General features: G+C 65.1%; 55 protein-coding genes and 2 riboswitches (1 of these 57 running past the window's edge). Of the genes, 34 read left to right on the top strand and 21 right to left on the bottom strand.

Features of this window, described 5'->3' with window-relative positions; translation table 11 throughout:
• The first annotated feature begins 43 nt into the window (after positions 1-43).
• The 7 genes from RFN30_RS09735 to RFN30_RS09765 all read left to right on the top strand — a co-directional run bounded on the left by RFN30_RS09735 (position 44) and on the right by RFN30_RS09765 (position 5,655).
• Positions 44-910, top strand: coding sequence for an SDR family oxidoreductase (locus RFN30_RS09735; RefSeq protein WP_320261863.1), 867 nt, complete (start codon positions 44-46; stop codon positions 908-910).
• 24 nt (positions 911-934) lie between these two features.
• Positions 935-1,126, top strand: a complete 192-nt coding sequence (locus tag RFN30_RS09740; RefSeq protein WP_126087439.1) for a twin transmembrane helix small protein — start codon at positions 935-937, stop codon at positions 1,124-1,126.
• A 17-nt stretch (positions 1,127-1,143) separates the two neighbouring features.
• On the top strand, positions 1,144-1,725 hold the full coding sequence (locus RFN30_RS09745; protein WP_320261864.1) for a cob(I)yrinic acid a,c-diamide adenosyltransferase: 582 nt from the start codon (positions 1,144-1,146) through the stop codon (positions 1,723-1,725).
• A 22-nt stretch (positions 1,726-1,747) separates the two neighbouring features.
• Positions 1,748-2,557, top strand: coding sequence for a rhomboid family intramembrane serine protease (locus RFN30_RS09750; RefSeq protein ID WP_320261865.1), 810 nt, complete (start codon positions 1,748-1,750; stop codon positions 2,555-2,557).
• Positions 2,558-2,806: 249 nt separating this feature from the next.
• Complete coding sequence (locus RFN30_RS09755) at positions 2,807-3,556, top strand: electron transfer flavoprotein subunit beta/FixA family protein (RefSeq protein WP_320261866.1); 750 nt, start codon at positions 2,807-2,809, stop codon at positions 3,554-3,556.
• Between the two features lie 23 nt (positions 3,557-3,579).
• Positions 3,580-4,509 carry an electron transfer flavoprotein subunit alpha/FixB family protein gene (locus RFN30_RS09760; RefSeq protein WP_320261867.1) on the top strand — a complete coding sequence of 310 codons (930 nt, stop codon included), beginning with the start codon at positions 3,580-3,582 and terminating at the stop codon, positions 4,507-4,509.
• Positions 4,510-4,776: 267 nt separating this feature from the next.
• On the top strand, positions 4,777-5,655 hold the full coding sequence (locus tag RFN30_RS09765; RefSeq protein WP_320261868.1) for a 3-hydroxybutyryl-CoA dehydrogenase: 879 nt from the start codon (positions 4,777-4,779) through the stop codon (positions 5,653-5,655).
• A 72-nt stretch (positions 5,656-5,727) separates the two neighbouring features.
• Here the strand turns inward: RFN30_RS09765 and RFN30_RS09770 are convergent, their stop codons facing one another.
• From RFN30_RS09770 to RFN30_RS09780, 3 genes are all read right to left on the bottom strand, one after another.
• Positions 5,728-7,686 (bottom strand): PAS domain S-box protein, encoded by a 1,959-nt coding sequence (locus RFN30_RS09770; protein ID WP_320261869.1) that lies wholly within the window; start codon positions 7,684-7,686, stop codon positions 5,728-5,730.
• Between the two features lie 130 nt (positions 7,687-7,816).
• The gene (locus RFN30_RS09775; protein ID WP_320261870.1) at positions 7,817-8,455 is read right to left on the bottom strand and encodes an NrsF family protein; all 639 of its coding nucleotides are present in this window, start codon (positions 8,453-8,455) and stop codon (positions 7,817-7,819) included.
• A gap of 1 nt (position 8,456) precedes the next feature.
• Positions 8,457-8,993 (bottom strand): sigma-70 family RNA polymerase sigma factor, encoded by a 537-nt coding sequence (locus tag RFN30_RS09780; protein WP_320261871.1) that lies wholly within the window; start codon positions 8,991-8,993, stop codon positions 8,457-8,459.
• A 268-nt stretch (positions 8,994-9,261) separates the two neighbouring features.
• Positions 9,262-9,377: riboswitch (guanidine-I (ykkC/yxkD leader) on the top strand.
• A 100-nt stretch (positions 9,378-9,477) separates the two neighbouring features.
• Here RFN30_RS09780 and RFN30_RS09785 point away from each other — a divergent pair.
• The 9 genes from RFN30_RS09785 (at position 9,478) to RFN30_RS09825 (ending at position 18,880) form a co-directional block, all read left to right on the top strand.
• On the top strand, positions 9,478-10,542 hold the full coding sequence (locus RFN30_RS09785; RefSeq protein WP_320261872.1) for a putative urea ABC transporter substrate-binding protein: 1,065 nt from the start codon (positions 9,478-9,480) through the stop codon (positions 10,540-10,542).
• Between the two features lie 11 nt (positions 10,543-10,553).
• Positions 10,554-11,456, top strand: coding sequence for an ABC transporter permease (locus RFN30_RS09790; RefSeq protein ID WP_320261873.1), 903 nt, complete (start codon positions 10,554-10,556; stop codon positions 11,454-11,456).
• Positions 11,453-12,262 carry an ATP-binding cassette domain-containing protein gene (locus tag RFN30_RS09795; protein WP_278206465.1) on the top strand — a complete coding sequence of 270 codons (810 nt, stop codon included), beginning with the start codon at positions 11,453-11,455 and terminating at the stop codon, positions 12,260-12,262. Before RFN30_RS09790 ends, RFN30_RS09795 begins: the two co-directional genes overlap by 4 nt.
• A 12-nt stretch (positions 12,263-12,274) precedes the next feature.
• Positions 12,275-13,483, top strand: coding sequence for an agmatinase family protein (locus RFN30_RS09800; RefSeq protein ID WP_292122487.1), 1,209 nt, complete (start codon positions 12,275-12,277; stop codon positions 13,481-13,483).
• 2 nt (positions 13,484-13,485) lie between these two features.
• Entirely contained in the window at positions 13,486-14,022 is a 537-nt protein-coding gene (locus tag RFN30_RS09805) for a hypothetical protein (protein WP_320261874.1), read from the top strand.
• Positions 14,023-14,069: 47 nt separating this feature from the next.
• On the top strand, positions 14,070-14,663 hold the full coding sequence (locus RFN30_RS09810; protein WP_320261875.1) for a HupE/UreJ family protein: 594 nt from the start codon (positions 14,070-14,072) through the stop codon (positions 14,661-14,663).
• Between the two features lie 384 nt (positions 14,664-15,047).
• On the top strand, positions 15,048-16,055 hold the full coding sequence (locus RFN30_RS09815; protein WP_320261876.1) for an iron ABC transporter substrate-binding protein: 1,008 nt from the start codon (positions 15,048-15,050) through the stop codon (positions 16,053-16,055).
• A gap of 171 nt (positions 16,056-16,226) precedes the next feature.
• The gene (locus RFN30_RS09820; RefSeq protein WP_320261877.1) at positions 16,227-17,801 is read left to right on the top strand and encodes an ABC transporter permease; all 1,575 of its coding nucleotides are present in this window, start codon (positions 16,227-16,229) and stop codon (positions 17,799-17,801) included.
• Positions 17,798-18,880, top strand: a complete 1,083-nt coding sequence (locus tag RFN30_RS09825; RefSeq protein ID WP_320261878.1) for an ABC transporter ATP-binding protein — start codon at positions 17,798-17,800, stop codon at positions 18,878-18,880. The genes RFN30_RS09820 and RFN30_RS09825 overlap by 4 nt, the downstream gene beginning before the upstream one ends.
• Positions 18,881-19,100: 220 nt before the next feature.
• Here the strand turns inward: RFN30_RS09825 and RFN30_RS09830 are convergent, their stop codons facing one another.
• The 5 genes from RFN30_RS09830 to RFN30_RS09850 form a co-directional block, all read right to left on the bottom strand.
• Entirely contained in the window at positions 19,101-19,898 is a 798-nt protein-coding gene (locus tag RFN30_RS09830) for a phosphodiesterase (RefSeq protein ID WP_320261879.1), read from the bottom strand.
• Between the two features lie 46 nt (positions 19,899-19,944).
• Positions 19,945-21,045, bottom strand: a complete 1,101-nt coding sequence (gene ugpC / locus RFN30_RS09835) for a sn-glycerol-3-phosphate ABC transporter ATP-binding protein UgpC (RefSeq protein WP_320261880.1) — start codon at positions 21,043-21,045, stop codon at positions 19,945-19,947.
• 12 nt (positions 21,046-21,057) lie between these two features.
• Positions 21,058-21,972: an ABC transporter permease subunit gene (locus tag RFN30_RS09840; protein WP_320261881.1), complete on the bottom strand. Its 915-nt coding sequence runs from the start codon at positions 21,970-21,972 to the stop codon at positions 21,058-21,060.
• A gap of 7 nt (positions 21,973-21,979) precedes the next feature.
• The gene (locus tag RFN30_RS09845) at positions 21,980-22,864 is read right to left on the bottom strand and encodes an ABC transporter permease subunit (RefSeq protein ID WP_320261882.1); all 885 of its coding nucleotides are present in this window, start codon (positions 22,862-22,864) and stop codon (positions 21,980-21,982) included.
• Positions 22,865-22,944: 80 nt separating this feature from the next.
• Positions 22,945-24,297, bottom strand: coding sequence for an extracellular solute-binding protein (locus RFN30_RS09850; protein WP_320261883.1), 1,353 nt, complete (start codon positions 24,295-24,297; stop codon positions 22,945-22,947).
• Positions 24,298-24,549: 252 nt separating this feature from the next.
• On the opposite strand from RFN30_RS09850, the gene RFN30_RS09855 reads away from it, so the two are divergent.
• The gene (locus RFN30_RS09855) at positions 24,550-25,590 is read left to right on the top strand and encodes an endonuclease/exonuclease/phosphatase family protein (protein WP_320261884.1); all 1,041 of its coding nucleotides are present in this window, start codon (positions 24,550-24,552) and stop codon (positions 25,588-25,590) included.
• Positions 25,591-25,720: 130 nt separating this feature from the next.
• Positions 25,721-28,159, top strand: a complete 2,439-nt coding sequence (locus RFN30_RS09860; protein ID WP_320261885.1) for a bifunctional diguanylate cyclase/phosphodiesterase — start codon at positions 25,721-25,723, stop codon at positions 28,157-28,159.
• Between the two features lie 53 nt (positions 28,160-28,212).
• On the opposite strand, the gene tlpA is transcribed toward RFN30_RS09860, so the two are convergent.
• Complete coding sequence (tlpA, locus tag RFN30_RS09865) at positions 28,213-28,896, bottom strand: thiol:disulfide interchange protein TlpA (protein ID WP_320261886.1); 684 nt, start codon at positions 28,894-28,896, stop codon at positions 28,213-28,215.
• A 36-nt stretch (positions 28,897-28,932) separates the two neighbouring features.
• Between tlpA and argH the strand changes: the two genes are divergently transcribed.
• The 3 genes from argH (at position 28,933) to lysA (ending at position 31,931) form a co-directional block, all read left to right on the top strand.
• Positions 28,933-30,333, top strand: coding sequence for an argininosuccinate lyase (gene argH, locus RFN30_RS09870; RefSeq protein ID WP_320261887.1), 1,401 nt, complete (start codon positions 28,933-28,935; stop codon positions 30,331-30,333).
• 70 nt (positions 30,334-30,403) lie between these two features.
• On the top strand, positions 30,404-30,610 hold the full coding sequence (gene lptM / locus RFN30_RS09875; protein ID WP_192251436.1) for an LPS translocon maturation chaperone LptM: 207 nt from the start codon (positions 30,404-30,406) through the stop codon (positions 30,608-30,610).
• A 52-nt stretch (positions 30,611-30,662) separates the two neighbouring features.
• Positions 30,663-31,931 carry a diaminopimelate decarboxylase gene (gene lysA, locus RFN30_RS09880; protein ID WP_320261888.1) on the top strand — a complete coding sequence of 423 codons (1,269 nt, stop codon included), beginning with the start codon at positions 30,663-30,665 and terminating at the stop codon, positions 31,929-31,931.
• A gap of 9 nt (positions 31,932-31,940) precedes the next feature.
• Here lysA and RFN30_RS09885 read toward each other — a convergent pair whose 3' ends face one another.
• A complete protein-coding gene (locus RFN30_RS09885) occupies positions 31,941-32,243 on the bottom strand; it encodes an ArsR/SmtB family transcription factor (RefSeq protein WP_320261889.1) in 303 nt (100 codons plus the stop codon).
• Positions 32,244-32,293: 50 nt separating this feature from the next.
• Between RFN30_RS09885 and RFN30_RS09890 the strand changes: the two genes are divergently transcribed.
• Both RFN30_RS09890 and RFN30_RS09895 read left to right on the top strand, forming a co-directional pair.
• Positions 32,294-33,250 carry a threonine/serine dehydratase gene (locus RFN30_RS09890; protein ID WP_320261890.1) on the top strand — a complete coding sequence of 319 codons (957 nt, stop codon included), beginning with the start codon at positions 32,294-32,296 and terminating at the stop codon, positions 33,248-33,250.
• A gap of 113 nt (positions 33,251-33,363) precedes the next feature.
• A complete protein-coding gene (locus tag RFN30_RS09895; protein WP_320261891.1) occupies positions 33,364-35,976 on the top strand; it encodes a TIGR02302 family protein in 2,613 nt (870 codons plus the stop codon).
• 146 nt (positions 35,977-36,122) lie between these two features.
• Here the strand turns inward: RFN30_RS09895 and RFN30_RS09900 are convergent, their stop codons facing one another.
• Entirely contained in the window at positions 36,123-37,007 is an 885-nt protein-coding gene (locus RFN30_RS09900) for a LysR family transcriptional regulator (RefSeq protein WP_320261892.1), read from the bottom strand.
• Positions 37,008-37,195: 188 nt separating this feature from the next.
• On the opposite strand from RFN30_RS09900, the gene RFN30_RS09905 reads away from it, so the two are divergent.
• Positions 37,196-38,146 (top strand): DMT family transporter, encoded by a 951-nt coding sequence (locus RFN30_RS09905; protein ID WP_320261893.1) that lies wholly within the window; start codon positions 37,196-37,198, stop codon positions 38,144-38,146.
• Positions 38,147-38,150: 4 nt separating this feature from the next.
• Here RFN30_RS09905 and RFN30_RS09910 read toward each other — a convergent pair whose 3' ends face one another.
• From RFN30_RS09910 to RFN30_RS09920, 3 genes are all read right to left on the bottom strand, one after another.
• Entirely contained in the window at positions 38,151-38,522 is a 372-nt protein-coding gene (locus RFN30_RS09910; protein WP_320261894.1) for a response regulator, read from the bottom strand.
• Between the two features lie 76 nt (positions 38,523-38,598).
• Complete coding sequence (gene hpt / locus RFN30_RS09915) at positions 38,599-39,141, bottom strand: hypoxanthine phosphoribosyltransferase (protein WP_320261895.1); 543 nt, start codon at positions 39,139-39,141, stop codon at positions 38,599-38,601.
• Positions 39,142-39,234: 93 nt separating this feature from the next.
• Positions 39,235-39,882 carry a hypothetical protein gene (locus tag RFN30_RS09920; RefSeq protein ID WP_320261896.1) on the bottom strand — a complete coding sequence of 216 codons (648 nt, stop codon included), beginning with the start codon at positions 39,880-39,882 and terminating at the stop codon, positions 39,235-39,237.
• A gap of 181 nt (positions 39,883-40,063) precedes the next feature.
• Here RFN30_RS09920 and ftsE point away from each other — a divergent pair, with 181 nt between their 5' ends.
• From ftsE to RFN30_RS09935, 3 genes are all read left to right on the top strand, one after another.
• Positions 40,064-40,723, top strand: coding sequence for a cell division ATP-binding protein FtsE (gene ftsE, locus RFN30_RS09925; RefSeq protein WP_040998894.1), 660 nt, complete (start codon positions 40,064-40,066; stop codon positions 40,721-40,723).
• Entirely contained in the window at positions 40,716-41,705 is a 990-nt protein-coding gene (locus tag RFN30_RS09930) for a cell division protein FtsX (RefSeq protein WP_320261897.1), read from the top strand. Before ftsE ends, RFN30_RS09930 begins: the two co-directional genes overlap by 8 nt.
• Positions 41,706-41,913: 208 nt before the next feature.
• Positions 41,914-42,600: a YdcF family protein gene (locus tag RFN30_RS09935; RefSeq protein ID WP_320261898.1), complete on the top strand. Its 687-nt coding sequence runs from the start codon at positions 41,914-41,916 to the stop codon at positions 42,598-42,600.
• On the opposite strand, the gene RFN30_RS09940 is transcribed toward RFN30_RS09935, so the two are convergent.
• Complete coding sequence (locus RFN30_RS09940; protein ID WP_320261899.1) at positions 42,597-43,232, bottom strand: pyridoxamine 5'-phosphate oxidase family protein; 636 nt, start codon at positions 43,230-43,232, stop codon at positions 42,597-42,599. The two genes, RFN30_RS09935 and RFN30_RS09940, sit on opposite strands and share 4 nt — an antisense overlap.
• A gap of 102 nt (positions 43,233-43,334) precedes the next feature.
• Here RFN30_RS09940 and RFN30_RS09945 point away from each other — a divergent pair, with 102 nt between their 5' ends.
• A complete protein-coding gene (locus RFN30_RS09945; protein ID WP_320261900.1) occupies positions 43,335-44,237 on the top strand; it encodes a LysR family transcriptional regulator in 903 nt (300 codons plus the stop codon).
• A gap of 82 nt (positions 44,238-44,319) precedes the next feature.
• On the top strand, positions 44,320-45,120 hold the full coding sequence (locus RFN30_RS09950) for a lysophospholipid acyltransferase family protein (protein WP_320261901.1): 801 nt from the start codon (positions 44,320-44,322) through the stop codon (positions 45,118-45,120).
• Between the two features lie 6 nt (positions 45,121-45,126).
• On the opposite strand, the gene RFN30_RS09955 is transcribed toward RFN30_RS09950, so the two are convergent.
• The 3 genes from RFN30_RS09955 to RFN30_RS09965 form a co-directional block, all read right to left on the bottom strand.
• Entirely contained in the window at positions 45,127-45,747 is a 621-nt protein-coding gene (locus RFN30_RS09955) for a LysE family translocator (RefSeq protein WP_320261902.1), read from the bottom strand.
• 98 nt (positions 45,748-45,845) lie between these two features.
• Entirely contained in the window at positions 45,846-46,793 is a 948-nt protein-coding gene (locus tag RFN30_RS09960; RefSeq protein ID WP_320261903.1) for an aldo/keto reductase, read from the bottom strand.
• Positions 46,794-46,925: 132 nt separating this feature from the next.
• Positions 46,926-47,456 (bottom strand): gamma-glutamylcyclotransferase, encoded by a 531-nt coding sequence (locus RFN30_RS09965; protein ID WP_320261904.1) that lies wholly within the window; start codon positions 47,454-47,456, stop codon positions 46,926-46,928.
• A gap of 124 nt (positions 47,457-47,580) precedes the next feature.
• Between RFN30_RS09965 and RFN30_RS09970 the strand changes: the two genes are divergently transcribed.
• Positions 47,581-48,579 (top strand): DUF2125 domain-containing protein, encoded by a 999-nt coding sequence (locus RFN30_RS09970; RefSeq protein ID WP_320261905.1) that lies wholly within the window; start codon positions 47,581-47,583, stop codon positions 48,577-48,579.
• 8 nt (positions 48,580-48,587) lie between these two features.
• On the top strand, positions 48,588-49,514 hold the full coding sequence (locus RFN30_RS09975; RefSeq protein ID WP_320261906.1) for a sugar kinase: 927 nt from the start codon (positions 48,588-48,590) through the stop codon (positions 49,512-49,514).
• A 16-nt stretch (positions 49,515-49,530) separates the two neighbouring features.
• Here RFN30_RS09975 and RFN30_RS09980 read toward each other — a convergent pair whose 3' ends face one another.
• Both RFN30_RS09980 and hisC read right to left on the bottom strand, forming a co-directional pair.
• Complete coding sequence (locus RFN30_RS09980; protein WP_320261907.1) at positions 49,531-50,469, bottom strand: prephenate/arogenate dehydrogenase family protein; 939 nt, start codon at positions 50,467-50,469, stop codon at positions 49,531-49,533.
• 6 nt (positions 50,470-50,475) lie between these two features.
• Complete coding sequence (hisC, locus tag RFN30_RS09985; protein ID WP_320261908.1) at positions 50,476-51,579, bottom strand: histidinol-phosphate transaminase; 1,104 nt, start codon at positions 51,577-51,579, stop codon at positions 50,476-50,478.
• A gap of 136 nt (positions 51,580-51,715) precedes the next feature.
• Positions 51,716-51,793, top strand: a riboswitch (SAM riboswitch).
• A 92-nt stretch (positions 51,794-51,885) separates the two neighbouring features.
• Between hisC and metX the strand changes: the two genes are divergently transcribed.
• The 3 genes from metX (at position 51,886) to RFN30_RS10000 (ending at position 54,972) form a co-directional block, all read left to right on the top strand.
• On the top strand, positions 51,886-53,055 hold the full coding sequence (metX, locus tag RFN30_RS09990; RefSeq protein WP_320261909.1) for a homoserine O-acetyltransferase MetX: 1,170 nt from the start codon (positions 51,886-51,888) through the stop codon (positions 53,053-53,055).
• A 79-nt stretch (positions 53,056-53,134) separates the two neighbouring features.
• Positions 53,135-53,749, top strand: a complete 615-nt coding sequence (metW, locus tag RFN30_RS09995; RefSeq protein WP_320261910.1) for a methionine biosynthesis protein MetW — start codon at positions 53,135-53,137, stop codon at positions 53,747-53,749.
• A gap of 287 nt (positions 53,750-54,036) precedes the next feature.
• A complete protein-coding gene (locus tag RFN30_RS10000; RefSeq protein WP_320261911.1) occupies positions 54,037-54,972 on the top strand; it encodes a glycosyltransferase family 2 protein in 936 nt (311 codons plus the stop codon).
• Positions 54,973-55,005: 33 nt separating this feature from the next.
• On the opposite strand, the gene RFN30_RS10005 is transcribed toward RFN30_RS10000, so the two are convergent.
• A protein-coding gene (locus RFN30_RS10005) for a DUF1194 domain-containing protein (protein WP_320261912.1) crosses the window boundary here: on the bottom strand, positions 55,006-55,734 show its 3' portion. Its footprint extends 69 nt past the window's final position; 729 of the gene's 798 nt are visible here — the last part of the coding sequence; its start codon lies beyond the right edge, outside the window; its stop codon occupies positions 55,006-55,008.

Here is a 55,734-nt window from a genome sequence, read left to right on the forward strand (position 1 = left end):
TCGATTGTGTCGACGCCGCGAATATGGGAAGTGATTGCGGCAAATGGCAACCCCAGGTCAGACAACGTTGCCCACCGCTGAACAGTTGCGCAGCATCATCGTCACCGGCGCCTCCTCCGGCATAGGCGCGTATTGCGCGCGGGCCTTGAAGGCGGAAGGCTGGCGCGTGTTCGCCACGGCGCGCAAGCCGACCGATATCGCCGCGCTCGAGGCGGACGGCATCGAGGCCTTCTATCTCGACTATCGTGAAGCCGACTCCATCGCCGCCCTGGTCGATGCCGTGCTGGAGCGCACGGGCGGCACGCTGGCGGCGCTGTTCAACAATGGCGCCTACGCGCAGCCCGGCGCCGTCGAGGACCTGCCCGTCGAGGCGCTGCGCGAGCAGTTCGAGGCGAACTTCTTCGGCTGGCACGACCTGACGCGCCACGTCGTGCCGGTCATGCGCCGCCAGGGCCACGGCCGCCTCGTCCATTGCTCCTCGATTCTGGGGCTCGCCCCGGTCCGCTTTCGCGGCGCCTATTCGGCCTCGAAACATGCCGTCGAAGGCTTGATGCTGTGCATGCGCCAGGAGCTTGACGGCAGCGGTGTCCACCTCTCGCTGATCGAGCCGGGGCCGGTGACCTCGAAGATCGCCAGCAACGGCCTGGCCTGGTTCCTGAAAAATATCGACGTCGAGAACTCCGTCCACCGCGCCGACTACCAGGCGCAGCTTGCGCGGCTGCGGGCCGGCGGCAGCGTGTCGCGGCTGAAGCCCGGACCGGATGTGGTCCATGCCGCCTTGCGCCACGCGCTTCTGTCACAGCGCCCGCGCCCGCACTATGTGGTAACGGTGCCGGCCAAGATCGGCGTGGTGCTCAAGCGCATCCTGCCGGCATCAGCGCTCTACCGCGTGCTCGCCAGGCGCGCCTGACCGAAACCGAACTGGAGCCCGCCCATGGCAACCGTCTTCAACATCCTCGCCATCCTCGTCATGGCCGCCGTCGTGGTCGTGCTGATCCGCGGCCTCATCAACATGATGCGCGGCGGCTCCGGCTTCACCTCGAACAAGCTGATGCAGGCCCGCGTCCTGCTGCAGTTCATAGCTTTGGTGCTGATCATGCTGACCGTCTACTTCACCCGCAAGTAGCCGGCCGGGAGGGCGACGTGGTCAAGCTCAACAAGATCTACACCCGCACCGGCGACGACGGCACCACCGGTCTCGGCAGCGGCGAGCGGCGGCTGAAATCCGATCTGCGCGTCGAAGCCTATGGCACGGTGGACGAGGCCAATGCCTGCATCGGCATGGCTCGTCTCCACACCGCCAAGGATCATCCGGCGATCGACGCCATGCTTTCCCGCATCCAGAACGACCTTTTCGACCTCGGCGCCGATCTGGCGGTGCCCGACGAGGGCAAGCCGCTCGACTACGAGCCGCTGCGCATCGTCGCCGCGCAAACCGGGCGCGTCGAAAAGGACATCGACCTGCTCAACAAGGACCTGCAGCCGCTGAAGTCCTTCGTGCTGAACGGCGGCACGCCGGCCGCGGCCACCCTGCATCTGGCGCGCACGGTGGCGCGGCGCGCCGAGCGCGTCATGGTGGCGCTGGCGCAGCACCCGGCCGAGCATGTCAACCGCGAGGCGCTGAAATACATCAACCGCGTCTCGGATTTCCTGTTCGTCGCCGCGCGGGCGGTCAATGACAACGGAAATGCCGACGTGCTATGGGTTCCCGGCAAGAACCGCTGAACAATCAAGGCGGGAGGGTCCGATGTTCATCCCGCTTTATGACACCAACAGGCTGCGCCACATCCGCCTGCAATATGTGACGATCGGCCTGATCGTGGCGAATGTGCTGGTCTATCTCGCGACCACGATTGGCGGCGAGAACTTCACCAACGCCGCCGTGCTCGGCCTCGGCTTCATCCCTTCGGTGGTCCACGACAAGGTCGAGCTGTCGCCCGAATTCGTCGTCATCCCCGAGAGCCTCAGCTATGTCACCTATTCCTTCCTGCATGCCGACATCTTCCATCTTGGCGGCAACATGCTGTTCCTCTGGGTGTTCGGCGACAATGTCGAGGACGCGCTCGGCCATATCCGCTACCTGATCTTCTACCTTGCCTGCGCGGCGGCGGGCGCTTTCGTTCAAGGGTTGGTCGGCTGGGATTCGCAGGTGCCGCTGATCGGCGCCTCCGGCGCCATTGCCGGCGTGGTTGCCGCCTATCTGATCCTCTATCCGCGGGTTAAGGTGTGGGTACTCGCCTTTGCGCGCATTCCCCTGCGCATCCCCGCCTTCATCCCGCTCATCCTCTGGATCTTGTTCCAGATCGTGATGTTTGCCGCCGGCGGCGAGGACCAGATTTCCTGGGCCTGCCATATCGGCGGCATCATCGCCGGCGCCGTTCTGGTTCTGGTGCTGCGCAGCCGCGGTGTGCCGCTGCTTGCCGGCGCCGACGGCGAGCCGGACCCGACGCCGAATATCCAGCAGGTGCCCGTTCCGACGGAGTCCGGGACAACACCCGAAACCCCGGCGCAGTCGGCGCCGCAATGGGGCCGCGGCGCTGCGTCGCCTCGGGACTGAACCGATTTGAGTGCGTCGTGCATATTGACGCGCCGGATTGCCGCCACTACGGAAACGCCACCCCGGGCATGATCCCGAAAAGTGGGAACCGGTTTTCGGAAAAGATCATGCACAAACGAAAGGTCGGGGTGGAACAGGTTCTTGGCGGTCGAAGACCAGAATTTCGCCCGGAATGTCGGCTTTCGACAACTCTGACAAGGCGCGCACTGCTATAGCGCGCCCGACTATCTCAGGAGAGGTGACAGGAAAATGAAGATCCTTGTGCCCGTGAAGCGGGTTGTGGATGCGAACGTCAAGGTCCGGGTCAAGGCCGACGGGCTGGGCGTGGAGCTTGCCAACGTCAAGATGGCGATGAACCCGTTCGACGAGATCGCGGTCGAGGAAGCGATCCGCATCAAGGAAGCCGGCAAGGCCGAGGAGATCATCGTGGTGTCGATCGGCCCGCAGCAGGCGCAGGAGACGCTTCGCACCGCGCTCGCCATGGGTGCCGACCGTGCCATCCTGGTCAAGACCGAAGAGCAGACCGAGCCGCTCGGCGTCGCCAAGGTGCTGAAGGGCGTGGTCGAGGCCGAGAAGCCCGGCCTCGTCATCCTCGGCAAGCAGGCGATCGACGACGACAGCAACCAGACCGGCCAGATGCTGGCGGCGCTGCTTGGCTGGGCGCAAGGCACCTTCGCCTCCAAGATCGAGCTCGGCGGCGACAAGGCCAAGGTGACGCGCGAGGTCGACGGCGGCCTGCAGACGGTGGAACTGAAGATGCCGGCAATCGTCACCGCCGACCTTCGCCTCAACCAGCCGCGCTACGCCTCGCTGCCCAACATCATGAAGGCCAAGAAGAAGCCGCTCGACGAAAAGAGCCCGGCCGACTACGGCGCCGACGTCAAGCCGCGCCTCAAGGTCATCAAGACCGAGGAGCCCGGCGGCCGCAAGGCGGGCGTCAAGGTCAAGAGCGTTGCCGAGCTGGTCGAGAAGCTGAAGAACGAAGCCGGCGTTCTGTAAGGCATCGGGAAAGGACAAGAAAAATGGCAATTCTCCTCATCGCCGAACACGACAACGCAACCCTTTCCGACCAGACCGCCAAGGCGCTGGCCGCGGCCCTGCAGATCGGCTCCGACGTCGACGTGCTGGTCGCCGGTAAGGGCGCCAAGGCCGCTGCCGACGCCGCCGCCAAGCTGAAAGGCGTTCGTAAAGTGCTGCTCGCCGAGGCCGACGAGCTCGCCGAGCGTCTCGCCGAGCCGACCGCGGCTCTCGTGGTGTCGCTTGCGGGCGGCTACGACACGATCATCGCGCCGGCCACCTCCGCCGGCAAGAACATCGCGCCGCGCGTCGCGGCCCTGCTCGACGTCGCGCAGGTATCCGAGATCATCGAGGTGATCTCGCCCGACACCTTCAAGCGGCCGATCTATGCAGGCAATGCGATCCAGACCGTGCAGTCGACCGACGCCAAGAAGGTGATCACGGTCCGTACCGCCTCCTTCTCGGCCGCGCCCGAAGGCGGCTCGGCTTCTGTCGAGACGGTGAACGCCGCCGCCAACCCCGGCCTCTCCTCCTTCGTCGAGAACAAGCTCTCCGAGAACGACCGGCCGGAGCTGACCTCGGCCAAGATCATCATCTCGGGCGGCCGCGCGCTGGGCTCCTCGGAAAAGTTCCAGGAAGTCATCCTGCCCGTCGCCGACAAGCTCGGCGCCGCCGTCGGCGCGTCCCGCGCGGCGGTCGACGCCGGCTACGCCCCGAACGACTGGCAGGTCGGCCAGACCGGCAAGGTGGTCGCCCCCGATCTCTACATTGCCGTCGGCATCTCCGGCGCCATCCAGCACCTCGCCGGCATGAAGGATTCGAAGGTCATCGTCGCCATCAACAAGGACGAGGAGGCGCCGATCTTCCAGGTTGCCGACTACGGCCTCGTCGGCGATCTCTTCGTCATCCTGCCGGAACTGCAAAAGGCGCTTTGACGCCTTCTGCTCTGGCATATTAAAATCCGAAGGGTGGGGTAGACGAAGTCGCCCCGCCCTTTTAGTTTGCGCTGCACAAAAAGCAGGCCGGGAAAGGCCTGAGCAATTCCAGGAAAAGTGCGTAGCGGTTTTCCGGCTGGAATTGCGGCAAACAAAAAGGCAATTCGAGCGCGCAGCGGCTTTGCGTCCGGAATTGCGCGAAGCAAAAGAGAAGGGAGCGCTTCCGTACCTCACAGAGGCGGGAATGCTCCAGACGGGATCGGGGTAATGAGCAAGATCGAGACGATCGGCATTGTCGGCGCGGGTCAAATGGGTGGCGGTATCGCCCACGTCTCGGCGCTGGCCGGCTACAAGGTCCTGATCCACGACATCTCCTCCGACCGGATCGAGAAGGGCATCGCCACCGTCAGCGGCAACATGGCCCGCCAGGTCGGTTCGGGGAAGCTCGAGGAAAAGGCGCGCAACGAGGCGATGGCGCGCATCTCGTCGGCCACTGCGATGGCCGATCTTGCCGCTGCCGACCTCGTCATCGAGGCGGCGACCGAGGACGAGACGGTCAAGCGCAAGATCTACGCCCAGCTCTGCCCGCAGCTCAATCCGGAAGCGATTCTCGCAACCAACACCTCCTCGATTTCGATCACCCGGCTCGCCGCGCAGACCGACCGGCCGGAGCGCTTCATCGGCATACATTTCATGAACCCGGTTCCGGTGATGAAGCTGGTCGAGCTGGTGCGCGGCATCGCCACCGAGGACCAGACCTTCGAGGCCGCCAAGACGTTCGTGAACCGGCTCGACAAGACGATTACCGTTTCGGAGGATTTCCCGGCCTTCATCGTTAACCGCATCCTGCTGCCGATGATCAACGAGGCGATCTACACGCTCTATGAGGGCGTCGGCACGGTCGACGCCATCGACACCGCGATGCGGCTCGGCGCCAACCATCCGATGGGGCCGCTGCAGCTTGCCGACTTCATCGGTCTCGACACCTGCCTGTCGATCATGCAGGTGCTGCATGAAGGCCTGTCGGACTCGAAGTATCGCCCTTGCCCGCTGCTGGTGAAATATGTCGAGGCCGGCTGGCTTGGCCGCAAGACCGGGCGCGGCTTCTATGACTATCGCGGCGACCATCCGGTGCCGACGCGCTAGAAGCAATTCCAGGAAAAGTGCGTAGCGGTTTTCCGTCCAGAATTGCGTCTGAACGGCCTTCTCAACTGACGCTCAGGACGCCGCGGCAAGCAGCGTCACGGTCTTGTCCCTAATGTCTTCGTCCGGAGCCGCCGAAACGCAGCCGCGTCCGGCCGCCTTGGCGGCGTAACAGGCGGCGTCAGCGCGGGCGATGATCTCGTCCGCCTCGCCGCAGTCGGCGCGGATCGGCGCGAGCCCTATGCTGGCGCCGATCGAATGCGAGCGGCCATCCCAGCTGAAGCTCAGGTTACGGATGGCATCGATGATAGAGCGCGCCGTGATCGCCGCTCGCGCCGGCGCGCTCGATTGCAGGATGACGGCAAACTCATCGCCGCCGAGGCGGGCGACGATGTCTTCCGGCCCAAGCACGTTGCGGACCGCGTCGGCGACGCGCTTCAGCAATGCATCGCCGGCGGCATGGCCGCCGGTGTCGTTAACCGCCTTGAAGTGATCGAGGTCGACGAACATGAACTGATGCTCGCCGCCGTCGAGACGGCACTGATCGACCAGTTCCTCCATCGTGCGGATGAAGCTCGAGCGATTGGCGAGCCCCGTCAGCGCGTCATGGGCGGCCGCGTAAGCCAGCTGGCGCTGCAGGGCGCGCGCGTCGGTGAAGTCCTGGAAGACGATGACCAGCCCGCAGAACTCGTTGCGGTCGTTCATGATCGGCGACGCCATTTGGCGGATGCTGCAGCGCGTGTCGTCGCGCCGGATGAGAACGGCGCGGGCGTTCTGGTCGCAATGGTGGCGGTCGCCCGCCGAAGGTCGCGTCAGGCCGATCCTTTGCCCGGTTTCCTCGTCGACCGGCCAATAGACATGACCAAGCACCTTGCCCAACGCCTCGCCGGCGGCAACGCCGGTCAGCTTTTCGGCGACCGGATTCATGAAGGTGATGCGGTTGGCGGCGTCGGTGCAGATGACCGCATCGCCGATCGACTGCAGCGTCACCCTGAGCCGCTCCTTCTCGTCGGCCAGCATGGCCGCTGAAACCTTGAGCCGTTCTTCGGCTTGCTTGCGCTGGGTGATATCGGTCAGGCTGCCGATGGCCCGGACAAGCCGGCCTTCGCCGTCTCGTTCGATCGCCTTGCCGCGGTCGAGGATCCAGATCCAATGGCCCGCCTTGTGGCGCATCCGGAACTCGGCCTCGAAGAAAGGCGTCTCGCCGGCGAGATGCGCCCGCTCCGCCTCGGTGACGCGCTCGCGGTCGTCTGGGTGGATCATCGTCAGCCAGCGGTCGGGATCGCCGTCCAGCTCGCCATCGTCATAGCCCAGCATCCTGACCCAGGTCTCGGAGTAGGTCGTGCCGCCCTTGCGCATGTCGAGGTTCCAGACACCTTGTCCGGCGCTGGTCAGCGCGAAGTTCCAGCGCGTTTCGGCTTCGGCGATGCGCGCTTCGGCCTGTTTGCGCGCATCGATGTCCTCGATCTGCGACACGAGATAGAGCGGGCGGCCTGTCTCCTCTTCGCGAATGACCGAGCCGGCGAGCTGCGCCCAGACCGGGGTGCCGTCCTTGCGCAGGTACCGCTTCTCGAAATGGAAGGAATGGATCTTGCCTTCCTTCAGGCGCATCATCGTCTCGCGGCCGATCTGCAGGTCGTCGGGATGCGTGATCTGGAAGAAAGTCAGCGCCTCGATTTCCGAGCGGGTGTAGCCGAGCATGTCGGCGAAGGCGGGATTGGCCTGAACGATGCGCCCGTCGAGGCCGACAATGGCGACGCCGATCGCCGAATCTTCCATGGCCCGGCGGAAGCGCTGCTCGCTCTCGGCGATCTGCCGGCGGTCATCGATGATCCTGCGGATGAACAGTGCCGAGAAAAACAGCGTCACGGCCGTCGTGGCGACGGATACCTGCAGGCAGAGCTTCAGCGCCTCCGAGCCGAGCTCCAGCGCCGGCAACAGGACCGATGCAGTCAGGGTAAGGAGCCCTGCTGCCATCAAGGCGAGAACGGCGCGCTTGCCGGCCCGCGGACCTTTCCAACTCAACCACGCCACAATGCGATCCCACCCAATACGTCGCCACAACCCTGGTGGACCGATTTTAAGGAATGGTTGCATGGGCGGCAGCGCCCGTGCCGCTAACCGGCAAACAATTGCCGGCATGATTAAGGATTGGTGTGCAATCCTACCAGCGGACGAAAAACCGGCCGCCAAGCGCGCCGAGCGCGGTGAGGAAGGCGATCGCGATCGTGTACCAGGTGGCGACGAACAGCGGCGAATCGTCGAAGCAATGCGCGGCATAGAAGGTCGCCGCCAAGCCGCCCGCCAGCAGGCCCGCGACCGCGCCGGCCTGCACCGGCCGCGTCGGCGCGCCATAGCGCAGCATGCCGAGGAAGATCGCCAGCGGGCCGATGCCGATCAGCGGGATGAAGGTCATGCAGATCATCATGTTGGAACCAACCAGCCGCTTGCCCCACTCCGCCTCCGGCACGACGAAAAGCTCCAGGATCACGGCGATCACGACGAGCGCGGGCGCGGCGAACATCCATAGTTTGGCGCGCCTGCTCGCCGCACCGGGCGTCGACAGCACCCGGATCAGTGCGAAGGCGCTGGTGGTGAGCGCCAGGGTAAAGACGAACTTCGATAGGAAGCGCACCGTGTGCATGGCCGGCATGATGTCGGGGCGCGGACCGATGGTCATGAAAAAGGCCATCGCCGCGACCACCACCGCCACGCCGACGGCCAGCCACCAGGCCGGGCCAAGCGGCATTGCCTTGTTGCGGGAATCGGCGTCGAGCGCCTTGATGAGGTCCTCGGTTCTCATGTCATTGTCGTCCGAACCTTTTGGCGATCGCGGCAAGGCCGCGATGCAGCGACACGCGCACTGCAGTCTCGCTGATGCCGAGCTTGGCCGCCGTCTCGCCGATCGAATGGCCGTCGACCGAGATCGAGGAAACCACGGAGCGCTGCGACGGCGGCAGGCCGTCGAGCGCCCGATTGATGTCGCGCTCGCTGACCGTGTCGGCTTCCGGCTCGGCGAAGGTCTCTGCGATCTCGTCGATCTCGACCTCGATGCGCCGGCCCCGCCGGCGGAAAGCATCGATCAGCTTGAAGCGGGCGATCGCATAAACCCACGGCAGGACCGGCGCGTCCTCGCGCCAGGTATGCCGCTTCACGTGAATGGCCAGCAAGGTTTCCTGCACGACATCCTCGGGGTCGACCCCGCCCTGAACGATCTTGCGCCGGACGAAGCCGCGGACGAGGGCGGCTATCCGGTGAAGAAAGTCGGCATAAGCCCTTTCGTCTCCCGCGATCGCGGCCCTGAGCAGCCGGGAGAGCTCGGCTTCGTCCTTGCCGGTCACAAGAGTGTACCCCCGATGTTCGCGTCTCGGCCCAGGTTTGTTACGTGGGCGGCGAAATAATGTCCAAGCCAAAGTGCCGGAAAATCACGAAAGTTTGCGGCGCGACCCATGCAACATCCGAGACGGTCGCACGACACGATACTGCTTATTTCGGCGGCGCTGCGATGATTTTTGCGCCATAGGCATGCCGCGGTCGCCTTCAGAACCCGGGAAAACAGCCCCAGGCCGGCGCTTTTCAGATTGGCATGGCCCTTGCTTCGTAACCAGCGTGCAGAGCGTCTAGGGTTCCGGCCGTGTCGATCACGGTGCTGGTCCGAGAGACGCAACCGCCAGGGATGCATTGAGGCATCCGGCGGAACACGGCGGGCCAAAATCCCGGGAGAACCCTGCACGGGTTTGCTGGCGCGAACCTCTCCCGGATGCGCGCTCCGTGAACCCCCAACAAAAGTCCGGACGCAATCCGGACCTCAAAAAGGGGTACGCAATGCTTCGCAAGCTGGCTGCAATCATCCTGGCCGCGTCACTCAGCCTTCCCTTGATCCCCGCCGCGCAAGCGGCACCCAAGAAAGACTTCAAGATCTGCTGGTCGATCTATGTCGGCTGGATGCCATGGGGCTATCTCGCCGACAGCGGCATCATGAAGAAATGGGCCGACAAATACGGCATCAACGTCGAGATCACCCGCATCAACGACTACGTCGAGAGCATCAACCAGTACACTGCCGGCGGCTTCGACGGTTGCTCGATGACCAATATGGACGCGCTGTCGATCCCCGCCGGAGGCGGCGTCGACACCACCGCGCTGATCGTTGGCGACTTCTCCAACGGCAACGATGCCGTCATCCTCAAGGACAAGACCGCGCTCAAGGACATTGCCGGCCAGAAGGTCAACCTCGTCGAGCTCTCGGTCTCGCACTACTTGTTGGCGCGCGCGTTGGATACGGTCGGGCTCGCCGAGAAGGACATCACCGTCGTCAACACCTCCGATGCCGACATGGTCGCCGCCTATGGCACCGGCGACGTCACCTCGGTCGTCACCTGGAATCCGCTGGTCTCGGAAATCGTTGCCATGCCGGGCGCCCACAAGGTGTTCGATTCGACGCAGATCCCCGGCGAGATCATCGACCTGATGGTCGTCAACACCGCGACGCTGAAGGACAATCCGGCGCTCGGCAAGGCGCTCGTCGGCGCATGGTACGAAGCGATGGCCCTGATGACCTCCGGCACGCCCGAAGGCAAAGCGGCCAAGGAAGAGATGGCCAAGGCGTCCGGCACCGATCTTGCCGGCTTCGATGCCCAGCTCGCATCGACGGCGATGTTCTTCGAGCCGGCCAAGGCGGTCGAGTTCACCAAGGGCGCCGAACTGCCCAAGACGATGGATCTCGTCCGCAACTTCCTGTTCAGCCACGGCATTCTGGGCACCAATGCGCCCACTGTCGACGTGATCGGCATGAGCTTCCCCGACGGCTCGACGCTGGGCGATGCCGGCAACGTCAAGCTGCGGTTCGACCCGGCCTTCATGGCGGAGGCGACGGCCGGAACGCTCTAGGACCGATCGTCATGCTGGCCAGAGGAACCGGTGCCGTGCAAGCCGGGGCGGGCGCGAACACAGCCAGCCCGCCCCCGAGCGTGCCGAAGACACGGCTTCGCCTGATCAACGCCACGGTCTCGCGTGGCGGAGCGGTGTTGCTTGGCACGCTGCCCTTCGCGGCCGTTGCCGTGGCCTATCTGTCCGCTTCGGCGCAACGGCTGGCTGTCAACGCCAATGACAAGCTGCTGCCCTCCCCGGCCCAGATGTGGTCGGCGTTCTTCGATTTGGCGACCGTGCCGGACAAGCGCTCCGGCGACCTGATCCTGTGGGCCGACACTTATGCCAGCCTGATCAGGCTGTTCGCGGGCGTCGGCTTGGCGACGCTGGCGGCGCTCTTGCTTGGCATCGCCATCGGCTTCATCCCGCGCGTCAGGGCGTTTCTCCTGCCCTTCGTCACCGTTGTCTGCGTCATCCCGCCCTTGGCGCTGTTGCCGATCCTGTTCATCGCGCTCGGCCTCGGCGAAACGGCCAAGATCACCTTGATCGCCATTGGTGTGGCGCCGGTCATGGTGCGCGACATCGCCAACCGGGTCATGGAACTGCCACCCGAGCTCATCGCCAAGGCGCAGACGCTCGGCGGCAATAGCTGGACCATGGTTCTGAGGCTGGTGCTGCCGCAAACCATGCCGCGCCTCATCACCTGCGTGCGGCTGGCGCTCGGACCGGCCTGGCTGTTTCTGATCGCGGCGGAGGCCATCGCCTCGACCGAGGGGCTGGGCTACCGCATCTTCCTCGTTCGGCGCTACCTGTCGATGGACGTCATCCTGCCCTACGTCGTCTGGATAACGCTGCTCGCCGTCGCCACCGACTGGCTGCTCGCGCGTGTCTCGCACATGGTTTCCCCCTGGGCTCATGCGGGATCGGGCAAATGAGCCGCATCGTCGTCCACGGCCTGGAAAAGAGCTACGGCGACGCCCGCGTGCTGGAGCGCGTGAGCGTCACCGCCGAGCCCGGCGAATTCCTGTCGCTGGTCGGCGCCAGCGGCTGCGGAAAATCGACCTTCCTGCGCATCCTGCTCGGCCAGGAGCAGCAGAGCGGCGGCGTGGTCGTCATCGGAGACCGGCCGATCGTGCCGGAACCAACGCCGCAGCGCGGCATCGTCTTCCAGCGCTACTCGGTGTTTCCGCATCTGACCGCGCTGCAGAACCTGCTGCTGGTCGAGGACTTCCGCTCCGGTGGACCTTTCGGCCGCGTCTTTGGCGCCAGGCGCAGAAGCGCGCGGCAGGAGGCCGAAACCATGCTGGAGCGCGTCGGCCTCGCTCATGCACGCGACCTCTATCCGGCATCGCTCTCCGGCGGCATGCAGCAGCGGCTGGCGATCGCACAGACCCTGCTCGGCCGGCCGCAGATCCTGCTTCTCGATGAGCCGTTCGGGGCGCTCGATCCGGGCATCCGCGTCGAGATGCACGAATTGCTCACCGAGCTGTGGAACGAGCACGGCATGACCGTGGTCATGGTCACCCACGACATCGGCGAGGCCTTCAAGCTCGGGACCCGCGTGCTTGTCTTCGACAAGGTGCGCCACGATCCCCAGTTTCCGTCCGCCTACGGCGCGACGATCACCTACGATCTGAAGCTCGACCGCAAGAGCCGGGCTTCCGCACGAGACGTGGCCGAAGTGGCCGCGATGGTCGGGACGACCCGACTGGACAGCGCAATCGCGACGACGGCGTCGTAACGGAGGTTTTTCATGCACAGAGACATTCCAGCGCGCCGGCACCGCCGGGCCGGGCTGTTTGATCGCCAGCCGCGCCAGCGCTTGCATCATCCCAACTTCGAGATCCGCGACATGCAGGGCTGGAAATCGATCGAGGCGGAAGGAAAGCTGCCCGAGGATGGCTGGCGCAAGGAACAGAAATGGGCGCTGGACATGGGTCTGCCGGGATCGGATTCGATCACTGACAAGTCAATCCCGACCTTCGCGCGCGGCGAGCTGCCGCATTTCGCCGGCATCAACACCTTCCTCAAGGCGCCCTATGTCGAGAATGTCCGCGATGTCGGCCGATATGACGCTGCCGTCATGGGCATTCCCTTCGACAGCGGCACCACCTACCGTCCGGGAACCCGTTTCGGGCCGCAGGGCATCCGTCGCATCTCGGCACTCTACACGCCTTACAACTACGAGCTGGGCGTCGACCTGCGCGAGCAGATGACGCTGTGCGACGCTGGTGACGTCTTCACCATTCCGGCCAATCTCGAAAAGAGCTTCGACCAGATCACCAAGGGCGTCAGCCATGTCGCTTCCTCGGGCGCGCTGCCGATCATGCTGGGCGGCGATCATTCGATCGGGTTTCCTTGCGTGCGCGGCATCGCCGACGTCACCTCGAAACGCATCGGCATCATCCATTTCGACCGCCATATCGATATCCAGGAAAAGGATCTCGACGAGCGCATGCACACCACGCCCTGGTATTGGGCGACCAACCTGCCGAACGTCTCGGCCACCAATCTGGTGCAGCTTGGCATCGGCGGCTGGCAGGTGCCCCGCTATGGCGTGGCCGAGGCCAGGAAGCGCGGCACCAACGTGCTGACGATTTCGGACATCGAGCAGATGGGGCTGGAGAAGACGGCGGAGATCGCGCTCGAACTGGCGTGGAAGGACGCAGACGCCGTCTACATTTCCTTCGACGTCGACAGCGTCGACTGTGGTTTCGTGCCAGGCACGGGCTGGCCCGAGCCCGGCGGCTTCCTGCCGCGCGAGGCGCTGAAGCTGCTCGGGCTGGTCTCGGCGCCCGGCATTTGCGGGCTGGAAGTGGTCGAGGTTTCGCCGCCATACGACACCTCGGACATCACCGCGCTGTTCGGTGTGCGGGTCGTCGTCGAGGCGCTCGGCTCGATGGTCGCCCATGGCACGCTGGGCAAGCACAAATCCATCATCGACAAGCCGACGAGCTTTTGACCATGCACGATGATCATCATCGCCACACCCACGATCATGGCGACGGCCACCACCATCACGGTCCGACCGGCCACCATCACCATCCGCACGCCGTCGGCCACAACGGGCCGGCCGGCAAACCGTTGCAGTGGCAGACGCCGCATTTGCCGCGCGAGCATGCGCCCGAGCCGGCCGACCCGCGCGCGACCGATCTCGATCTCGTTGAGGCAGCCTTTCTCGACGGGTTCGCGCGGGCACCAGATCCATCCAGTTTCCTGCGGCTCGCCGGCATTCCGTTCCTCGGCGAAACCACCGACGGCAGGCGGCTGCACCTGCTGCGGGTCGAGACGCAGGATATCGTCGATGTCGGCGCCGTGATGCCGGTGGTCGGTGGCGCCGGCGTGACCTACAACCCGCTGCCCGCGAAGCTGACGTCACACCGGCGCCGCCTGGCATTCGTCTACCATGACGGCAATGGCCAGCGGCCTCTCGATTTCAGCGAGGCACGGCTTCTGATCGACAGGTCCGCGGCGGCCGAAATCGCTATGCCCGGACAGTGAACGCCGGTTTTGACCCGGATCCTCCCCTCTCAGACAGGTTCAGACCCATGAACAGAATGCTTTCGATTCTAACCAGGCTTGCTCCGGCGGCCACGGCGGCTCTCATACCGTCACTGGCCTTCGCTCACAGCGGGGGCTTTCATGTCCACGGCCTTCTGAGCGGCCTTCAACACCCGCTGGCCGGAATCGACCATCTGCTTGCGATGCTGTCGGTCGGCGTCATTGCGGCGCGAACCGGCGGCAGGGCCGCCATCCTCGTGCCGGCGTGTTTCGTCGCGGCTATGGTCGCGGGGGCCATGCTTGGGATCGCCGGTATCGGCTTGCCGTCGCTGGAGTCCGGGATCGCGCTGTCGCTGGTGATTTTCGGCGCCATGGTTGCGCTCGCCAGGCCGTTTCCGCTTGCCCTCGCTGCAACGCTGACGGCGCTCTTTGGCCTCTTCCACGGCAACGCCCATGGTCTTGAGATTCCGGAGACGGTCGGTGGCATGGCCTATGCGATCGGCTTCCTGGCCAGCACCTCGGCTTTGCACGCGGCCGGCGTGCTGGCCGCCCTGACGTTGCGGAGCCGGCCGGCAGCCATCCGCGCGGCAGGGATCGGCACCTCGCTGGTCGGAGTGGCGCTGGTCGCGCAGCTCATCTGAATCGGCGGCTCAAGGATCGCACGAACGGGAGGCCGAGCCATGCCTAGGCCATTGACGATCTGGCGGCGCATTCGAGAGATGCTGTACCATATCCTGAAGGTACGAGCCGAACGGCTCTGACCGCATTCGCCCGGCGACCCCGCCGCACGGGACCCGGCAATTCCGGGCCCCGTGCGACCGGAGAAAACAACGAATGGCCATCGGGGACCGCCAGGCGCTCCGCAGGATCCCGTGACACCCCAATCACATGGAATTGTCCCGCGTGGCGCCGGCTTTCACGCCCCCGCGACGGAATGAGCCACCTCACAATGTTGACTATCGCTATCAGGTATTGATAGGTGCAATCGCCTCCCGGGGCGGATCACCAAGATCAAGGACCATGCCATGAAATATGCTCTTTCCACCCTTGCCGGCGCTGTTGCGTTTGTAGCCAGCCTGGTCGCCGCGCCGGCCCTGGCCGCGGATGCAGGCATCATCGTCTACAACGCCCAGCATGAGAGCCTCGCCAAGGAATGGGCGAAGGGCTTCACCAAGGAAACCGGCATCAAGGTCACGCTGCGCAATGGCGGCGACAGCGACTTTTCCAACCAGATCGTCGCCGAGGGCGCCGCATCGCCGGCCGACGTGTTCCTGACCGAGAATTCGCCGGCGATGGCGCTGGTCGAGACGGCCGGGCTGTTCGCGCCGGTCGATGCCGACACGCTGGCGCAGGTGCCGCAGGAATACCAGCCCTCGACCGGCAAATGGGTGGGCGTCGCAGCGCGCAGCACCGTCTTTGTCTACAACAAGGACAAGCTGAAGGAAGACCAGTTGCCCAAGTCGCTGCTCGACCTCGCCGATCCGAGCTGGAAGGGGCGTTGGGCCGCCTCGCAGGCGGGCGCCGATTTTCAAGCCATCGTGAGCGCCATGCTTCAGCTGAAGGGCGAGGCGGCGACGGCCGCCTGGCTGAAGGCGATGAAGGAGAACTTCACCCCCTACAAGGGTAACAACACGGTGATGAAGGCGGTCAATGCCGGCGAGATCGATGGCGGCGTGATCTTCCACTATTACTATCTCGGCGACCAGGCGAAGACCGGCGAGAACAGCAAGAACATCGGGCAATACTATTTCAAGAACCAGGATCCGGGCGCGTTCATATCGATCTCCGGCGGCGGCGTGCTGGCTTCTAGCAAGCATCAGAAGGAAGCCCAGGCCTTCCTGAAATGGGTCACCGGCAAGGGCGGCCAGGACGTCTTAAAGAACGGCACCTCCTATGAATATGCGGTCGGCAAGGGCGCCGAGTCGAATCCGAACCTGGTGCCGCTGGCCGATCTGCAGGCGCCGAAAGTCGACCCGGCGACGCTGAACTCCAAGAAGGTCATCGACCTGATGACGCAAGCCGGCTTGCTTTAGTTCGCGTTCGTCCTAAAAGGACACCGACCGTGCTCCTGCGGGAATTCGCTTTCCGCGGGGCGCTTTTGTTTTGGAGATGGCCTCGTCGATGACGATCATCTGCGTTTCCGGCCGCATCAGCGGCTCATCAGATCGCCTTCGTCCGTCGAGCCTGGCGATGCATTCCCTCTGATGGCATCCGCGATCGACCTCACGCCCCCAGGCCTGCCGGCTGCCGCAAGGCAGAGCCGGCGGTCCACGTCGTGGATCACGGTTGCCGCTGCCCTTGTCTCGCTGATCGCGCTGCTGCCGCTTGCCTTCATTGTCTGGATCGCGATCCAGACCGGCTGGGAAACCGTGGCGGCGCTGATCTTCCGTCCTCGTGTAGGCGAACTCCTCGTCAACACTGTCCTGCTCGTCGTCGTGACCGTCCCGATCGCCATCGTGCTGTCGGTGGCGCTCGCCTGGCTGACCGAGCGCAGCGACCTGCCCGGCAGCCGGCTGTGGTCGTGGCTGTCGGTGGCGCCGCTCGCTATTCCCGCTTTCGTCCACAGCTATGCCTGGATCAGTCTGGTGCCCGGCCTGCACGGGCTCTGGGCCGGCGTGCTGGTCTCCGTCATCGCCTATTTCCCGTTCCTCTATCTGCCGATCGCGGCCGCGCTGCGCCGGCTCGACCCGGCGCTGGAAGATGCCGCGGCTGCGCTTGGCCTCGGCCCTTGGCGTGTCTTCGCGCGCGTCGTGCTGCCGCAATTGAGGCTGGCCATCTGCGGCGGCTCGCTGCTGATCGGCCTGCACCTGCTTGCCGAATACGGCCTCTATGTCTTCATTCGCTTCGACACCTTCACCACCGCGATCGTCGACCAGTTCCAGTCGACCTTCAACGGCCCGGCGGCCAACATGCTTGCCGCCGTGCTCGTCACCTGCTGCTTCGTGCTGCTTGGCGTGGAAGTGATCGTGCGCGGCGAGGAGCGTTATGCGCGCGTCGGCTCCGGAGCCGCGCGCCAGCAGCAGCGCGCCCGGCTCGGCCGCGCCGTGCTGCCTTGCCTGCTGCTGCCTGCCCTCACCGCGCTGCTCACGCTCGGCGTGCCCTTCGTGACCGTCGGCCGCTGGCTGCTCGCCGGCGGCGCCGATATCTGGCGTTGGGACGAAATCGGCTTGGCGCTCGGCCAGACGCTGTCCCTTGCTATCGCCGGCGCGCTGCTTGCCACGATCGCCGCGATGCCGATGGCCTGGATCTCGATCCGTGCGCCGGGCCCCTTGCAGCGTCTGCTCGAGAGCTGCAACTACATCGTCGGGTCGTTGCCCGGTGTCGTCATCGCGCTGGCGTTGGTCACCATCACCGTGCGCATCGCCTTGCCGCTCTATCAGACGCTCTTCACCATCCTTTTCTGCTATGCGTTGATGTTCCTGCCGCGCGCGCTGGTCAGCCTGCGCGCCTCGATAGCGCAGGCGCCGGTGGAGCTCGAGCGCGCCGCCTCGAGCCTCGGCCGCCCGCCGCTTAAGGCGCTGTGGTCGACGACGATCCGGTTGTCGGCGCCGGGCGCCGCTGCCGGCATGGCGATGGTGGCGCTCGGCATCACCAATGAGCTGACCGCCACCCAGATGCTGGCGCCGAACGGCACCCGGACGCTGGCGATGGCGTTCTGGTCCTACAGCGGCGAGATCGACTACGCCTCCGCCGCCCCCTATGCACTGATCATGGTGGCGATGTCGCTGCCGATGACCTGGGTGCTCTACGTCCAGTCGAAGCGGATGGCCGGCCGATGAGCTTCCTCGAACTCAGCGGCGTGGCGAAATATTATGGCCCGGTGGCGGCGCTTGCCGGCGTCGACCTCACCGTCGAAAGCGGCAGCCGCACCGCGATCGTCGGCCCCTCCGGCTGCGGCAAGACCACCTTGCTGAGGCTGATCGCCGGCTTCGAGGCGCCAGACCGCGGCCGCATCGCGCTCGACGGCAAGGTGCTCGCCAATGGCGGCGCGGCCGTGCCGGCGCATCGCCGCGGCATCGGCGTGGTGGCGCAGGACGGCGCGCTTTTCCCGCATCTCACCATTGCCGACAATATCGGTTTCGGCATGCCCCGAAACGCCGAGAAGCGCGCCGAGCACATTGTCGAGCTCGCCTATATCGTCGGGTTGGACAAGGCGATCCTGAAGCGCCGTCCGCACGAGCTTTCCGGCGGCCAGCAGCAGCGTGTCGCGCTGGCCCGCGCCATGGCGATGAAACCCCGGCTGATGCTGCTCGACGAGCCGTTCTCGGCGCTCGACACCGGCCTGCGCGCCTCGATGCGCAAGGCTGTGGCCGAGCTTCTGGAGGATGCGGGCATCACCACCATCCTGGTCACTCACGACCAGGCCGAGGCGCTGTCCTTCGCCAGCCAGGTCGCCGTCATGCGCGATGGCCTGTTCTCGCAGGTCGGCACGCCGCGCGAGCTCTATTTCCAGCCCAGGGACAGGATGGTCGCCGAGTTCCTCGGCGACGCCATCATCGTGCCGGCCAGGATCGCCGACGGCTTTGCCTTCTCGCCGCTCGGCCGCATCGCCGTCGACACCGCCGAGCGGCGCGATGTCGCCCGCATCATGCTGAGGCCCGAGCAGGTGATGCTCAAGCGGACCTCGCGCGAAGGCATGTCGGGAACGCCGGACATGCTGTTCGGCGAGGTGACGGACTCCGAATTCGCCGGCTCGGTCTGCACCGTCGCGGTGCGGCTGCTCAACAGTCCCGACCCGCCGGATGCGGCCGCAATCGGGAACACGCCGCTGATCCTGCGCAAGACGGGCATGGACGCGCCGGCGGTCGGCGAGATCGTGCGCCTCACCGTCACCGGCAAGGCGCATGTCTTTGCCTGAGCTTCCAGGCCAAGGCGTGTTGAGATTCAGGTCAGGCCGAGTCGAGAATGGTGGGTTCCGAGAACCGGAGCGGAGCGTACGTAACGTACGTGAGCACCGGCCTACGTCGGCCTAGCCTCAATTTAGCTGGCACGCCACTAATGAGTGCTTCGGCCGGCGAAGGCCGGAAGCGCAGGAAGCCGCCATTTGCAGGCCGGCATTACCTGAATATCGACACGCCTTAGCGCACGCGCTCGCCTGTCGCCGGCGACCAGAGCGGCCAGCTCTCCAAAAAGTCGTGGTTGTGCACGACGACGCGCTGCCCATCGATCAGGATGATCGAATAGGCTGGCGGCGCCTGCTCGACCACCTCGTCGCCGGTCAGATGGAGCATGAAGCGGGCATTCAGGCCGCGTTGCGCCGAAAACGGAATGCCGGCGACCGTGCCGGCAATGTCGCGATGGACATGGCCGAAGAAGATGTAGCGAACATTGCCGTGGCGCGTGAGCACGTCGAGCAGCCGCTGCGGCTGTTCGAGGCCGAGCGGGTCGAGGATCGTCAGGCCGAGCTCGACCGGCGGATGATGCAGGAAGAGATAGACTGACCTGCCTTCGGTCTCGGCAAGCCGGGCGTCCAGCCAGGCGAGGCGATTGTCGCACAGTTCCCCGGTCACGCGGCCTTCAGCCAGGCTGTCGAGGAACACCAGCCGCCCCTCGGGCGTATCGAAGACCGATTGCACGAAGCCATTGCCGTCGGTGCCGTTTTCCGGGAAGGCGGCGATGAGGTTGGCGCGGCGATCGTGGTTTCCGGGCAGCAGCCGGTACGGAACGGAGAGCCGGCTGAGCGCCGTTTTCAGGTCGGCATAGCTTTCCGCCTCGCCAGACTCGGTCAGGTCGCCGGTGAAGACGCAGAGCGCCGCATCGCCTTGGTGGGCGTTGATGTGCTCGATGCAGCGGTCGAGCCGCTCATGCAGGTTCGCGCCGAAGCGGACCTCGCCCCGACGGCCGAGGTGGACGTCGGTAACCTGGATGATCTTCATTCCATGAATCCTCAATCAATCTCGCAGAAGTCGGCGTGCCGGCCGCCTACAACGCCGGCTCCGGCACCGAAGCCTTGAACACGTCGAGCCGGCCTCCGGTCTCCGACGAGAAGAAATGCAGGTCGCTCTCCGCGAACTGCAGCCCGATCGCGCTGCCTGGCTCGGGATGGACGGTCTCGGAGGTCACCACGGAAAACGGCGCGCCGTCGAGATCGACATAGACGACCCGGCCGGCGCCAAGCTCTTCGACCAGGTCGACCGTTGCGGCGAGCGCGCCGGGCGTACCGGGCGCCACCATGCGCACGGCCTCGGGCCGGATGCCGACCGCGACCTTCGAGCCGACCGGCAGCCCGGCGCGGGAAATGTTTAGCTTGCGGCCACCGCCGAGCAGCGACAGGCCTTCGAGCGTCACTTCGCCTTCGAGCATGTTCATCGCCGGCGCGCCGACGAAGGTCGCCACGAAGCGGCTCGCCGGCCGGCTGTAAACTTGCGCCGGGGTGCCGACCTGCTCAACGCGGCCGCCATTCATCACCACCAGCCGGTCGGCGAGCGTCATCGCCTCGACCTGGTCATGCGTGACGAAAACGGACGTGGCGTTGAGCCGCCGGTGCAGCTTGCGGATTTCCGAGCGCATCTGCACGCGCAGCTTGGCGTCGAGGTTGGAGAGCGGCTCATCGAAGAGGAAGACCTTCGGCTCGCGGATCATGGCGCGGCCCATGGCGACGCGCTGGCGCTGGCCGCCGGACAGCGCCATCGGCTTGCGGTCGAGCAGGTGCTCGAGCTCCAGGATACGGGCGACGGCCTGGATGCGCTGGGTGCGTTCGGCTGAAGGAACGCCGGCCACCTTCAGCGAATAGCCGATGTTCTGGGCAACGCTCATATGCGGATAGAGCGCGTAGTTCTGGAACACCATGGCGCAGCCGCGCTCGCGCGGCTCGAGCTTGTTGACCACCGTGCCGTCGATGGCGATCGTGCCGTCGGAGATTTCTTCCAGCCCCGCGATCATGCGAAGCAGCGTGGACTTGCCGCAGCCCGACGGCCCGAGGATGACGACGAATTCGCCGGATTGGATGTCGAGGTTGACGCCATGCACGACCTGCATCTTGGCGTAGCTCTTCCTGACGTCGCGGATGGTGATGGAGGCCATTTTATCGTCTCCCTATTTTTCGGTGGCGATCAGGCCGCGCACGAACCAGCGCTGCATCAGCACCACGACGATCAGCGGCGGCAGCATGACGATCAGCGTGCCGGCCATGGCGATATGCCATTCCGGCGCGCCGCCGACATTGGGGATGAGCTGCTTGAGCTCGGTGACCGCCGTCGCATGCGACTGGTCGGTGGTGATGAGCAGCGGCCACAGATATTGGTTCCAGGCCCACAGGAACATGATGGTGCCGAGCGCCGCCATGTTGTTGCGCGATAGCGGCAGGAGGATATCGATGAAGAAGCGCAGCGCGCCGGCGCCGTCCATGCGCGCGGCCTCCGTCAACTCGTCCGGCACCGTCAGGAAGAACTGGCGGTAGAGGAAGGTGCCGGTGGCGGTGGCGATCAGCGGCATGATCAGGCCGGTATAGGAATTGAGCAGCCCGAGGCTGAGCGAGACCTGGACGCCGGACACCTTCTCGATCAGCCAACTGACCCCGGTCACGTCCATGATCGCCTGATAGGGCGACAAGACGTTGGCGACCACCGCGTAGGTCGGCACGATGCGTACTTCGAGCGGCAGCATCAGCGTGACGAAGATCAGCCAGAAGATCAGCATCCGCCCGGGATAGCGGAAATAGACGATCGAGAACGCGGTGAGCGCCGAGATGATCACTTTGCCGGCGGCAACGCCCGCCGCCATGACGAAGCTGTTGAACAGCTTCGGGCCGAGGTCGGCCGTCGTCCACGCCGTCTTGATGTTGACCCAGAAATCGCTGCCGGGCAGCAGCGACATCGGCACGTCGTTGACGTCCTTCAGATCGTGCGAGGCGGCGATCGCCACGATGACGAACGGGGCCACGCAGAATACGAAGCCGACGAACAAGATCAGATGCGTGAAGAAGTTGAGGATCGGGGTACGCTCGACCATGGCCGCCTCAGCGATAATGCACGCGCCGCTCGATGAAGCGGAACTGGACGATGGTGAGCAGGATGATGAGCAGCATCAGGATGATGCTCTGTGCGGCGGCACCCGAATAATCCAGGCCTTTGAAGCCGTCGGAATAGATCTTGTAGACCATCAGGTTGGTGGCGTTGGCCGGGCCGCCGGCGGTCATGATGTCGACGATGCCGAAGGAATCCTGGAAGCTCTCGGTGATGTTGATGACAAGCAGGAAAAAGATCGTCGGTGTGATCAGCGGGAACTGGATGTCCCAGAAGCGGCGGACGACGCCTGAGCCGTCCATCGCCGCCGCCTCGATCAGCGAGCGCGGGATCGCCTGCAACGCGGCAAGGAAGAAGATGAAGTTGTAGCCGACATATTTCCACGAGAAGGCGATGATGACGGAGGCCATGGCGTCGGCGCCGTTGAGGCCGGGATCCCAGAAGCCCGGCCAGACCTTGTTGACGGCGGCCATGAAGCCGGCTTCCGGCGCCAGGATGAAACGGAACGCCATTGCCAGCGCCGGCGCCGCGATGCCGTAGGGCCAGATCAGCACGACGCGGTAGAGACGTGAGCCGGCAAGCTGTCGGTCGGTCAAGGTGGCGAGCACCAGTGCGATGACCATCGCGAGCCCGGTGCTGGTCCCGGCAAAGACGAGGCTGGCGGTGATCGAGTTCCAGTAGTCGGCGTTGGCGAGGATCGAACGGAAATTGTCGAGCCCGACCCAGATGTTGCCGCCGCCCCAGGGCTGCTGCAGCGTCAGCGACCAATAGACCGCCTGACCGGCCGGCCAGTAGAAGAAGGTGAAGATCAGGATCAGCTGCGGCACCGCGAACAGGATGCCGATCGTCCATCTGCCGAAAGTGACGCGTTTTTCCATCGATCCGCCGACGATGCCTGGTTCGGATATGAAACGGCCGCCCGTCGAGTTTCGGCGGGCGGCCTCAAAATGTCTACTGCTTACGGCAGCGTCTTGTTCGGATAGGTCTGCTGGAAGCGGTCGAGGATGGCGTCGCCGTTCTTGACCAGCGCATCGATGCCGGCCTGCACGCTTTCCTTGTTGGCGAAGATCGCCTGCATCTGCGTGCCGAACTCGGCGCGGATCTGGGTGAAGTTGCCGAGCCGAATGCCGCGGGTGATCTCGGTCGGCTCAGAGGCGGTCAGGCTGGCGATCGCGACTTCACGGCCCTTGTAGGGCGCCTTGTCGTAGAAGCCGCTGGACTTCATATATTCGAAGCCCGACTTCGTCACCGGGATGTAGCCGGTGTTGGTCGACCAGAACAAGGCGGTCTTGGGGTCGTGGATGAAGTTGAGGAAGGCGGCCGCGCCCTTGTATTCGGCGTCCGACTTGCCCGAGAGCACCCACAGCGAAGCGCCGCCGACCAGCGAGTTCTTGCGCTCGGTGCCGGCATAGACCGGCAGCTCGGCGACATCCCAGTTCATGCCTTCCTTCTGGGTCTTTCCGACAGTGCCGTGGTCGCCGACCGAGGTCATGATGACCTGGCAGGTGCCGGTGGCGAAGGCCTGCACCATGTCCTGGCCGAGATCCTTCGACTTGATCTTGATCAGGCCGTCGTCGTACCACTTCTTGAGGTCGGTGACGTACTGGACGAACTTGGTCTTGTTCATCTCCAGGCGGGCGTCGAGGCCGTCATAGCCGTTGTTCTTGGTGGCGATCGGCTGGTTGTGGATGGCCGAGAACTGCTCCATCAGCTGCCAGCTTTCATTGCCGGAGATGTTGATCGCCATCGGGCAATCATAGCCGGCGTCCTTCAGCGCCTTGAGGTCGGCGCCGACGTCTTCCCAGGTCTTCGGCGCCTCGGTCTTGCCGATCTTGGCGAAGGCATCCTTGTTCCAGTACATCAGCGCCGTCGACGAGTTGAACGGGAAGGACAGCATCTCGCCCTTCGAGGTGGCGTAGTAGCGGGCGATGCCGGGGAAATAGTCGCTGTAGTCGATCTTGTAGCCGTTCTCTTCCATCAGCTTGTCGGCCGGCTTGTAGGCGCCCGACAGCATCATCGTGGCGGTGCCGACGTCATAGACCTGGACGACGGTGGGCTGCTTGCCGGCGCGGAAGGCGGCAATCGTGTTCTGCAGCGTGGCGTCGTAATTGCCCTGGCTGGTGCAGACCACTTCATAGTCGGACTGCGAGGCGTTGAAGTTCTTGCACAGCGTATCTACGACGCGCGCTAGATCGCCCGACAGACCGAACCAGAAATCGAATTTCACCGGCTCTGCAAAGGCAGGAACCGCGAGCGCGGTGCTGAGCGCGCCGGCGGCAAGGGCAGTGAGGCCCCGCTTGATGATGGTCATGGTTTTTCCCTCTTGAGTGGCAGTTCACAAGGTTTTGCGCAAGTCCTTGCCCGCTCTCTTAGAGAAGGTATGTGACAGTTCTGTTGTGGGCTTTGCGGCCTGTGGACAGCCAGTCTCTCCTCCCCCTCGGCGGTCGCGCCGGCATGAAAACGTCATATCGGCGGTCTAGGAAGCTAGGGCGCCAAAAAGCGGCGTAAAGACCGCCTATGATTAACCGGCTAAATTGGATGCCGGCTAGATTGGACGAATGACATGCTTGTCGCGCAATTGACCCATGTGCCGATGGCCGCGCGCCAGGCGATGCGGGAAGGTCCGCGCGACAGCGCGACCCATATGCGTCACGCGGCCGCCATTCCGGCATTGGGCGAGATCGAGATCGGCGGCCGGACATCCCGCGAGGGCGCCGGCGAGAGCCTGACGGTGATGGCCTGGAATGTCGAGCGACTTCGCCATGTCGAAGCGATCGCCGCAACGATCGCCGGCCGGGCGCCGGACGTGGTGCTGCTGACCGAGGTCGACAAGGGCATGGCCCGCTCCGGCAACGGTCATCCGCTGAGCCGGCTTGCCGATCGGCTCGGCCACGCCTTTGCCTATGGCGTCGAGTTCGTCGAGCTGGGCACCGGCAACGAGACGGAACAGGCGGCCGCCGGCGAGGCCGAAAACGCAGAAGGCTTCCACGGCAACGCCGTGACCAGCGCCGTGCCGCTTCTGCGCCCCTTCCTTGTTCGCCTGGATGCCGCCGGCGGCTGGTTCCGGCCGGAGCGCGGCCAGCCGCGGATCGGCGGGCGCATGGCGATCGGCGGCCAGGTGCTGCTCGGCGAGCGCCGGGCGACGGTCGTCTCGGTGCATCTCGAAAACCGCACCGATCCTGCCGGTCGGGCGGACCAGACACGCCATCTCCTCGACGCCATCGACAAATACGATGCGGACGCGCCCGTGCTGATCGGCGGCGACTTCAACACGCTGACCGCCAGCCATGAAGAGCGTCACGACGACCGGGCGGCATGGCTCGAACGCGTCGCCGCAGAACCCGACCGGCTGATCGAGGTGGAGCGCCACGAGCCGCTGTTCCAGGTGCTTGCGGAGCGCGGCTACAGCTGGCGCGACGCCAACACGCTCGACCGGCCGACCCAGCGGCGCGCCGCCGGCGATCCGACGCCGGCCGGCCGTATCGACTGGTTCTTCACGCGCGGCCTCGCGGCAAGCGCGCCGGCCAGTTTGCCGGCACTGTTGCCCGACGGGAGCCCGAGCGCCGATCACGATGCGATCGTTGTGACGGTGCGCGTGGAATGACGGCGGTTCGGTCTCCGGACAACACAACCTGAGAAGCACGCCTTGGTTGCAGGCGAACTAATCGATTCTTCAGCCGTCCGGCCTTAATCAATCTTAACTTGATTGATGCGGGAAGATCAGGTGAAGCAAGATGTTGACCGTCTATAATTGCATCGTGCACGAGCACGATCTGAGATTGGTCGCGCTTGCGGCGCTCATCTGCGGAATTTCGTCTTTCTCGGCGGTCAATCTTCTTCGCCATGTCGAGCAATCGACCAGCCGAAATCGCTATGCGTGGCTGTTGATCGCGGCCACGGCGACCGGGTTCGGCATCTGGGCGACGCATTTCATCGCCATGACCGCTTTCACGCCGGGAATACCCAACGCCTATAACGCGGAACTTTCCGCGCTGTCACTGGCGGTTTCCGTCCTCCTGACCGCGGCCGGAATGTGGATCGCCACCCTGCGCGGCGGCATCGACAATACCCTGGTAGGCGGCGCCGTGCTCGGGATCGGCATCGCTGCGATGCATTATACCGGCATGGCTGCATTCGAGGTGCAAGGCAGGATCGTCTGGAACGAGCTGCTCGTCGCGCTTTCGCTGGTGGCGGGCGTCACGCTTGCCTCGCTTTCGCTGCTCGTCCTGTTGCGTCGCCCGTCGACCCTGGCGACGATCGCCGCCGCCGTCCTTCTGACGCTGGCGATCTGCACCCTGCATTTCATCGCCATGGCGGCCGTCTCGATCTACCCGGACTCCTCGATTGAGATCTCGCAATTCACGATCGCGCCGATATCGCAGGCCTTCGCCGCCGCCACGGCAAGTATCATCATCCTGGTGCTCTCGGCGGCCGCGCTCCGCATCGATCTGCGCTTCCGCCGCCACCGGGTCGAGGCCGAGCGCATGCATGGGCTGGCCAACGCCGCCGTCGAAGGGCTGATCGTCTGCGACGGCAACCGCATCGTCAGCGCCAACGACAGCATCGCGGCGCTGAGCGGCATCGCCGCCGGCACGCTGAACACGATGACGCTTGGCGATCTCTTCGGCGAGCGCATCGCCGTAAGCATCGCCGGCGGCCACGGTCAGGCGCAGGAAGCCGAGCTGCGCGGCCAGGACGGCACACGGATCCCCGTCGAGCTGATCGCCCGCAGCATCGACTATTGCGGCAAGCCTCACGACGTCGTCGCCGTCCGTGACATACGCGAGCGCAAGAAGGCCGAACAGGAGATCATCCGCCTCGCGCATTTCGACCCGCTGACCGGGCTTGCCAATCGCCGCAGCTTCACCAGCCGGCTCGAGGCTGAGATCGCCGCGGCCGGCAGCAACGGCAAGGGCGGACAGCTCGCGCTCATGCTTCTCGACCTCGACCGGTTCAAGGAAGTGAACGACCTTTTCGGTCACGCCGCCGGCGACGCCGTGCTGCAAAAAGTGTCGCAATGCGCTTCGAGCGTGCTTCGCCAGGGGCAGATGCTCGCCCGCCTCGGCGGCGACGAGTTCGCCATCATCGCCCCCAACCTTCCCGACCCGCAGGCGGCCGGCCGGATCGCCGAGGCGGTGCTTTCCAAGCTGCGCCAGGAGAGCCAGCTGTCGCCCGGCGGCGAGCTGGTGTCGGCCAGCATCGGCATCGCCCTTTTCCCGCTCGACGCCGACGAGCAGGCGGCGCTGGTCAGCCACGCCGACACCGCGCTCTACCGCGCCAAGGCCGAGGGTAAGGACACCTACCGCTATTTCGAGGCTTCGATGGGTGCGGAGACGCGCGACAGGCGCGCGATGGAGCACGATCTGCGCCAGGCGGTGGCGCGCGGCGAGTTCCGGCTGGTCTACCAGCCGCAGAAGGAGATCAGCACCGGCAAGATGATCGGCTTCGAAGCCTTGATCCGCTGGCATCATCCCGAGCGCGGCAATATCCCGCCATCCGTTTTCATCCCCGTGGCCGAAGACAGCGGCGGCATCGCTCAGATCGGCGAATGGGTGCTGGCGACGGCTTGCGAGGAAGCCGCGCGCTGGAAAAATCCGTTGACGATCGCCGTCAACGTCTCGGCGGTGCAGCTCCACAACCCAAATTTCAGCCGCAAGGTGCACGAGATCCTTCTCCACACCGGTCTTGCGCCTGGTCGGCTCGAGCTTGAGGTGACCGAGACGGCGCTTATCAAGGACATGCCGCGGGCGCTGTCGACCTTGCGGCAGGTCAAGGCGCTCGGCGTCCGCGTCGCTATGGACGATTTTGGAACCGGCTATTCATCCCTTTCCAACCTGCGCGCCTTCCCCTTCGACAAGATCAAGATCGACGGCTCCTTCATCAAATCGGTCGACCGGAACGGCCAGATCGCGGCCATCGTGCGCGCCGTGCTGGGGCTGGGGCGAGGCCTCGGCCTGCCGGTTCTGGCCGAAGGCGTCGAGACGCTGGACGAACTGCGCTTCCTCGACGCCGAGGACTGCGAGATCGGCCAGGGATACTATCTCGGCAGGCCCGGCCCGATCGAAACCTTCAGCGAGCTGACCGGCGTGCCGGCGCCGGCGGCCAACGATCGCGTCATGTCGCGCGGTAGCAGCATCCTGATGCTGGAACCGGCCGCCGCGCGCTCAATCTGATCGTTATTCGACCCGAAGTTCGGCGACGCAAAACCCGGCTTCCTCTTTCGGGATCACGGTCCAAGCGCGGCTTCCACCAGCCGCTTGGCGTCGGGGCTCGACCATTCCGCGGGACCGTTCATATGCGCGATCAGGCAGCCTTCGCCATCGATCAGCATGGTGACGGGCAAACCCAGCGCCAGCCCGCGCGTCTTGACCTCGTTGAACAAAGCTATCGTCGGGTCGCGGTAATAGCTGAGCGTCTCGACGCCGATCTCCTTGAGGAATTTCTTCGGCTTGGCGTCGTCGCCGGTGTCGACATTGACGGCCACGACCTCGAAGGCGTTGCTGCCCTTTTCCTTCTGCAGCGCATCAAGCGCCGGCATTTCGGCGCGGCAGGGCGCGCACCATGTCGCCCACAGATTGAGCAGCACCGTCTTGCCGGCATGGTCGGCAATGGTCATCGGCTTGCCGTCGGGTCCGTTGAAGGCAAGGCTCTTCAGCGATTGCGGCGGGTCCGCTGGCTGCAGCGCCGCGACCTGGCCGACGGCCTTCGCCGCGACCTGCTTGGCGCGCTCGGCCTTCGCCTGGCAGGCGACGTCGTCCTTGCTGTTGCTGGCGGCGGCGACATGATCCGGCGCGTTGTTGCCAGAACCGCTCTCGCTGACATATACCGCGACCGCGCCGGCCAGCACGCCCGCCACCAGGGCGGCCAGGATGAGGCGCGGGGCCGGGAAGAATTTATTGCCGTCTGCCATTTTCTTAAAAACTGCTCCGGAGCACGGGTTATAGCGATGAGCGACAAGAAGGCCAGCAACCAGATGTGGGGCGGACGTTTTGCCTCGGGTCCGGCCGCGATCATGGAAGCGATCAACGCGTCGATCGCCTTCGACCGCAAACTCTATGCGCAGGACATCCGCGGATCGATCGCGCACAGCGAGATGCTGGCGCAGACGGGCATTATTTCGGCGGCCGATCAAGAAAAAATCGCTCACGGCCTGAACACGATCCTGAAAGAGATCGAGGCGGGCAGGTTCGAATTCTCGACCAGGCTCGAAGACATCCACATGAACGTCGAGGCGCGCCTTGCCGACCTGATCGGTTCGGCCGCCGGCCGGCTTCACACCGCCCGCTCACGCAACGACCAGGTGGCGGTCGATCTGAGGCTCTGGGTCAAGGAGGAATGCCAGCGCGTCGCCCGGGCGCTGAAGGACCTCATCGCCGCCTTCCTCGAACGCGCCGAGGAGCATGCCGCGACAGTGATGCCCGGCTTCACCCATATGCAGGCGGCGCAGCCGGTGACCTTCGGCCATCACTGCATGGCCTATGTCGAGATGTTCGGCCGCGACCTCTCGCGCGTCCGCGACGCCATCGAGCGCATGGACGAAAGCCCGCTGGGCGCCGCCGCCCTTGCCGGCACGAGCTTTTCCATCGACCGCCACATGACGGCCAAGGCGCTCGGCTTCCGCGAACCGATGCGCAATTCGCTCGACAGCGTTTCCGATCGCGACTTCGCGCTCGAGTTCTTGGGCGTCGCCGCGATCTGCGGCACGCATCTGTCGCGGCTCGCCGAGGAGATCATCATCTGGTCGACGCCGCAATTCGGCTTCGTCCGGCTCTCGGATTCCTTCTCCACCGGCTCCTCGATCATGCCGCAGAAGAAGAATCCGGACGCCGCCGAACTGGTGCGCGGCAAGACCGGCCGCATCAACGGCCACCTGGTCGGCCTGCTGACGGTGATGAAGGGGATGCCGCTGACCTATGGCAAGGACATGCAGGAGGACAAGGAATCGGTCTTCGACGCCGCCGAGACGCTCGACCTGATGCTGGCCGCCACCACCGGCATGGTGCGCGACATGACCGTGAACGCCGCTGCCATGAAGAAAGCCGCCGGCGCCGGCCACGCCACCGCGACCGACCTCGCCGACTGGCTGGTGCGCAATCTGGGCCTCCCCTTCCGCGAGGCCCATCACGTCACTGGCCGCGCCGTCGCGCTTGCCGAGGAGAAGAAGGTCGGGCTGGAAAAGCTCTCGCTCGAGGACCTGCGCTCGATCCATTCCGGCATCACGGACGACATCTTCTCGGTGCTCGCCGTGCAGAATTCAGTGAAGAGCCGCGTCAGCTTCGGCGGCACCGCGCCGTCGGAGGTTAAGAAGCAGATCCGCTATTGGAAAAAGCGGCTCGCCAAGGCGTAATGCCGGGATGCAATGCGCCGAAAACTCCGCTAAAAGCGCAGCACGCAAACAGTTTCGAACGGATGGATCGATGACCCGTGGCAGGATTTTGGTGACGCTCGCGTTGCTGGCGGCGGTTGTCACCGTCACGGCCTGCGGCAGGAGAGGCGGCCTCGATACTCCTTACGAGGCTGCCGTGCAGGCGCGCAAGGATGCGGAAAAGGCCAAGCAGCCGCTGCCGCCCGAGCCGGAGAAACCGGTCAAGGACAAGAAGTTCATTCTCGACCCCTTGCTCTAGAGCCGATGAGATCGCCCGATCTCGTCATGCTCCAATTTTCGGACCATTTCCCGTGAACCATTTCGACTACCGCGACGGCGTGCTGTACGCCGAGGATGTGGCAATCCCCGATATCGCCGCCAGCGTCGGCACGCCCTTCTACTGCTATTCGACCGCGACGCTGACCAGGCATTTCCGCGTCTTCAGGGAGGCTTTTGCCGGCCTCGACGCGCTAGTCTGCTACGCCATGAAGGCCAATTCCAACCAGGCGGTGCTGAAGACGCTGGCGAGGCTTGGCGCAGGCGCCGACGTGGTGTCGGAAGGCGAGTTGCGCCGGGCGCTGGCAGCCGGCATCCCCGCGAGCAAGATCCTGTTTTCGGGCGTCGGCAAGACCGCGCGCGAGATGGACTTCGCGCTCTCGGCCGGCATCCTCTGCTTCAACGTCGAATCCGAGCCGGAACTGGAACTGCTCTCGGCGCGCGCGACAGCGCTCGGCAAGACGGCGCCCGTTTCGCTGCGCATCAATCCGGATGTCGATGCGAAAACCCACAAGAAGATCTCGACCGGCAAGGCAGAGAACAAGTTCGGCATCCCGTGGCAGCGGGCGCGCCAGGTCTATGCCCGCGCGGCGGAGCTGCCGGGCATCCGGGTCACCGGCATCGACACCCATATCGGCAGCCAGATCACCGAGCTGCAGCCGTTCGACGACGCTTTCGCGCTGCTGGTGGAACTCGTCGGCGTGCTGCGCGCCGACGGGCATTCAATCGAGCATGTCGATCTCGGCGGCGGCCTCGGCATCCCGTACCGCGTCGACAACAGCCCGCCGCCTTTGCCCGACGCCTATGCCGAGATCGTCAGGAAGCACGTCACCCGGCTCGGCCTGAAGGTGATGTTCGAGCCCGGCCGGCTGATCGTCGGCAATGCCGGCATCCTCGTCAGCGAAGTGATCTACGTGAAGGAAGGCGACGCCAAGAACTTCCTCGTCGTCGACGCCGCCATGAACGACCTGATCCGGCCGACGCTCTACGACGCCTTCCACGACATCAAGCCGGTGGTGCAGCCGCCGGCCGCCACGCCGCGCATGAAGGTCGATATTGTCGGGCCGGTCTGCGAGACCGGCGACTTCCTCGGCCTCGACCGCGATCTGCCCAGGCTGAAGGCCGGCGACCTCATCGCCGTCGCCACCGCCGGTGCCTATGGCGCGGTGCAGGCCGGCACCTACAACACAAGGCTTCTGGTGCCCGAGGTGCTGGTCGACGGCGACCGTTTTCACGTCGTGCGGCCGCGCCAGACCTATGAGGAACTGATCGGGCTCGATTCGCTGCCCGACTGGCTGAAGTAGCCCAAGCCGCTAGATTTTTTGCAGAATGAGCGCCTTGGCCTCGGCGATCCTGCCTTCGTCGCGGCGATAGAATATCCATTGCCTGGTGCGCTTGGCGCTGAGCAGGCCCGCCTGGGTCAAGACGCGCATATGCTCGCTGAGCGTTGCCTGGGTAATGCCGAGCTTTTCGGCGATCAGCAGCGCGCAGACACCGTCCTCGACCAGATCGCCATCGGCCTGGCGTGGGAAATGCGCGCGCGGATCCTTCAGCCAATCGAGGATCTGCAGCCTGCGCTCGTTGGCAATCGCCTTGAAGATGTCGACCTCTTGCATTTAGCCATTTTGCTAAGTTACTAATTGAAGTCAATCCCAAGGAGCAGGCCATGTTGAATGCAAAGACACCGGACAAAGGGGCGATCACGCGCGAACGCATTGCCGCCGTGGAACCGCGCATTCGCCCATACGTCCGCCACACGCCGGTGATGCGCGTCGACATGGCTGACTTCGGCCGGCCGGCCTTTCCGGTCGATCTGAAGCTCGAATGCCTGCAGCATTCCGGCTCGTTCAAGGCGCGCGGCGCCTTCACCAACTTGCTCGAGCGGCAGGTGCCGGAAGCCGGCGTCGTCGCCGCTTCGGGCGGCAATCACGGCGCCGCCGTCGCCTATGCCGCCATGAAGCTCGGGCACAAGGCCACCATCTTCGTGCCCGAGGTCAGCCCGCCGGCCAAGCTGGAGCGCATCCGCTCCTATGGCGCCGAACTGGTCGTCGGCGGCGCGCGCTATGCCGAAGCGCTGGCCGCAAGCGAGGATTTTGCCGAAAGGACCGGCGCTCTGCAGATCCACGCCTTCAACCAGGAAGAGACGCTCATCGGCCAGGGCACGCTCGGCCTCGAGATCGAAGCCGACCTGCCCGAGATCGATACGCTGTTTGTCGCCGTCGGCGGCGGCGGGCTGATCGGCGGCATCGCGGCCTGGTTCTCAGGCCGCATCCGCATCGTCGCCATCGAGCCCGAGGGCGCGCCGACGCTTTACCGCGCCTTCGAGGCCGGCAAGCCGGTCGATGCGCCGGCCGAGGGCATAGCCGCCGATTCGCTGGCGCCGAAGCGCGTCGGCGAAATGATGTTTCCGATCGCGGAAGCCTTCGTCGAGCGCTCGATCCTGGTCAGCGACGACGACATCGTGGCGGCGCAGAAAGCGCTCTGGGATCGCGCCCGAATCATCGCCGAGCCCGGCGGAGCCGCCGCCTTTGCCGCAATGCTTTCCGGCCGTTACACGCCGGCTTCCGGCGAGCGCGTGGCCGTCCTGGTCTGCGGCTCCAACACGAATCCCGCGAATTTCTGATCATAAACCGGGCGAACCGCTTCACGTTTTCGGAACCCGCCTCGCCTTCGCCGTGTTTGGTGTTATCCTCTGCTCATGAGGTCCGGGCTATCCTGCCCGGGCAGGAAGGGCCGATGACGGAACGACCCATTTCCAGCGAACGCGGTCTGGCCGGGCGTCTGGCGCTCAGCCGGCTGGCGACGCGAACCTCGATGATCTTCGAGCGTGGCTGGCCGTTGCTGCTGCCGCTGGCGGTGGTCGCCGGCCTGTTCCTCAGCGTCTCGTGGCTGGGCCTGTTTCAGCACCTGCCGGATCTGGCGCGGATCGGTCTCCTGATCCTGTTCTCCATCTCGGCGCTGGCGGCGCTTTATCCGTTGCGCTTCTTCCGCATCCCCTCCGTCGCCGAGGTCGACCGGCGTATCGAGGCGGCGAACGAGCTGCTGCACAGCCCCGTGCAGGTGCAGACCGACCGGCCAAGCGGCGCGGAGAGCCTTTTCTCGCAGGCACTGTGGCGCGAGCACCAGAAGCGCATGGCCGAGCGGCTCTCAAGCCTCGGCGCCGACAGGCCGCGCACAAGCGTGCCGGATTACGACCGCTGGGCCCTGCGGGCCGTGGTAGGGCTGCTGTTCGTCACCGCCTTTGCCTTCTCGTTCGGACCTTTCGGCGGCAGGATCAGCGACGGCTTCGTCGCCAGCGCCGCGCGCGATACCGTGCCGCCGCGCATCGATGCCTGGGTGACGCCGCCCGCCTATACCGGCAAGCCGCCGCTGTTTCTGACCGCCGACGTCAATCAGGCCGCGCGCACCTTCAGCGTGCCGCAGGGCAGCGACGTCTCGCTGCGCGTCACCGGCGGAACCGGCGAGGAAACGTTGAACTATGCCGACACAAGCGGCCATGACCGGGCCATCGAACCGGCCGCGCCGAAGGGTGTCACGCCCGCCGCCGCCCAGACGGGGCCCCCAGCCGATGCCCAGCTCAAAGTGCGCCAGTTCTCCGGCAAGCTGAACGCCGACGGCACGCTGACGCTGAAGTCCGGCGAGGACGATCTCGGCCGATGGGCCTTTGCTATCATTCCGGACAAGCCGCCGACGATCCGTTTCGTCGGCGAGCCCAAGCGCGCCGTCAACGGCGCCATCGAGCTCAATTACCAGATCGACGACGACTACGGCGCGGCCTCCGCCAAGGCCGTCTTCGAGCTGTCGGATCCGCCGCCGGCCAATGCTCATCCGCTCTATGGCCCGCCCGACATGCCGCTGACGCTGCCGCGCCGCGGCGGCAAGGCGAATGCGGCCAAGACGACCAAGGATCTGACCGAGCATGTCTGGGCCGGCAGCAGCATCAAGCTGACGCTCACCGCCACTGACGACGCCGGCCATACCGCCACCAGTGAGACCAAGACGCTGCTGATGCCGGAGCGTCCCTTCTCCAATCCGCTGGCCCGCGCCGTAGTCGAGCAGCGCCGGCTGCTGGCACTCGACACCAACGCCAAGCCGCGCGTGCTCGACCTGATGGACGCGATCACGCTGCGCCCAGAGGATACCTTCGACAACATGTCGCACTACCTCGCGATCATGAGCGCGAGGAGCCGGCTGAAGCTCTCCGGGACCGACGACCAGCTGCGCAACGAGGTGGGTTATCTGTGGGAGATCGCGCTCGGTATCGAGGAAGGCAATCTCTCGGCTGCCGAGCGGCGGCTGCGCCAGGCGCAGCAGGCGCTGCAGGACGCCATCAAGAACGGCGCCAGCGACGAAGAGCTCAACAAGGCGATGAAGGAACTGCGCGAGGCGATGAACCAGTTCCTGCAGGAATTCGCCCAGCGCGCGCAGCAGAACCCGAACGCGCCGCAGATGCAGCAGAACGGACGGGAACTGCGCCAGAGCGACATCAACCGGATGATGGACGAGATCGAGAATCTCGCAAAATCCGGCGACCGCGACCGGGCCCAGCAGTTGCTGTCCGAACTGCAGGACATGATGAACAACCTGCAGGCCGGCCGCCAGCAACAGGCTGGCGAGCAGGACAGCGAGATGCGCCAGCAGATGGACAAGCTGGGCGAGATCATGCGGCGCCAGCAGGAGATGATGAACGACACCTTCCGCCTCGACCAGATGCAGCGCGGCGAGCGGCAGCGCGGTGCGAATCGCGACGAGCAGTTGGGCGAGGATGGCGAGCAGAGCCAATCGGAGGACGGGCAGAAGCCAGGCCCCGGCGACGACCGCGACCCGCTCGGCCGCCCGAAGCCGATGACGCCGCAGGAATTCGCGGACGCGCTGAAGCAGCTGCAGGAGGGCCAGGGCCAGCTGCAGAGCGATCTCGACAAGCTGAAGAAGGGCCTCGAAGGCATGGGCATGGAGCCCAATGAGGGCTTCGGCGAGGCCGGCAAATCCATGGGCGATGCCGAGCAGTCGCTCGGCGAGGGTCAAGGCGACGAGGCGGTCGGCCACCAGGGTCGGGCGCTGGAAGCGCTGCGCCGCGGCGCCAAGGAGATGATGAAGCAGATGCAGGCCATGCAGGGCGACCAGGGCGGCAGCGAGCAGGGTGGGCGTCAGCAGGACGCCGACCGCGACCCGCTCGGCCGGCCGCGCGCCACGAAGGGTCCCGACGACGGCAACTCGGTCAAGGTGCCGGACGAGATCGACGTGCAGCGTGCCCGCCAGATCCTCGAAGCGATCCGCAAGCGCCTGGGCAACGCGCTGAGCCCGGACATCGAGCGCAGCTACCTCGAACGGCTGCTCGAGCTGAAATAGCTATCCAGCCATTTTGTCGAAGCTCTGCCGGCCGCGCTGGTGATTTGCCAATATGTCAGCCGATCGATGCGTCTTGCCAGGATCGCGGATGAGACCGGCACGAGTCCAGCCTGGCGCGATCCTCCACGTGCGCGCCTTCCAGCAGCTCAAAGGCTGGCCGTCGCCTGGGCCTGCCTGGTCAGCATGAACGCCTCGCGGATCGCGTTCTCCATGCCGTCGATCGCCTCGCCCGTCGCCAGCGGATTGCGGTGCAGCACCACATTGGAGGAATCGATGTCGCCGAAGCCGTCGGCGGCGGTCAGCTCGCGGCAGTCGGGCGGGATGTTGCTGCGCGAGATCGGCGCGATCGCCAGACCGGAAGTGACCGCCAGCGTCAGGCCGCCATTGGTGTCGCTGGTATAGGCGACGCGGTAGTCGAGCCCGCGCTGCTGCAGCGACTTGATCGCGAAATCGCGGCACCAGCCGTTGCGGTTGTAGAGCGCGATCGGCACCGGCCGCTCCTCATGCATGTGGTGCAGCATGGATGTCACCCACACCGTCGGATCGTGCATCAGCACCTCGCCGCCGGATGAGCCTTCCCACTCGAACACCACGGCGAGGTCGAGCTCGCCCGCCACCAGCGCCCTCACCTGCGAATCTGAATGCGCGTAGCGCACCGTGACCTCCACGCGCGGGTGGCGCTTGGCGAATTCGCCGAGCGCCCGCGACAGGATCGAGCGGCCATATTCGGCGGGGATTCCGATACGCACCAGCCCGCCCAGCGGCGGCGCCACCAGCGACGCCGCCGTCTCGTCGAGCAGCGAGACGATCCGGCGGGCATTGGCGATGAGTTCGCCGCCGCGCCGCGTCAGCGCCACCCCACGCGAGCCGCGCTCGAACAGGCTGTCGCCGACCATGTCCTCCAGCTTCTTCATCTGCATGGAAACGGCTGACTGGGTGCGTCCAGCCTTTTCGGCGGCCTTGGTGAAATTACCCGTCTCGGCCACCGCCACGAAGGTGCGCAGGAGGTCGCTGTCGAGAGTGGGCTTCATGGAAGTCGCCATAAGAAATTTTGATTGCTGGTATCATTCCAATTCGTTTGCAACATGTCAAACGCCGCTGGATAGTTGCCCTACCCATTGGATATGCGGCCGTGAGATTCGGCCGCGGACCAATTCGAAGAGTCCTCACTCGTGCCCGCTGCCCGCACGGTAGCGGGCTCTTTTTCGCTGGAACGACGATGCAGAACCGGATGGTGCTTGGCGTCTTAAGCCTCTGCCTGGGCGTTCTCGTGTTTTCGTTGCAGGACCCGCTGGTGAAGGCGGTTTCGGGCGGCTATCCGGTGACCGAAGTGATGGCGATCCGCGCCATCGTCGCGCTGCCGATCCTGATCGTTATCGTCCAGGCCGATGTCGGCCTGAAGGCCTTGCTGTCGAGGCGAATGAGCATGCTGACGCTGCGCGCCTTCATCCAATTCAGCTCCTACACCGTCTACTATCTGGCGATCGCCGCCTTGTCGCTGGCGGACGCCATAGCGCTCTATTTCATGGCGCCGCTCTTCATCATGGCGCTTGCCGGGCCCTATCTCGGTGAGCACGTCTCGTGGCGGACGCTGACGACGGTGCTGATCGGCCTGGTCGGCGTGATCGTGATGCTGCGTCCGGGCGCCGGATTGTTCGACTGGGCGGCGCTTCTGTCGCTCGGCTCGGCGTTCCTTTACGGCTTCTCGCAGCTGATGGCGCGCCGGATCGGCGATACCGAATCCTCCACCGTCATGGCCTTCTACCAGAACGGCGCCTACCTCACCGGCGCCGTGGCGGTCGCCACCGTGTTTCATCTTGCCGGCATCACCCATGCGGGTCATCCGAGCCTCGACTTCCTGGTGCGGCCATGGGCATGGCCGACCATGCCGGACTTCCTGAAAATGGCCGCCTGCGGCGGCGTCGCCTCCGCCGGCATGATCTTGCTGTCGCAGGCCTACCGGATGGCGCCCGCCAACCGCGTCGCCACCTTCGAATATACCGGTATCTTATGGTCGCCGCTCTGGGGCTTCCTGTTCTTTGCCGAGGTTCCGCGGGCAACGACCGTGCTTGGCGCGGCGCTGATCATCGGCGCCGGCCTGGTCGCGCTCAACGGTGAGCGGCGGCGCAATGCCGCGCCTGCGGTGGCGGTAACGGGCGACGCGATCTAAACGGTCAAGCGAAGCAGCTTAAGGCCCGACCGACGCGGGCGCGTATCTCGGCAAGCGTAAAAGGCTTCTGCACGACGTCGAGGATGATGCCGTTCAGTTCCTCGGCGCGCTCGCGCTGGTCGGCATAGCCAGTCATCAGCATGATCTTCAGCGTCGGGAACTGTTTTGCCGCCGCCGTCGCCATCTCGATGCCGTCCATCTCCGGCATGCGGATGTCGGACACCACGAGATCGTAGCTGCCGCGTTGCTGCCGGATCAGGGCGAGCCCCTGCGCGCCGTCGGCGGCGATGGTGACACTGTGCCCATCACGCTCGAGCGCGCGGGCAGCGAGGGTGCGGACGGACTCATCGTCCTCGACGATCAGGAGCTTTGCCATGCCGAGATAGATGCCGCCGAAACGTTGACGTTTTCTGAAAATTTGAAACGTGCGTGCAGCCTTTTCGGCGCGACCTTTACGCGTCGCCCTTCACGACCCCGACGAACGGCAGTTCCCGGAACGCATGCGCGACGTCCATGCCGTAGCCGACGACGAAGTAATCGGGGCAGTCGAAGCCGACATAGTCGGCGTTGAGCGTGGTCTGGCGTCGCATGCGCTTGTCGAGCAGCACCGCGATGGCGCAGCTTCTGGCGCCGCGCGACAACATGAGGTCGCGAGTGAAGGAAAGCGTCTTGCCGGATTCGAGGATGTCGTCGATCAAAAGGACGTCGCGGCCTGCGACCTCATTGTCGATGTCGCGCAGCACCCTGACCTGGCCGCTTGTGGTGCCGGCGCCATAGCTGGAGATGAAGATGAACTCGACCTCGGGCGACAGGCCGACATCATGCATGGCGCGGATGAGATCGGCGGCAAAGACGAATGAGCCCTTCAGGATCGAGATCACCAGAAGGTCGTGATAGTCGCGCCCGGCGATCTCCTTGGCGAGCTCGAGATTGCGGCGGGCGATCGCCGACGCCGAAAACAGGACCTCGATATTTTTGCCGCGCACTACTGGCATCAACTACCTTTCCAGAGAACTCGTCGCCCACAGCGAATCGCCGAGGCGTGTTGAAATTCAGGTCAGGCCGGCCTCACCTGAATATCGACACACCTAGCCGGCGAAGGCGACCGATACGGCCTTCACGCCGTTTCTAGGCACATCGAGGCGGCTGGAAAAGCCGAATCTTTCGCCGGGCGCCAGCGAGCGGTTGGATGTCCCCAGCCTGTAGCGGATGACGTTGCTGGCATTGTCGGTGACACGGATCTCGAGCGGCGGCAGCGCCTGCGACCTTGCGCCGTCATTGGCGGCCTCGCCGTCGACGAACAGGACGGGCTTCAGTCCCGAGGCGTCGATTCGCGACGTCACGCCGGAAATGCTGAGCGCGCTTGCCGGTGCTGAAGCCGCGCAGAAGGGGCTTTGACGCACCAGGGCGTGCCCGCCCGACACCCAGAAGGCGACGAGTGCCGCGCCCACTCCGGCGGTCCAGAAGATCGGACCGCCGCGCGAGGCCGGCCGCGCGGGCGCAGCCTCCGGTTTGCGCAGCATGCCCATGCCTTCGATGGATGGCGTCGCGGGCGCTTGCGGCGGTGGCGGCGCCGCGATCGGTTCCGAACGGGCAGCGAATCGCGGCAGCACCACATAGTCGGCATCGACGATGTCGACCGGCGCATCGAGCATGACGCGCTCCGGCGCGGCGTTTGGCGCCGCACCCGTCATGATTTCGCCGGAAACAGGGCGCGCGGTTCTATCCTCAGCCATTACGGCCCCAGTGCAATCTTCGTTTGTTTTGGGTAAACGCAAATGGTTAACGCTTCCCCACCGGAACCGCTGTGAAACGTCGAAACCGCGCAGAAATTAACCGACGATTAACCATGCCGGCCGATGGTCTTGGCAGAGAACAGGCTGGCAGGACGCCGCCCAAGGTTTCAGGTCGCCGAAAGTGATCCGCTTCGAAAATGTCGGCCTCCGCTATGGCATGGGTCCGGAGATCCTCCGCGACATTTCCCTGCACATCCCGGAGCGCTCCTTCCAGTTCCTGAGCGGTCCCTCGGGCGCCGGCAAGACGACCTTGCTGCGCCTGCTCTTCATGTCGCTGAAACCGACGCGGGGCCTGATCACCATTTTCGGCAAGGATCGTTCGCGCATCTCGCGCAGCGAATTGCCGCTGCTCAGGCGCCGCATCGGCGTGGTATTCCAGGATTTCCGCCTGCTCGATCACATGACCACCTACGAGAACGTCGCGCTGCCCTTGCGCGTGCGCGGGCGCGAGGAAGCGAGCTATCGCACCGACGTCACCGAGCTCCTGAAATGGGTCGGGCTCGGCGACCGTATGCATGTGCTACCGCCGGTGCTGTCCGGCGGCGAGAAGCAGCGCGCCGCGATCGCCCGCGCCCTGATCGAGCAGCCGGAGATCCTGCTTGCCGACGAGCCGACCGGCAATGTCGATCCGCCGCTGGCACGCCGGCTGCTGAGGCTCTTCATCGAGCTCAACCGGCTCGGCACCGCCGTGGTGATCGCCACCCACGATCTCGGCCTGATGGAGCAGGTCGATGCGCGGCGCATGATTCTCGCCGGCGGAAGGCTGGACGTCTATGACTGATCTTCCGGCCGATCACCTGCAGGACGAGGCCACCGAGACGACGGCAACCGTTCGGCGCGCCCAGCGCAAGATGGCGCCGATCGTGCCGGCGCAAAACATCGCCGGCCGGGCGCTGGTGCTGGTCATCGCCATCATGACCTTCCTGTCCTGCCTGACCTTCGGCGCCGTGACGCTGGTGCGCGATACTGCCTCCGTATGGGAGAACCAGATCTCGCGCGAGGCGACCATCCAGATCAAGCCGGTCGAGGGCCTCGACATGGAAGCGGCCCTCGCGCAGGCCTCGCAGATCGCCAGCGAGTTTCCAGGCGTGAAAGGCACGAAGATCGTCGACCGCGATGCGACGGCGCGCCTTTTGGAGCCGTGGCTGGGCACAGGCCTCAACATCGACGAACTGCCGGTGCCGCGGCTCATCGTCGTCACCATCGACGAGGCCAGTCCGCCCGACTTCGCCGCCATGCGCGCCGCGATCACGCCCAAGCTGCCGAGCGCAGCACTTGACGATCATCGCACCTGGGTCGACCGGCTGGTCGCCATGGCGCACACGACGGTGACGATCGGCTTTGCCGTTCTGGCGCTGATACTGTCGGCGACGGTGCTGACGGTGGTGTTCGCCACGCGCGGCGCCATGGCCGGCAACGGTCACATCATCGAAGTGCTGCATTTCGTCGGCGCCGAGGCCCGCTTCATCGCGCGCGAATTCCGCTGGCATTTCCTGGTCACCGGCATGAAGGGCGCCGCCGCCGGCGGTGCTGCCGCTATCCTCGTCTTCATCGTCTTTTCCTGGTGGTCGTCGCGCAACATGGCGACGCCCGAGGCCGACCAGGCGACCGCGCTGTTCGGCAATTTCGCCATCGGCTCCACCGGCTATCTCGGCGTCGGCCTGATGGTGCTGGTAATCGGCGCGCTGACGGCGGCGACCTCGCATGCCACGGTCGTCGCCTATCTCAGCGATATCGACATCCGCCAGCCGGAGGCGGGCTGATCATGACGCGATCCCGTGGGACGATATGAAAACCGGCCTAAGCCGTTATATTCAGGAAGGAAAACGATCACGGACCGAGCAGCTGCCGTAACGCAATGTGCGCCGCCTTTATCTATGAAAGGCCGCATTTCAGAGTTAACCATAGGATGTTTTCAGGATTAACCTGGGGATGATGGACGCGCGGGACTCGATCGGGACGGCTGGACGGATGCCAGCGGCGCTTGGGCGCGGCGCGGCGCCCGCAAGGCCCGGTCGTCTCAGGTTTGCGCTTCGTCTCTGCGGCTTCTTCCTGCTTGCCCTGCTGGCGCTTTTCGCCGGCGGCTTCGGCTGGTTTGCCGACAAGGTCAGCAGCATGACGACGCCGGTCAATCCGGCCAGGGCCGACGCCATCATCGTGCTCACCGGTGGCCAATCGAGGCTCGACGCCGCCATGGATCTGCTGGCATCGGGCAAGGGCGAGCGGCTTTTGATCAGCGGCGTTCATCCCTCGGCAAGCCGCCGCCAGCTGCAAGTGGCGATGGGCGGCGACAAGCAGCTGTTCTCCTGCTGCGTCGACATCGATCGCGCCGCGCTCGACACGATCGGCAATGCCGAGGAAAGCGCCAAATGGGTGGAAAGCCACGCCTATGGCAGCGTCATCCTCGTCACCAACAACTACCACATGCCGCGCAGCCTGCTGGAGATGAGCCGGCTGCTGCATGGCGCCAGGCTCGAGCCCTATCCAGTGGTCAACACCAATCTCGGCAATGGCAGCTGGCTGACCAAGCCCGAAGCGCTGCGCGTGCTGCTCACCGAATACAGCAAATATGTGCTGGCGCTGGCGCGCGGCATCGTTCCGCTTCGCCCGACCGCCGAGGGCGTCACCCTCGCCGAAGCCTCCACGGTGAAGAACTAGACCAGGCCCTGTCCTGGCACCTTGCTGGTGCTGCCGCGCAACCGCGCGATCTCCTGTTCGAGGTCCTGGATGCGCCGGTCGCGTTCGGCAAGCGCCGCGGCCACGTCCGCCGCCTCGAAGCGCTGCGGGATGTGCTGCGGGCAATTGGCATCCCAGGCCGTGACAGTGAACAGTATCGCCTGCTCCGGCCGCGCCTTGTAGTTGGCCGGCATCAGCCTCGCCGTCAGCTCCGCATCGTCCTCGACGACCCGCGCCCTGCCCCAGATCTTGATGCGCTGCCGAAGCATGTAGTCGATCAGGAACAGGAAGGCCTGGGCATTGTCCTGAAGATTGCCCTGCGTGATGAACTGCCGGTTTCCCGAGAAATCGGCAAAGCCGATCGTGTGCTCGTCGAGCACCTTGAGAAAACCGGCCGGGCCGCCGCGATGCTGGATATAGGGCTGGCCCCCGGCATTGGCCGTCGCCAGGAACACGCTGGTCTGCGCCTCGATGAAGGCGGCGAGATCGGGCGTGATCGTCGCGCGCCAGCCGCCGCGCGCCTCGACACGCGCATAGGATTCGCGCGAACCCTTGCGGGACTGGATCGCCTTGACGGTGGACGTGAAGGCGACATCGCTGGTGAAGGCGTTCATGGCGGCGCTCCTCGGACGAAGTAGCACGACATTTAATCCCTTCCGAAATCCGGAGGTAGAAGGCATATTTGCAATCTATCCTTCCACTTTTTGGAAGAGCCAATGGATCGCCTCGACGCCATGTCCCTTTTCGTCGCCGCCGTGGAGGCCGGCAGCCTCTCCGCGGCGGCGCGACACGCCGGCATGCCGCTCGCGACCGTCAGCCGCAAGCTGTCCGAGTTGGAGAAGCATTTGAAGACGCGTCTGCTCAACCGCTCGACACGACGCCTCACCCTGACCGACGCCGGTCAGTCTTATCTCGCCGCCTGCCGCCGCATCCTGAATGAGGTGGCCGAAGCCGAGCGCGCTGCTGCCGGCGAATATTTGAGCCCGACCGGCGAGTTGGTCGTCACCGCGCCGGTCGTCTTCGGCCGCCTGCATGTGCTCCCCGTGGTCACTGCCTTCCTTGCCGCCTACCCCGAGGTCGACATCCGCCTGACGCTGTCGGACCGGATCACGCAACTGGTCGAGGAGCATATCGACCTCGCGGTGCGCATCGGCGAGCTGCCGGATTCGGCCATGGTCGCGATGCGCGTCGGCTCGATCCGCCGCATCGTCTGCGCAAGCCCGGACTATCTCGCTAAGCACGGCGCGCCGCTCGAGCCTCGCGACCTCGCCGGCCACAACTGCATCACCTTCGAAGGGCTTGCCGCCCCCGCGACGTGGAGTTTCGTGGCCGGCAAGAACGAGACCGCGGTTCCGGTCCGCTCGCGGCTGCAGGTCAACACCGCCGAGGCGGCAATCGATGCGGCGATCGCCGGTCTCGGCCTGACGAAGGTGCTGTCCTACCAGGCCGACGCCGCGGTGCGTGCGGGTGCGCTTCGCGTCGTGCTGGAACCATTCGAGCCGCCACCATGGCCGGTCAATCTCGTGCATGCCGGCCAAGGCCTGCTGCCGGTGAAGCTGCGCGCCTTCCTCGATTTTGCGGCGCCGCGCCTGAAGGACCGGCTGGCGCGCTCGCTATGATGCCGCTCGACCGTCGTGCCGTTTCCTTTTTGCCCGCGCTTGGTGTAACCAACGCACACTTCCACACCGGGCCCTTTCCCGCATGCTCTATATCCGCTCGCTGGCGTTCAACCTTGCCTTCTATCTCAGCCTGGTCGTCCAGATGATCTTCTGGACGCCCTTCTATTTCCTGTCGCCCCGCCACCGCGCCTGGTTCGTGCCGAAATTCTGGTCGCGCACCTCGATGTGGCTCTACGACAAGATCGCCGGCACCAGGAGCGAGATCACGGGCGTCGAGAACCTGCCGGAAGGGTCCTTCATCCTGGCGCCTAAGCATCAGTCCTTCTGGGATGCGATCGCCTTTTTTCCTTATCTCGACGACGCCCTCTACATCCTGAAGCGGGAGCTGACCTGGATCCCCTTCTTTGGCTGGTACATCATGAAGATGCGCATGATCCCTGTCGATCGCGGCAGCCGCTCCAAGGCGCTGAAAGCGGTCGTCGCCGCGACCAGGCAGGAGATGGCGCGCAATCCCCGTCAGCTCATCATCTATCCCGAAGGCACGCGCCGCCCGCCGGGCGCTGAGCCATCCTACAAATACGGCATCGTCGAGCTCTATACCCAGCTCGGCGTCCCCGTGGTGCCGGTCGCCCATGTCGCCGGCCTCTACTGGCCGCGCCGCAAATTCATGCGCTATCCCGGCACCATCAAGGCCCGCTTTCTGCCGCCGATCCCTCCGGGCCTCGGCAAGGAGGAATTCATGCAGCGCCTGATCGGCGAGACGGAGACCGCCTGCGACGAGCTGCTCATCGAAGCCGCGCGCGCGCCGAACCCGCCGCCCATGCCGCCGACTGCGGTGAAGCGGCTTGCGGAGCTTGGCGCTGCTGCAACGACGAAAGCCTGACTCCGCTCACGGCAGCGCCGCGAGGCCGGTGGTCAGCACCAGCATCGCCGCGAAAATGAGGTTGATGATCCGCGACGCCAGCGGATTGTGCAGCAGCCGCGCGAAAACTGTGCCGGCGAGAAGCCAGAGCGCATGGATGGCGACGATCATCGCTGCCAGCACCAGCAGCCTTGTGGGCAGGCCGACCACATCGGCCTGTGCCGAAGCGCCGGCTAACACGGCGCCAATTGCCACATAGGCTTTCGGGTTGGCAACGGCGAGCAGGAAGCCGCCGAGAAAAGTGGGACGCCCCGCGGTATTTCCATCTTCGGCAAGCGGCGGCGCCGTCGCGATCCTGAAGGCGAGGTAGAGGATGTAGACGGCCGAAGCGACCGTCAGCAACGGTGCCAGCCCCGGCACCGAGACGAGCATACCGAATATTCCGGCGGCCACCACCAAAAGCACGGCGGTCGTTCCAAGCACGACGCCGGACGTATAACGCAGCGAGGGCCGCAGCCCGAAGGCGGCGCCGATGGCGGTGACGCTGATGGTCGCCGGGCCGGGGCTGCCCATGACGACAGCGGCGGCCAACACCAACGCCAGCAATTGTTGCCAGGATGGTGCTCCCGACAGAACTTCCCCAGCCATGCCGAACCCCCATTCCTGCAGCGATGCGGCAGGAATTATCGCGAGGTTCCGCGTGAGGTCTTGGATGATCGTGCGCGACCTTTGCGCGGCCGATCCTGTCAGGCGCTCGCCCTATCCAGAGCGGCCACGTCGTCGGCGGAAAGCTTGAGCGACGCCGCGCGGATCAGGCTGTCCATCTGGGCGGGCGTCGTGGCGCTGGCGATCGGCGCGGTGATGCCCGGCCGTGCCATGATCCAGGCGAGCGCCACTTCCGCCGGCTTGGCCGAATGGCGCCCGGCGGCCGCGTCGAGCGCGGAGAGGATGCGCATGCCGCGCTCGTTGAGATACTCGGCCACGTCTTCGCCGCGCTCGCTCTGGCCGAGATCGGCCTTGCTGCGGTATTTGCCGCTCAAAAAGCCCTTGGCGAGGCTGAAATAGGTGATGACGCCGACGCCCTCCGTCTTGCAGAGATCGAGCAGCGGGCCATCGAGCGAAGACCGGTCGTACAAATTGTATTCGGGTTGCAGAACCTCATAACGCGGCAGGCTTCGCAGACTCGCGACGTCGAGGGCCGCGCGCAATTGTCCGGCATCGAGATTGGAGCAACCCGGATAGCGGATCTTGCCCTTCTCGAGCAGGCGCTGATAGGCGCCGAGCGTTTCCTCGTAAGGCGTGGCCGGGTCCGGCCAATGCGACAGATAGAGGTCGATGACGTCGGTCCGCAGCCGCTTCAGCGATTGATCCACCGCCTTTTCGATATAGGCCGCGGAGAGGTCTTTTTTTCCCTGGCCCATGTCGGAGCCGACCTTGGTGATGACCACGATGCTGTCCCGATTGCCGCGGCTCTTCATCCAGTTGCCGATGATGGTTTCGGATTCGCCGCCCTTGTTGCCCGGCGCCCAGCGTGAATAGGCGTCCGCTGTGTCGACGGCGTTGAAGCCGGCCTCGGCAAACCGGTCGAGCAGGTCGAACGAGGTCTTCTCGTCGGCGGTCCAGCCGAAGACGTTGCCTCCCAGCACCAGCGGCGCGATGGAAAGGTCGGTGCGACCGAGACGGCGTTTCTGCAAGATTGCTCTCCGTGATGCTGGGATGGGCCTGGACGCCCAAAGAATCGATTGGCGGGATGGATTGCGATTAAGCTAGGTCGCCCCTTGCCGAGGTCAAAGGCATGGTTTTGCTTTTTTGATGGGACCAGGCCTTCACGAAGGCGCGACCCGCCGCCCTACCTCTTCCAGCCAGTGGTCGCGGATGCCGAGCGCTTTCAGGTGTTCCACCGTGCTCAAGACATAGTCCTCGTTCCTGCCCGACTGGCCGACCGCGCCGCGCACGACTTGCGCCGCATGGCCGGCATCGAGTCCGCCGGCATATTGCTCGTGCGCGCGGTCGACGATGTAGGTGACCGCTTCGACCGTTCCGCCTTGTCCTGCACCATCCAGCCGGACATCGAGGGTGCGTTCGAGATAGACCCTGGTCACCAGCTCGCGCTCGCGCAGATAGGAAAGCACTTCGTCGCGCAAATCGCCGGGCACGCGAAAGGCAAGACCGATGCAGGAGCCGCCGCGGTCGAGGCCGAGCACCAGTCCCGGCCTCGACCGCGTGCCGCGATGCACGAAGGAATAGACGCAAAGCGACCGGCGATAGCCGTAAAGGCGGGCGCGCCGTGTCTCGACATGTGCGAATCCCGGCCGCCAGATCAGCGACCCATAGCCAAAAACCCAAAAATCGCCCATATCGCCAAGCCTGATCGCATTCGAGTGACGACATCGCACCGATAGGTGTTTCTTCTGTCCCCGCTTGTCGTGCGTAAGAACAACTACCCTCTCGCCGCACGAGGGGGTTAACGAGAGCCGCAGCATGACGTCAAGTGACGAGCGATCGCGCAAACCTCGCCGCCGGCTGTTCTGGCTTGCCGCGTTCATCCTGGTGCTGTTCGCGCTCTACAGCGGCGGATGGTTCTATCTCGCGGGCAAGGTCAAGACCGAGGCCGAGCGAGCTGTTGCCGAGCTTGGAGGCAAAGGCATCAAGGCCGACTGCGCCAACCTCACGGTCAGCGGCTATCCGCTGAACTTCACGGTCTCCTGCGACAGCCTGGCCTATCAGGACGACGCCAAGAGCATTGCCGCCTCCACCGGCAGCTTCAACGCCATCGCCGGGATCACGCAGCCTTTGTTGCCGGTGGCCGCTGTGCGGGGGCCGCTCCGAACCTCGGTGCCGGGCATGCCTCCGCTGTGGATCGACTGGGACAAGCTGACAGCGACCGTCAAACTATCCTGGCCCTTGCCACGGCGCGTTTTGCTGCAAGCCGATGGGCTGTCAGGCCAGACTGACCCGGCTGACGATTCGGATCCGGCCGAATTGTTTTACGCGGCAAACGCGGCCGGGCAGTTGGAACCCAAGGACCAGGATGTCTTCTATACCGGCAGCTTCAGCGATCTTGAAATCAACGCCAACGCGATCGGCGGCCGCGTGCTGCCGGCGCTGGACGGCGCCGGCGCAGCGACGGTGAAGAACGGGGTGGCGCTGATCGCGAAGCCGCCGAAAAGCCTGCGCGGCCAATCTGTCGACATCGCCAGCCTCGACCTGTCGTCGGGAACGGCGCGCGTGACCGTATCCGGACCGATCTCGGTCGACGCGGACGGCCTGATCGATGCCAGCCTGAAGATCAAGCTCAAGGACCCCAAGGCGGTGGCGGCCATCCTCGCCGGCGCCATCCCCGAGCACAAGAGCGAGATCGAGCAGGGTTTTGCCGGCATTGCCATGCTTGGAAGCGAGCCGTCCATGCCGCTCAAGGTCGTCAAAGGCAAGGCTTCGCTCGGCTTCATCCCGCTCGGCAAGATCAAGCCGGTAGAGTAGGCCCGACGATGCCAAGGCCCGTCAAACTGCTCAGTGTCGGCGCCTTCACGCTCGACACGATCCTGCGTGTCGAGACGCTCCCCACGCATCAGGGCAAGTTCATCGCCGGCGACGGTGTCCAGATCGCCTCGGGCATGGCGACGAGCGCCGCTTGCGCCGCGCATCGCCTCGGCGCCGACGTCTCGCTTTGGGCAAGCGCCGGAGACGATGCGGTCGGCGACCGGCTGATCGCCGAGATCGAGGCGGAAGGCGTCGACTGCAGCCTCATCCGCCGCGTTGCCGGCGCGCGCTCCGCACTGGCCGCGATCCTGGTGGATGCCCATGGCGAGCGCGTCATCGTGCCGTTCTACGACGGGAAGGCGCAAGCCGATCCCGACTCCTTGCCGCTTGCCGATCTTTCCGGCTTCGACGCCGTGCTGGTGGATGTGCGCTGGCCGGGCGCAGCAGCGCTTGCCTTGACGGCCGCGCGGGACGCCGGCCGTCCGGCGATCCTCGACGCCGACACCGCGCCGGTCGAGGTGCTGGAGCGGCTGCTGCCTTTAGCCTCGCACATCGTCGCATCGGAACCGGCGGCGCGCATCGTCTGCGGCCACGCGCTCGACCCGGAAAGCGCCTGCGCCGACCTCGCCTCGCGCACTGACGCTTTCGTCGCGGTGACCGGAGGCGCCGCCGGAACCTGGTGGCATGATAGCGCAGCCGGCCACGTGCGCCATGTCGAGGCGCCGAAGGTCAAGGCGGTCGACACGCTCGCCGCCGGCGACGTCTTCCACGGCGCCTTTGCCGTCGGCCTTGCCGAGGCGATGCCGCCGGAACAAGCGCTGCGCTTCGCCAGCGCCGCCGCGGCGCTCAAATGCCTGCGCTTCGGCGGCCGGCTCGGCGCTCCCAATAGGGCCGAGACAATGGCGATGATGGCGGCCCACTGGCCGTCATCATAGCTGCCGCGCGAATAGCTTAGGGCTTGGCCCCCGGGTGTTCTACGACCTGACGGCCGAAATCCGGCACGTCGATGTCCTGGCCCGCTTCGATGATCGAGCGGCGGATGGCGCGTGTGCGGGTGAAGAGGTCGAACAGCTTTTCGCCGTCGCCCCAGCGGATCGCCCGCTGCAGCGAGGCGAGATCCTCCGAGAAGCGCGCCAGCATTTCCAGGATCGCATCCTTGTTGTGCAGGCACACGTCCCGCCACATGGTCGGGTCGGAAGCGGCGAGACGCGTGAAGTCGCGAAAACCGGAGGCGGAATATTTGATGACTTCCGTCTTGGTTACCGATTCCAGATCGTCGGCGGTGCCGACGATGTTGTAGGCGATGATGTGCGGCAGATGCGAGACGATGGCCAAGGTCATGTCGTGGTGCTGCGGGTCCATCGTGTCGATGTTCGAGCCGCAGCGCCGCCAGAATTCGGACAGCTTCTCCAGCGCTTCCGGATCGGTGCCCGGCAGCGGCGTGAAGATGCACCAGCGGTTGTCGAAGAGATCGGCGAAGCCGGCATCGGGGCCTGATTTTTCCGTGCCCGCCAGCGGATGGCCGGGGATGAAGTGCACGCCATCGGGCACATGCGGCTGCATTTGCGCGATCACCGAAGCCTTGGTCGAGCCGACATCCGTCAGGATGGCGCCTTTCTTCAGCGCCGGCGCGATTTCGGCCGCGACCTCGCCGGACGAGCCGACCGGAACCGAGACGATGACAAGGTCCGCGTCGCGTACCGCTTCTTTGGCCTCGGTCGTGTAGGAATCGCCGAGACCCAATTCCTCGGCCCTTTTGAGCGTCGATTTGCTGCGCGTCGCGATAGCGATATGGCGCGCCAGGCCTTCGCGGCGGATGACGCGGGCGAGCGACGAGCCGATCAGGCCGATGCCGACCAGCGCTATTCTTTCGAACATCGGTGATGTCATGGTGCTTCAGCTTTTCAGGAAATTCGTCAGCGCTTCGACCACGCCGCGATTGGCCTCTTCGGTGCCGATGCTCATGCGCAGCGCGTTGGGGAAGCCGTAGCCGGTGACACGGCGCAGGATGTAGCCGCGCGCACTCAGATAATCGTCTGCCGCGGCCGCCGAATGCCGCTTGTCGTCGGGAAAATGGATCAGCACGAAATTGCCGACGCTGGGCGTGACGCGCAGCCCGAGAAGGGTGACCTGCTCACTGACCCAGGCCAGCCATTTCTCGTTGTGCGCCACGCTGCGCTCGACATGGGCGCGGTCGCGGATGGCCGCGATGCCGGCTTCGATCGCGGTCGCATTGACGTTGAAGGGACCGCGTACCCGGTTGATCGCATCGACGATATGCGCCGGTCCGTACATCCAGCCGATGCGCGCGCCGCCGAGGCCGAGCTTGGAGAAGGTGCGCGTCATGACGACGTTCTCGGCGCTGCCCGCCAGCTCGATGCCGGCTTCGTAGTCGTTGCGCCGCACATATTCGGCATAGGCCGCGTCGAGCACGAGAAGCACGTTCTTCGGCAATCCGGCATGCAGCCGGCGCACCTCCTGGAAGGGCACGTAAGTGCCGGTCGGATTGTTGGGGTTGGCGAGGAAGACGATCCGCGTCGCCGGCGTGACCGCCGCGAGGATCGCGTCGATGTCGGCGCGCTCGTCGGTTTCCTTGACCGCTACCGGCTTGGCGCCGGCGGCCTGGATGTAGATCTTGTAGACCATGAAGGCATGTTCGGTGAACACGGCCTCGTCTCCGGGCGCGAGATAGGTCTGCGCCAGCAACCCAAGGATCTCGTCGGAGCCGTTGGAGCAGATGATGTTTGCCGGATTGAGGCCGTGCACGTCACCGATTGCCTCGCGCAGCCGGCGAGCGGAGCCGTCGGGATAGACGTCCAATCTTGCAGCTACCTCGCGCGCGGCCTCGATTGCCTTCGGCGAGGGGCCGAGCGGATTCTCGTTCGACGACAATTTGTAGACCTTCGTCACGCCGGCGGGCGCGGTGCTTTTTCCCGGCACATAGGCCTCGATGTCCATGATGCCCGCGCGGGGCGTCGGACGTGGCTGATCCTGCTTCATGTCACAAATCCGTCGAGAGGGCCTCGTTCAAGGCCGCTGCGGAAATACAGGCCGTGGCCCGGAATGTCGAGTGCCGGCGCTCGCGCCAAGGCTGCTGGCCGTTGACGAAGCGCGACGCTGGCCCTAGAAGAGCAGCCGGAGTTCCCGTGGTGATTTGGCCGGTCGGCTTGCAGCCACGTTAAACAATTCGCTAAAGGGCCGTTTGCAACCTGTAACCGGCTTTGCGAAGGCAGGCCGGTTTTTTGTTGTCCGCTGCCGGCCGGACACCGCATCAATAAGATCGATGCGGACTGGATGGGGAATGCAATGGCCGCTCAGCGCGCTGCAAGGACCAACAACGAGGCCGACCAGCCGTCGAGCCCAGTGTTGCATTTCGGTTCCGACAAGCCGTTGAGGCTCGATGCGGGCACGGTGCTGTCGCCATTCCAGGTCGCTTACCAGACCTACGGCACCCTCAACGACGCCCGCTCCAATGCCATCCTCGTCTGCCACGCGCTGACCGGCGACCAACATGTCGCCAACACCAATCCGGTGACCGGCAAGCCGGGCTGGTGGGAGGTGCTGATCGGCCCCGGCAAGATCATCGACACCAGCCGCTTTTTCGTCATCTGCGCCAACGTCGTCGGCGGCTGCCTCGGCTCCACCGGCCCGGCCTCGACCAATCCGGCGACAGGCAGGCCCTATGGCCTCGACCTGCCGATCATCACCATCCGCGACATGGTGCGTGCGCAGCTGATGCTGGTCGACCATTTCGGCATCGAGAAGCTTTTTTGCGTGCTCGGCGGCTCGATGGGCGGCATGCAGGTGCTGCAATGGGCCGCAAGCTACCCTGAGCGCGTCTTCTCCGCGCTGCCGATCGCCACCGGCGCCCGCCATTCCTCGCAGAACATCGCCTTCCACGAGGTCGGGCGGCAGGCCGTCATGGCCGATCCGGACTGGCACGGCGGCAAATATCTCGATTTCGGCAGACGCCCGGGAAAAGGGCTCGCCGTGGCGCGCATGGCCGCCCACATCACCTATCTGTCGGAGGCGGCCCTACATCGCAAGTTCGGCCGCAACCTGCAGGATCGCGAGGCGCTCACCTTCGGTTTCGACGCCGATTTCCAGATCGAAAGCTACCTGCGCCATCAGGGCATGACTTTCGTCGACCGCTTCGACGCCAACTCATACCTCTACCTGACCCGCGCGATGGACTATTTCGACCTCGCCGCCGACCATGGCGGACGGCTGGCCGATGCCTTCGCCGGCACCAGGACGCGCTTTTGCCTGGTGTCCTTCACCAGCGACTGGCTGTTCCCGACCGGGGAGAGCCGCTCGATCGTGCATGCGCTGAACGCCGCCGGCGCCTCCGTCTCCTTCGTTGAGATCGAAACCGATCGCGGCCATGACGCCTTCCTGCTCGACGAGCCGGAACTGTTCGCGGCCATCAATGGCTTCATCGCCTCCGCCGCCCGCGCCAGGGGGCTCGCCCTATGAGATCTCTTTGTTCTGGCCGCATTTCCGCGGTGCCAAGATTCCCCTTGGCCGTAAATGCTCTGAGGCCGGAGGTGTGCCCATGAGCGTCAATCGCGCCCAGCGTGTCGACCTCGAGGTCGTCACCGATCTCATCCCGCCGCAGTCGCGCGTGCTGGATGTCGGCTCGGGCGACGGCGTGCTGCTGGAACTCTTGCAGGAGACCAGGCAGGTCGACGGCCGCGGCCTGGAGCTGTCGCAGCGAGGCGTCAACGAATGCGTGGCGCGCGGCCTTTCCGTCGTCCAGGGGGATGCCGACACGGATCTGAAATTCTATCCCGACAAGGGTTTCGATTTCGTCGTGCTGTCGCAGACCATGCAGGCGACCCGCAATCCGAAGGTGGTGCTCGACGAGCTGCTTCGGATCGGCAACCGCGCCATCGTCTCCTTCCCCAATTTCGGCCACTGGCGCGTGCGCTTCTCGCTGCTGATCAAGGGCAGGATGCCGGTCACCAAGGACCTGCCCTACTCCTGGTACGACACGCCGAACATCCACTTCTGCACCATCCGCGACTTCGTCAATCTGTGCGAGGAGCTCGGCGCGACGGTCGAGAAAGCGACCGCGCTCGACGCCAACGGCCAGAAGATCGGCCTGTCGATGCCGTGGTGGTTCTGGAACTTCTTCGGCCAGCAGGCGGTGTTTTTGCTCAAGCGCTGACGGTGGCTTTGGGCGGACGATGGCGGCGGGAACATCCAACCGATTCGGTCGCGGTGGAAATCGTTCCTGACTATGTCGGGCACAGCTGAGGATAAATCGTCCGCAAAGTGTTGCTTTCAAACCGCATGACTTTGAGGAAATACGCTCCGAACTTGATATCGACGCGACGCCTCAGGTGACATGGGCGGCTCTTTTCTGTAGCGTTTTTGTCGAATTCATCCGGGGGCGGACATTGGAGGGGCGCGATCCATTCGGTCGTCGTTTATCCGTCTCATAACGAAAGTTAGATGCCGACTGCTTCCGACACAACTCCGCTGATCACCGTGATCACGCCGACGCACAACCGGCGCAGTCAGGTCGTGCGCGCGGTGGAAAGCGTTCTTGCCCAGACACTTACCCGCTTCGAGCACATCGTCGTCGACGACGGTTCGACCGACGGCACCGCGCTGGCGCTCGCCGAAATTCGCGACCCCAGACTGATCTATGTCGGCGCGAAATGGCGGGGCGCCAATGCCGCGCGCAACGCGGGCATCGAGCGCGCGCGGGCGCCGATTGTGACCTTCCTTGATTCGGACGATGTCTATCTGCCGGACCGCCTGGACCGGACACTGTCGCATTTCGACAAGAACCCTTCGCTCGAAGTGCTGATCAGCTCCTTCATCTCGGTGAAGGGCAACCGCAGCACCAAATGCATCAACCGCCAGGCCTTGCTCGACAAAAGCACGCTGCAGCGCGCCCTGGTCTCGCAGACGATCTTCATCGCCGGCTCGGCGATCACCGCCCGGCACGAATCGCTGCTTGCGATCGGCGGCTTCGACAGCGACATCACGCGCATGCAGGACCGGGAGCTGCTGCTGCGTTTTGCCAACCGCAGCGGCGCCTTGCTGTCTGATGATATCGACTGGAAGAAGTACAATTCGGAAAATTCGATTTCGGGCCGACGCGACGGTTATGTCGAGGCCTATGCCAACCTGATCGACAAGCACCCTTACATTGCCGACCGCTATCCAGACGTGCCGCCCTATATGATCGCCCGGCAGATCATTGCCGACATCCTGAAGGGCAGGCTGCCGCAGGCATTTTCAGGTTATCTCGCCAACCGGTCGTCCAAGGCGCTCGGCTACTCGCCGGCCGAGCTGCTGCGCGGCTATGTCGTCGGCCGGCGCTGGCGCCGCGATTGCTATGACGAGTTCCGCGCCAAATACGGCGCCCGGGCGGCCTGAAAAACAAGATCGGAGCGTCTGACCGCTTCAGATTCACCTGTCCAGCTCCGGAAAATACGGATCGGAAAACCGCTGCCGCAGCCGCTCGCCAAGCAGGCAGTCGGTCGGCGCCTCCGCATCGACGCGGATGCTTTCGGCATCACCGATGCCGCTCACCTCCTGGATCAGCTTGCGGCGGATCGCGGTCGAGAACTCGGATGCCGCGTAGATCGGCAGCACGAACGAACCGGGGCCGCCGGTGACGCAATCGGCATAGTAGCGATCGAGACGGCTGATGCTCGGCGACGGACTGATCAGGATCGGCAAGCCGTTGATCACGATGCCCTTGGCTAAAGCCGCATCGCGGATCATCGCGACAGGCAGACCGGCATTGTTGGGCCCGTCCCCCGATATGTCGATGACCCGGCGCGGCGCCGAAAAGCCGTTTTTCTCCAGAAGCCCGGCGCCGAAGCCGAGAGCGCCGGAAATCGAGGTGCCGCGAAAGCTCCGGAACGGACGGCCCGCGATCTTGTCGGCGAAGGCGTTGGCGCTGTCCGCGCCGTCGACGACCTGCCAGGCGATCAGGCCGTCGTCGCGCACGACGCCCGCCCATTCGAAATAGGCGAGCGCGATGCGGCCATTCGGGCCCGAGCGCACCGCGCTGATGAAGTCGGGATGGCGCAGCGCCTCGACATAGCCGGCGCGCTGCAGGGCGAACTCCCCTTCGTCCATCGATTGCGAGATGTCGACGGCCAGCACCAGTTCGAGATCGACAGCTCTGCC

Source organism: Mesorhizobium dulcispinae (assembly GCF_033977345.1).
Taxonomy (GTDB): Bacteria; Pseudomonadota; Alphaproteobacteria; order Rhizobiales; family Rhizobiaceae; genus Mesorhizobium; species Mesorhizobium dulcispinae.

Excerpts from the sequence above, each read along its gene's own strand:
- RFN30_RS09955 (WP_320261902.1), bottom strand. The coding sequence starts at position 45,747 with ATGGCTGGGGAAGTTCTGTCGGGAGCACCATCCTGGCAACAATTGCTG.
- RFN30_RS09790 (WP_320261873.1), top strand. The coding sequence starts at position 10,554 with ATGCTGGCCAGAGGAACCGGTGCCGTGCAAGCCGGGGCGGGCGCGAAC.
- RFN30_RS09920 (WP_320261896.1), bottom strand. The coding sequence starts at position 39,882 with ATGGCTGAGGATAGAACCGCGCGCCCTGTTTCCGGCGAAATCATGACG.
- metW (WP_320261910.1), top strand. The coding sequence starts at position 53,135 with ATGAGCGTCAATCGCGCCCAGCGTGTCGACCTCGAGGTCGTCACCGAT.
- RFN30_RS09885 (WP_320261889.1), bottom strand. The coding sequence starts at position 32,243 with ATGCAAGAGGTCGACATCTTCAAGGCGATTGCCAACGAGCGCAGGCTG.
- RFN30_RS09980 (WP_320261907.1), bottom strand. The coding sequence starts at position 50,469 with ATGACATCACCGATGTTCGAAAGAATAGCGCTGGTCGGCATCGGCCTG.
- hpt (WP_320261895.1), bottom strand. The coding sequence starts at position 39,141 with ATGCCAGTAGTGCGCGGCAAAAATATCGAGGTCCTGTTTTCGGCGTCG.
- RFN30_RS09845 (WP_320261882.1), bottom strand. The coding sequence starts at position 22,864 with ATGGAAAAACGCGTCACTTTCGGCAGATGGACGATCGGCATCCTGTTC.
- RFN30_RS09750 (WP_320261865.1), top strand. The coding sequence starts at position 1,748 with ATGTTCATCCCGCTTTATGACACCAACAGGCTGCGCCACATCCGCCTG.
- tlpA (WP_320261886.1), bottom strand. The coding sequence starts at position 28,896 with ATGGCAGACGGCAATAAATTCTTCCCGGCCCCGCGCCTCATCCTGGCC.
- RFN30_RS09975 (WP_320261906.1), top strand. The coding sequence starts at position 48,588 with ATGCCAAGGCCCGTCAAACTGCTCAGTGTCGGCGCCTTCACGCTCGAC.
- RFN30_RS09735 (WP_320261863.1), top strand. The coding sequence starts at position 44 with ATGGCAACCCCAGGTCAGACAACGTTGCCCACCGCTGAACAGTTGCGC.
- lptM (WP_192251436.1), top strand. The coding sequence starts at position 30,404 with ATGACCCGTGGCAGGATTTTGGTGACGCTCGCGTTGCTGGCGGCGGTT.
- RFN30_RS09815 (WP_320261876.1), top strand. The coding sequence starts at position 15,048 with ATGAAATATGCTCTTTCCACCCTTGCCGGCGCTGTTGCGTTTGTAGCC.
- RFN30_RS09840 (WP_320261881.1), bottom strand. The coding sequence starts at position 21,972 with ATGGTCGAGCGTACCCCGATCCTCAACTTCTTCACGCATCTGATCTTG.
- RFN30_RS09900 (WP_320261892.1), bottom strand. The coding sequence starts at position 37,007 with ATGAAGCCCACTCTCGACAGCGACCTCCTGCGCACCTTCGTGGCGGTG.
- RFN30_RS09760 (WP_320261867.1), top strand. The coding sequence starts at position 3,580 with ATGGCAATTCTCCTCATCGCCGAACACGACAACGCAACCCTTTCCGAC.
- RFN30_RS09740 (WP_126087439.1), top strand. The coding sequence starts at position 935 with ATGGCAACCGTCTTCAACATCCTCGCCATCCTCGTCATGGCCGCCGTC.
- RFN30_RS09855 (WP_320261884.1), top strand. The coding sequence starts at position 24,550 with ATGCTTGTCGCGCAATTGACCCATGTGCCGATGGCCGCGCGCCAGGCG.
- RFN30_RS09895 (WP_320261891.1), top strand. The coding sequence starts at position 33,364 with ATGACGGAACGACCCATTTCCAGCGAACGCGGTCTGGCCGGGCGTCTG.
- metX (WP_320261909.1), top strand. The coding sequence starts at position 51,886 with ATGGCCGCTCAGCGCGCTGCAAGGACCAACAACGAGGCCGACCAGCCG.
- RFN30_RS09800 (WP_292122487.1), top strand. The coding sequence starts at position 12,275 with ATGCACAGAGACATTCCAGCGCGCCGGCACCGCCGGGCCGGGCTGTTT.
- argH (WP_320261887.1), top strand. The coding sequence starts at position 28,933 with ATGAGCGACAAGAAGGCCAGCAACCAGATGTGGGGCGGACGTTTTGCC.
- RFN30_RS09850 (WP_320261883.1), bottom strand. The coding sequence starts at position 24,297 with ATGACCATCATCAAGCGGGGCCTCACTGCCCTTGCCGCCGGCGCGCTC.
- RFN30_RS09795 (WP_278206465.1), top strand. The coding sequence starts at position 11,453 with ATGAGCCGCATCGTCGTCCACGGCCTGGAAAAGAGCTACGGCGACGCC.
- RFN30_RS09945 (WP_320261900.1), top strand. The coding sequence starts at position 43,335 with ATGGATCGCCTCGACGCCATGTCCCTTTTCGTCGCCGCCGTGGAGGCC.
- RFN30_RS09785 (WP_320261872.1), top strand. The coding sequence starts at position 9,478 with ATGCTTCGCAAGCTGGCTGCAATCATCCTGGCCGCGTCACTCAGCCTT.
- RFN30_RS09930 (WP_320261897.1), top strand. The coding sequence starts at position 40,716 with ATGACTGATCTTCCGGCCGATCACCTGCAGGACGAGGCCACCGAGACG.
- RFN30_RS09935 (WP_320261898.1), top strand. The coding sequence starts at position 41,914 with ATGCCAGCGGCGCTTGGGCGCGGCGCGGCGCCCGCAAGGCCCGGTCGT.
- RFN30_RS09910 (WP_320261894.1), bottom strand. The coding sequence starts at position 38,522 with ATGGCAAAGCTCCTGATCGTCGAGGACGATGAGTCCGTCCGCACCCTC.
- RFN30_RS09775 (WP_320261870.1), bottom strand. The coding sequence starts at position 8,455 with ATGAGAACCGAGGACCTCATCAAGGCGCTCGACGCCGATTCCCGCAAC.
- RFN30_RS09830 (WP_320261879.1), bottom strand. The coding sequence starts at position 19,898 with ATGAAGATCATCCAGGTTACCGACGTCCACCTCGGCCGTCGGGGCGAG.
- RFN30_RS09940 (WP_320261899.1), bottom strand. The coding sequence starts at position 43,232 with ATGAACGCCTTCACCAGCGATGTCGCCTTCACGTCCACCGTCAAGGCG.
- hisC (WP_320261908.1), bottom strand. The coding sequence starts at position 51,579 with ATGAAGCAGGATCAGCCACGTCCGACGCCCCGCGCGGGCATCATGGAC.
- RFN30_RS09970 (WP_320261905.1), top strand. The coding sequence starts at position 47,581 with ATGACGTCAAGTGACGAGCGATCGCGCAAACCTCGCCGCCGGCTGTTC.
- RFN30_RS09890 (WP_320261890.1), top strand. The coding sequence starts at position 32,294 with ATGTTGAATGCAAAGACACCGGACAAAGGGGCGATCACGCGCGAACGC.
- ugpC (WP_320261880.1), bottom strand. The coding sequence starts at position 21,045 with ATGGCCTCCATCACCATCCGCGACGTCAGGAAGAGCTACGCCAAGATG.
- RFN30_RS09765 (WP_320261868.1), top strand. The coding sequence starts at position 4,777 with ATGAGCAAGATCGAGACGATCGGCATTGTCGGCGCGGGTCAAATGGGT.
- RFN30_RS09805 (WP_320261874.1), top strand. The coding sequence starts at position 13,486 with ATGCACGATGATCATCATCGCCACACCCACGATCATGGCGACGGCCAC.
- RFN30_RS09825 (WP_320261878.1), top strand. The coding sequence starts at position 17,798 with ATGAGCTTCCTCGAACTCAGCGGCGTGGCGAAATATTATGGCCCGGTG.
- RFN30_RS09905 (WP_320261893.1), top strand. The coding sequence starts at position 37,196 with ATGCAGAACCGGATGGTGCTTGGCGTCTTAAGCCTCTGCCTGGGCGTT.
- RFN30_RS09860 (WP_320261885.1), top strand. The coding sequence starts at position 25,721 with ATGTTGACCGTCTATAATTGCATCGTGCACGAGCACGATCTGAGATTG.
- RFN30_RS09810 (WP_320261875.1), top strand. The coding sequence starts at position 14,070 with ATGAACAGAATGCTTTCGATTCTAACCAGGCTTGCTCCGGCGGCCACG.
- RFN30_RS09965 (WP_320261904.1), bottom strand. The coding sequence starts at position 47,456 with ATGGGCGATTTTTGGGTTTTTGGCTATGGGTCGCTGATCTGGCGGCCG.
- RFN30_RS09950 (WP_320261901.1), top strand. The coding sequence starts at position 44,320 with ATGCTCTATATCCGCTCGCTGGCGTTCAACCTTGCCTTCTATCTCAGC.
- RFN30_RS10000 (WP_320261911.1), top strand. The coding sequence starts at position 54,037 with ATGCCGACTGCTTCCGACACAACTCCGCTGATCACCGTGATCACGCCG.
- RFN30_RS09820 (WP_320261877.1), top strand. The coding sequence starts at position 16,227 with ATGGCATCCGCGATCGACCTCACGCCCCCAGGCCTGCCGGCTGCCGCA.
- RFN30_RS09755 (WP_320261866.1), top strand. The coding sequence starts at position 2,807 with ATGAAGATCCTTGTGCCCGTGAAGCGGGTTGTGGATGCGAACGTCAAG.